Annotated in this window: 46 protein-coding genes and 1 tRNA gene; 18 read left to right on the top strand and 29 right to left on the bottom strand. The window is 67.2% G+C overall.

Annotation, left to right across the window (positions count from 1 at the left end):
• Both AXA74_RS18805 and aceE read right to left on the bottom strand, forming a co-directional pair.
• Positions 1-652: biotin/lipoyl-containing protein (locus AXA74_RS18805; RefSeq protein WP_155680892.1), on the bottom strand; the 652-nt coding region annotated here is incomplete at its 3' end.
• A 12-nt stretch (positions 653-664) separates the two neighbouring features.
• Positions 665-3376, bottom strand: coding sequence for a pyruvate dehydrogenase (acetyl-transferring), homodimeric type (gene aceE, locus AXA74_RS18800; protein ID WP_029579486.1), 2712 nt, complete (start codon positions 3374-3376; stop codon positions 665-667).
• A gap of 536 nt (positions 3377-3912) precedes the next feature.
• On the opposite strand from aceE, the gene AXA74_RS18795 reads away from it, so the two are divergent.
• The 4 genes from AXA74_RS18795 (at position 3913) to AXA74_RS18780 (ending at position 9318) form a co-directional block, all read left to right on the top strand.
• Positions 3913-5667: a PAS domain-containing sensor histidine kinase gene (locus AXA74_RS18795; protein WP_029579487.1), complete on the top strand. Its 1755-nt coding sequence runs from the start codon at positions 3913-3915 to the stop codon at positions 5665-5667.
• Positions 5664-6290, top strand: coding sequence for a response regulator transcription factor (locus tag AXA74_RS18790; RefSeq protein WP_029579488.1), 627 nt, complete (start codon positions 5664-5666; stop codon positions 6288-6290). The genes AXA74_RS18795 and AXA74_RS18790 overlap by 4 nt, the downstream gene beginning before the upstream one ends.
• Complete coding sequence (gene folD / locus AXA74_RS18785; protein ID WP_032979606.1) at positions 6287-7141, top strand: bifunctional methylenetetrahydrofolate dehydrogenase/methenyltetrahydrofolate cyclohydrolase FolD; 855 nt, start codon at positions 6287-6289, stop codon at positions 7139-7141. Before AXA74_RS18790 ends, folD begins: the two co-directional genes overlap by 4 nt.
• Positions 7142-7263: 122 nt before the next feature.
• Positions 7264-9318, top strand: coding sequence for a M3 family metallopeptidase (locus AXA74_RS18780; RefSeq protein WP_032955788.1), 2055 nt, complete (start codon positions 7264-7266; stop codon positions 9316-9318).
• Positions 9319-9325: 7 nt separating this feature from the next.
• Here the strand turns inward: AXA74_RS18780 and AXA74_RS18775 are convergent, their stop codons facing one another.
• Positions 9326-10009 (bottom strand): class I SAM-dependent methyltransferase, encoded by a 684-nt coding sequence (locus AXA74_RS18775; protein ID WP_185844190.1) that lies wholly within the window; start codon positions 10007-10009, stop codon positions 9326-9328.
• A 194-nt stretch (positions 10010-10203) separates the two neighbouring features.
• Between AXA74_RS18775 and AXA74_RS18770 the strand changes: the two genes are divergently transcribed.
• Both AXA74_RS18770 and AXA74_RS18765 read left to right on the top strand, forming a co-directional pair.
• Positions 10204-10824 carry an SCO family protein gene (locus AXA74_RS18770; RefSeq protein ID WP_032955789.1) on the top strand — a complete coding sequence of 207 codons (621 nt, stop codon included), beginning with the start codon at positions 10204-10206 and terminating at the stop codon, positions 10822-10824.
• 104 nt (positions 10825-10928) lie between these two features.
• Positions 10929-11180, top strand: a complete 252-nt coding sequence (locus AXA74_RS18765; RefSeq protein WP_029579493.1) for a GlsB/YeaQ/YmgE family stress response membrane protein — start codon at positions 10929-10931, stop codon at positions 11178-11180.
• Between the two features lie 35 nt (positions 11181-11215).
• Here the strand turns inward: AXA74_RS18765 and AXA74_RS18760 are convergent, their stop codons facing one another.
• The 4 genes from AXA74_RS18760 to AXA74_RS18745 all read right to left on the bottom strand — a co-directional run bounded on the left by AXA74_RS18760 (position 11216) and on the right by AXA74_RS18745 (position 17984).
• A complete protein-coding gene (locus AXA74_RS18760) occupies positions 11216-11905 on the bottom strand; it encodes an outer membrane protein (RefSeq protein WP_157993224.1) in 690 nt (229 codons plus the stop codon).
• Positions 11906-12138: 233 nt separating this feature from the next.
• On the bottom strand, positions 12139-13608 hold the full coding sequence (gene adeC, locus AXA74_RS18755; RefSeq protein WP_029579495.1) for an AdeC/AdeK/OprM family multidrug efflux complex outer membrane factor: 1470 nt from the start codon (positions 13606-13608) through the stop codon (positions 12139-12141).
• On the bottom strand, positions 13605-16775 hold the full coding sequence (locus AXA74_RS18750; RefSeq protein WP_029579496.1) for an efflux RND transporter permease subunit: 3171 nt from the start codon (positions 16773-16775) through the stop codon (positions 13605-13607). Before AXA74_RS18750 ends, adeC begins: the two co-directional genes overlap by 4 nt.
• Before the next feature lie 12 nt (positions 16776-16787).
• Positions 16788-17984: an efflux RND transporter periplasmic adaptor subunit gene (locus tag AXA74_RS18745; RefSeq protein WP_029579497.1), complete on the bottom strand. Its 1197-nt coding sequence runs from the start codon at positions 17982-17984 to the stop codon at positions 16788-16790.
• Between the two features lie 212 nt (positions 17985-18196).
• On the opposite strand from AXA74_RS18745, the gene AXA74_RS18740 reads away from it, so the two are divergent.
• Positions 18197-19108 (top strand): LysR family transcriptional regulator, encoded by a 912-nt coding sequence (locus AXA74_RS18740; protein WP_029579498.1) that lies wholly within the window; start codon positions 18197-18199, stop codon positions 19106-19108.
• A gap of 70 nt (positions 19109-19178) precedes the next feature.
• On the opposite strand, the gene AXA74_RS18735 is transcribed toward AXA74_RS18740, so the two are convergent.
• Positions 19179-19910 (bottom strand): pseudouridine synthase, encoded by a 732-nt coding sequence (locus AXA74_RS18735; protein WP_029579499.1) that lies wholly within the window; start codon positions 19908-19910, stop codon positions 19179-19181.
• Between the two features lie 58 nt (positions 19911-19968).
• Between AXA74_RS18735 and AXA74_RS18730 the strand changes: the two genes are divergently transcribed.
• The gene (locus tag AXA74_RS18730) at positions 19969-20598 is read left to right on the top strand and encodes a chorismate--pyruvate lyase family protein (protein WP_029579500.1); all 630 of its coding nucleotides are present in this window, start codon (positions 19969-19971) and stop codon (positions 20596-20598) included.
• 13 nt (positions 20599-20611) lie between these two features.
• Here the strand turns inward: AXA74_RS18730 and AXA74_RS18725 are convergent, their stop codons facing one another.
• Positions 20612-21160 carry a YaeQ family protein gene (locus AXA74_RS18725; protein WP_029579501.1) on the bottom strand — a complete coding sequence of 183 codons (549 nt, stop codon included), beginning with the start codon at positions 21158-21160 and terminating at the stop codon, positions 20612-20614.
• An 80-nt stretch (positions 21161-21240) separates the two neighbouring features.
• Here AXA74_RS18725 and AXA74_RS18720 point away from each other — a divergent pair, with 80 nt between their 5' ends.
• Complete coding sequence (locus AXA74_RS18720) at positions 21241-21876, top strand: LysE family translocator (protein WP_029579502.1); 636 nt, start codon at positions 21241-21243, stop codon at positions 21874-21876.
• Here the strand turns inward: AXA74_RS18720 and AXA74_RS18715 are convergent.
• From AXA74_RS18715 to ggt, 6 genes are all read right to left on the bottom strand, one after another.
• Complete coding sequence (locus AXA74_RS18715) at positions 21873-22505, bottom strand: class I SAM-dependent methyltransferase (RefSeq protein WP_032955793.1); 633 nt, start codon at positions 22503-22505, stop codon at positions 21873-21875. The two genes, AXA74_RS18720 and AXA74_RS18715, sit on opposite strands and share 4 nt — an antisense overlap.
• Before the next feature lie 70 nt (positions 22506-22575).
• Positions 22576-24438, bottom strand: a complete 1863-nt coding sequence (locus tag AXA74_RS18710; RefSeq protein ID WP_032979605.1) for a dipeptide ABC transporter ATP-binding protein — start codon at positions 24436-24438, stop codon at positions 22576-22578.
• Positions 24439-24453: 15 nt separating this feature from the next.
• On the bottom strand, positions 24454-25323 hold the full coding sequence (locus tag AXA74_RS18705) for an ABC transporter permease (protein WP_032979604.1): 870 nt from the start codon (positions 25321-25323) through the stop codon (positions 24454-24456).
• The gene (locus AXA74_RS18700) at positions 25320-26264 is read right to left on the bottom strand and encodes an ABC transporter permease (RefSeq protein WP_029579506.1); all 945 of its coding nucleotides are present in this window, start codon (positions 26262-26264) and stop codon (positions 25320-25322) included. The genes AXA74_RS18705 and AXA74_RS18700 overlap by 4 nt, the downstream gene beginning before the upstream one ends.
• Positions 26265-26331: 67 nt before the next feature.
• Positions 26332-27852, bottom strand: a complete 1521-nt coding sequence (locus AXA74_RS18695; protein ID WP_029579507.1) for an ABC transporter substrate-binding protein — start codon at positions 27850-27852, stop codon at positions 26332-26334.
• 64 nt (positions 27853-27916) lie between these two features.
• Entirely contained in the window at positions 27917-29545 is a 1629-nt protein-coding gene (gene ggt, locus AXA74_RS18690; protein ID WP_029579508.1) for a gamma-glutamyltransferase, read from the bottom strand.
• Between the two features lie 107 nt (positions 29546-29652).
• On the opposite strand from ggt, the gene AXA74_RS18685 reads away from it, so the two are divergent.
• Both AXA74_RS18685 and AXA74_RS18680 read left to right on the top strand, forming a co-directional pair.
• Positions 29653-30549, top strand: a complete 897-nt coding sequence (locus AXA74_RS18685; RefSeq protein ID WP_029579509.1) for a LysR substrate-binding domain-containing protein — start codon at positions 29653-29655, stop codon at positions 30547-30549.
• Positions 30550-30850: 301 nt separating this feature from the next.
• The gene (locus AXA74_RS18680; protein ID WP_051594004.1) at positions 30851-33967 is read left to right on the top strand and encodes a S8 family serine peptidase; all 3117 of its coding nucleotides are present in this window, start codon (positions 30851-30853) and stop codon (positions 33965-33967) included.
• 63 nt (positions 33968-34030) lie between these two features.
• Here the strand turns inward: AXA74_RS18680 and AXA74_RS18675 are convergent, their stop codons facing one another.
• The 3 genes from AXA74_RS18675 to AXA74_RS18665 are packed head-to-tail and all read right to left on the bottom strand — an operon-like array spanning position 34031 to position 37396.
• Positions 34031-34369 (bottom strand): P-II family nitrogen regulator, encoded by a 339-nt coding sequence (locus AXA74_RS18675; protein ID WP_029579511.1) that lies wholly within the window; start codon positions 34367-34369, stop codon positions 34031-34033.
• Between the two features lie 36 nt (positions 34370-34405).
• A complete protein-coding gene (locus tag AXA74_RS18670) occupies positions 34406-36040 on the bottom strand; it encodes an NAD+ synthase (protein ID WP_032979602.1) in 1635 nt (544 codons plus the stop codon).
• Between the two features lie 36 nt (positions 36041-36076).
• Positions 36077-37396 (bottom strand): mechanosensitive ion channel family protein, encoded by a 1320-nt coding sequence (locus AXA74_RS18665; protein ID WP_032955797.1) that lies wholly within the window; start codon positions 37394-37396, stop codon positions 36077-36079.
• Between the two features lie 110 nt (positions 37397-37506).
• Between AXA74_RS18665 and argH the strand changes: the two genes are divergently transcribed.
• Entirely contained in the window at positions 37507-38919 is a 1413-nt protein-coding gene (gene argH / locus AXA74_RS18660) for an argininosuccinate lyase (RefSeq protein WP_029579514.1), read from the top strand.
• Positions 38920-38993: 74 nt separating this feature from the next.
• Here argH and AXA74_RS18655 read toward each other — a convergent pair whose 3' ends face one another.
• Both AXA74_RS18655 and cadR read right to left on the bottom strand, forming a co-directional pair.
• Positions 38994-39596, bottom strand: coding sequence for a nitroreductase family protein (locus AXA74_RS18655; protein ID WP_029579515.1), 603 nt, complete (start codon positions 39594-39596; stop codon positions 38994-38996).
• 154 nt (positions 39597-39750) lie between these two features.
• Positions 39751-40185 carry a Cd(II)/Pb(II)-responsive transcriptional regulator gene (gene cadR / locus AXA74_RS18650; protein ID WP_029579516.1) on the bottom strand — a complete coding sequence of 145 codons (435 nt, stop codon included), beginning with the start codon at positions 40183-40185 and terminating at the stop codon, positions 39751-39753.
• 106 nt (positions 40186-40291) lie between these two features.
• On the opposite strand from cadR, the gene AXA74_RS18645 reads away from it, so the two are divergent.
• Together AXA74_RS18645 and loiP are read left to right on the top strand one after the other, a co-directional pair.
• On the top strand, positions 40292-42619 hold the full coding sequence (locus tag AXA74_RS18645; RefSeq protein WP_032979601.1) for a heavy metal translocating P-type ATPase: 2328 nt from the start codon (positions 40292-40294) through the stop codon (positions 42617-42619).
• Positions 42620-42775: 156 nt separating this feature from the next.
• Positions 42776-43549 (top strand): metalloprotease LoiP, encoded by a 774-nt coding sequence (loiP, locus tag AXA74_RS18640; protein ID WP_080700158.1) that lies wholly within the window; start codon positions 42776-42778, stop codon positions 43547-43549.
• Positions 43550-43749: 200 nt separating this feature from the next.
• Here loiP and AXA74_RS18635 read toward each other — a convergent pair whose 3' ends face one another.
• The 9 genes from AXA74_RS18635 to AXA74_RS24805 all read right to left on the bottom strand — a co-directional run bounded on the left by AXA74_RS18635 (position 43750) and on the right by AXA74_RS24805 (position 51640).
• On the bottom strand, positions 43750-44634 hold the full coding sequence (locus AXA74_RS18635) for an alpha/beta fold hydrolase (protein ID WP_032955635.1): 885 nt from the start codon (positions 44632-44634) through the stop codon (positions 43750-43752).
• Between the two features lie 16 nt (positions 44635-44650).
• Positions 44651-45523: a polysaccharide deacetylase family protein gene (locus AXA74_RS18630; RefSeq protein WP_032979600.1), complete on the bottom strand. Its 873-nt coding sequence runs from the start codon at positions 45521-45523 to the stop codon at positions 44651-44653.
• 14 nt (positions 45524-45537) lie between these two features.
• A complete protein-coding gene (locus AXA74_RS18625) occupies positions 45538-46287 on the bottom strand; it encodes an ABC transporter ATP-binding protein (protein ID WP_029579522.1) in 750 nt (249 codons plus the stop codon).
• 7 nt (positions 46288-46294) lie between these two features.
• Entirely contained in the window at positions 46295-47140 is an 846-nt protein-coding gene (locus AXA74_RS18620; protein WP_032955633.1) for an ABC transporter permease, read from the bottom strand.
• Between the two features lie 19 nt (positions 47141-47159).
• On the bottom strand, positions 47160-48137 hold the full coding sequence (locus tag AXA74_RS18615) for an ABC transporter substrate-binding protein (RefSeq protein ID WP_032979599.1): 978 nt from the start codon (positions 48135-48137) through the stop codon (positions 47160-47162).
• Between the two features lie 72 nt (positions 48138-48209).
• Positions 48210-49001, bottom strand: coding sequence for an enoyl-CoA hydratase (locus AXA74_RS18610; protein WP_029579525.1), 792 nt, complete (start codon positions 48999-49001; stop codon positions 48210-48212).
• A 13-nt stretch (positions 49002-49014) separates the two neighbouring features.
• The gene (locus tag AXA74_RS18605; RefSeq protein WP_029579526.1) at positions 49015-50211 is read right to left on the bottom strand and encodes a CaiB/BaiF CoA transferase family protein; all 1197 of its coding nucleotides are present in this window, start codon (positions 50209-50211) and stop codon (positions 49015-49017) included.
• Between the two features lie 8 nt (positions 50212-50219).
• Positions 50220-51512 carry an amidase gene (locus AXA74_RS18600; RefSeq protein WP_060833243.1) on the bottom strand — a complete coding sequence of 431 codons (1293 nt, stop codon included), beginning with the start codon at positions 51510-51512 and terminating at the stop codon, positions 50220-50222.
• The gene (locus AXA74_RS24805; RefSeq protein ID WP_260481299.1) at positions 51509-51640 is read right to left on the bottom strand and encodes a hypothetical protein; all 132 of its coding nucleotides are present in this window, start codon (positions 51638-51640) and stop codon (positions 51509-51511) included. Before AXA74_RS24805 ends, AXA74_RS18600 begins: the two co-directional genes overlap by 4 nt.
• Positions 51641-51735: 95 nt before the next feature.
• Between AXA74_RS24805 and AXA74_RS18595 the strand changes: the two genes are divergently transcribed.
• The 4 genes from AXA74_RS18595 to AXA74_RS18580 all read left to right on the top strand — a co-directional run bounded on the left by AXA74_RS18595 (position 51736) and on the right by AXA74_RS18580 (position 55223).
• Positions 51736-52398: a GntR family transcriptional regulator gene (locus tag AXA74_RS18595; RefSeq protein WP_029579528.1), complete on the top strand. Its 663-nt coding sequence runs from the start codon at positions 51736-51738 to the stop codon at positions 52396-52398.
• Positions 52399-52542: 144 nt separating this feature from the next.
• Positions 52543-53328: an exodeoxyribonuclease III gene (gene xth / locus AXA74_RS18590; RefSeq protein WP_029579529.1), complete on the top strand. Its 786-nt coding sequence runs from the start codon at positions 52543-52545 to the stop codon at positions 53326-53328.
• 57 nt (positions 53329-53385) lie between these two features.
• A tRNA-Ala gene (locus tag AXA74_RS18585) sits at positions 53386-53461 on the top strand.
• A gap of 271 nt (positions 53462-53732) precedes the next feature.
• On the top strand, positions 53733-55223 hold the full coding sequence (locus AXA74_RS18580; RefSeq protein WP_029579530.1) for a patatin-like phospholipase family protein: 1491 nt from the start codon (positions 53733-53735) through the stop codon (positions 55221-55223).
• Positions 55224-55320: the final 97 nt, after the last annotated feature.

Genomic DNA, 55320 nt, shown 5'->3' with positions numbered 1-55320 from the left:
CCGGGGCCACCGGGGCGGCAGCCGCCTCGGCCTTGGGCGCGGGCGCGGCGGCCGCCGCGGGCGCGCCGCCCTCGACCACCAGGATCACGTCGCCCTTGTTGATGCGGTCGCCCACCTTGACCTTGACGGCCTTGACCACGCCGCCGGTGCTGGCGGGAATTTCCATCGAGGCCTTGTCGGACTCGACAGTGATGAGGCTTTGCTCGGCCTTGACCGTGTCGCCCACGGCCACGAGCACTTCGATGACTTCGACATCCTTGAAGTCGCCGATGTCGGGCACGGTGACATCCACCGGGCCGCTGGCGGCAGCCGGCGCCGGGGCCTCGGCCTTGGGCGCCTCGGCCTTGGTCTCGGGCGCCTTGGTCTCGGGCGCCGGGGCCGCGGGCGCCTTGGCCGCGGGCGCTTCGGCCGCCGCCGCCTCGACTTCCAGGATCACGCTGCCTTCGGCGACTTTGTCGCCGACCTTGACCTTGACCGACTTGACCACCCCGCCCTGAGAGGCGGGGATCTCCATCGAGGCCTTGTCGGACTCCACCGTGATCAGGCTTTGCTCGGCCTTGATGGTATCGCCCGGGGCCACCAGCACCTCGATGACTTCCACCTCCTTGAAGTCGCCGATGTCGGGAACCTTGATTTCCACGATATTGCTCATCTCTGTCTACCCTCAGGCGTATTGCGGGTTGGCTTTGTTCGGGTTGATGCCGTACTTCTTGATCGCCTCGGTGACCTTGGCGGCCGGCACCTTGCCTTCGTCGGCCAGCGCCTTGAGCGCGGCCACGACCACGAAATGACGGTCGATCTCGAAGTGCTCGCGCAGCTTGCTGCGGAAGTCCGAGCGGCCGAAACCGTCCGTGCCCAGCACCTTGTATTCGCGGCCCTTGGGCATGAAGGGGCGGATCTGGTCGGCGAACAGCTTCATGTAGTCGGTCGAGGCGATGATGGGGCCCTCGGTCGAGGACAGCTGCTCGGTCACATAGGCCAGCTGGGCCGGCGCTTCCGGGTTCAGCATGTTGAAGCGTTCGGCGTCCAGGCCATTGCGGCGCAGTTCGGTGAAGCTGGTCACGCTCCAGACGTCGGAGGCCACGCCCCAGTCGGCTTCGAGCAGGTCCTGGGCCGCCATCACTTCGCGCAGGATGGTGCCCGAGCCCATCAGCTGCACCCGGGCGCGCGCCTTGGCCGAGCCCTTGGACTGCAGCTTGTACATGCCCTTGATGATGCCCTCTTCGTCGCCCGCCTTCAGGCCCGGCTGGGCGTAGTTCTCGTTCATCACCGTCAGGTAGTAGTACACATTCTCCTGGTCTTCGACCATGCGCTTGAGGCCGTGCTGGATGATCACGGCCAGCTCGTGCGCGAAGGTGGGGTCATAGGAGACGCAATTCGGGATGGTCGAGGCCAGGATGTGGCTGTGGCCGTCCTCGTGCTGCAGACCTTCGCCGTTGAGCGTGGTGCGCCCGGCCGTGCCGCCCAGCAGGAAGCCGCGCGCCTGCATGTCGCCGGCCGCCCAGGCCAGGTCGCCCACGCGCTGGAAGCCGAACATCGAGTAATAGATGTAGAACGGCACCATGATGCGGTTGTTGGTGGAGTACGACGTGGCCGCCGCGATCCACGAGCTCATGGCGCCCGCTTCGTTGATGCCTTCCTGCAGGAGCTGGCCGTCGGCCGCTTCCTTGTAGTACATGACCTGGTCCTTGTCGACCGGCACGTACTTCTGGCCTTCGGGCGCATAGATGCCGATCTGGCGGAACAGGCCTTCCATGCCGAAGGTGCGCGATTCGTCGGCCAGGATGGGCACCACGCGCGGGCCGATCTGCTTGTCGCGCAGGATCTGGTTGAGCACGCGCACAAAGGCCTGGGTGGTCGAGATCTCGCGGCCTTCGGCGGTGGGCTCCAGCACGGCCTTGAAGGCATCGAGCGCCGGCACGGCCAGCTGCTCGTCGGCCTTCTGGCGGCGCTTGGGCAGATAGCCGCCCAGGGCCTTGCGGCGCTCGTGCAGGTATTTCATTTCCGGCGAATCTTCGGCCGGCTTGAAGTACGGCAGCTTCTCGAGCTGGTCGTCGGGGATGGGGATGCCGAAGCGGTCGCGGAATTCGCGGATGGAGTCCAGCTCCAGCTTTTTCTGCTGGTGGGTCGGGTTCTTGGCCTGGCCCACATGGCCCATGCCATAGCCCTTGATGGTCTTGGCGAGGATGACGGTGGGCTGGCCCTCGTGCCGCGAGGCCGCGTCGAAGGCGGCGTAGACCTTGTGCGGATCATGGCCGCCGCGGTTCAGGCGCCAGATATCCTCGTCGCTCATGCGGGCCACGGCTTCGAGCAGCTTGGGGTGCTTGCCGAAGAAATGCTCGCGCACGAACTTGCCGTCATTGGCCTTGTACGCCTGGTACTCGCCGTCGACGGTCTCTTCCATGATCTTGCGCAGGATGCCTTCCTTGTCGTGCGCCAGCAGCGGATCCCAGTAGCCGCCCCAGATCAGCTTGATCACGTTCCAGCCCGAACCGCGGAAGTCGCCTTCCAGCTCCTGGATGATCTTGCCGTTGCCGCGCACCGGACCGTCCAGGCGCTGCAGGTTGCAGTTGATCACGAAGATCAGATTGTCGAGTTTTTCGCGGGCGGCCAGGGCGATGGCGCCCAGCGACTCCGGCTCGTCCATCTCGCCGTCGCCACAGAACACCCAGACCTTGCGCTTGCTCGTATCGGCGATGCCGCGGGCATGCAGATACTTCAGGAAGCGGGCTTGGTAGATGGCCATCAGGGGCCCCAGGCCCATGGACACGGTCGGAAACTGCCAGAAATCCGGCATCAGCTTGGGATGCGGATAGGAAGACAGGCCCTTGCCGTCGACTTCCTGGCGGAAATGATCCAGCTGCTCTTCGGTCAGGCGGCCCTCGAGATAGGCGCGGCCGTACATGCCGGGCGAGGTATGGCCCTGGAAATACACCAGGTCGCCGCCGTGGTCGTCGCTCTCGGCGTGCCAGAAGTGGTTCTGGCCGCAGCCGATCATGGTGGCCAGCGAGGCGAAGGAGGCGATGTGGCCGCCCAGGTCGCCGCCATCGGGCGGGTTATGCTTGTTGGCCTTGACCACCATCGCCATGGCGTTCCAGCGCACATAGGAGCGAATGCGCGATTCCAGCTCCAGATTGCCCGGATGCGCGGGCTCCAGGCCCGGCGGGATGGTGTTCACATAGGCCGTGTTCGGCGAAAACGGGATGTGGGCGCCCGACCGGCGGGCCTCATCGATCAGACGCTCCAGCAGATAGTGCGCGCGCTGCGGACCTTCGCGATCGAGGACGGCGGCCAGGGCTTCCAGCCATTCCTGGGTTTCTTGGGTGTCTTCGTCGTTGGCAGCCAGGAGGCTGCCGGCCAGAGCGGGAGAGGACATCGTGTGTCTCCTGATGGGGTTTCTTGGACCACACCCCGTATATGGGTAAGCGGGGTACAGAAGTTTATGCGCGCCGACGCCCTCGGACCGAATCGGGGACGCCAACCATCGAAGCGCGCATTCTAAGTAGCTAGGTTAGCCCGGAGCAAGAAAAATTTCATGTTGCGGTACGGCATTTCATAATACGGAATTCTGACAATTTTCTGAAACGCCTCCCCGCAATAGGATGGCACACCCTCCTTTGCGCCATAAAGACAGCATGGCGCGCCATCGCGGCGTGCAGATCAAGCCCGCGGCGCCCGGCCGCTCCGGCCGGCTTGCCGCGACGCCGGCCATGCGGCGGCGCAGCCAGGACCGCCGCCAGAGCAGAAGGCGGCCAGAAACCGGCCCGGCCCGGCCTAATATTGCGCACTGCAACATCGAAATATCGGCTCCCTTGCCCGCGCCGCGGCGCCCGGTGCGCCCAAGTCCCGTATCCCACGACCCACCCGGACCTCATTACCCCGTAAAATACGCAGCCTAACGGCCGCATGCCCATGTCCAGTCCCGCCAAGTCCAATATCCCGAATTCATTCCATGATCACGCCCGCTCGCGCCGGCGCGGTCTGTATTGGGTAACGCCCGCGCTGGTGCTCGTCCTCTATATATGTGTGATGGGCATGTTCTTCTGGCTGCAGCGCATCCACGACGACAGCGTCATGTTCGTGACCATCGACCAGGAGTTGCGCCAGCAGCGCCTGATCTGGGTGGTGCTGGCGCTGTCCATCGTCATCATCATCAGCCTGTTGATGCTGTGGCGCTACACGCGCTTCCGCTCCACGGCCGAAGCCGCCCTGATCGCGGAAACCGGTTTCCGCCGCGCGATGGAAAACTCCATGTCCACGGGCATGCGCGTGCTCGACATGGAAGGCCGGATCGCCTATGTCAACCCGGCCTTCTGCCGCATGATCGGCTGGAACGAAGCCGACCTCATCGGGCGCAGCCCGCCCTTCCCCTATTGGGTGCCGGGCCGCCATGAGCAGCACCAGCACACGCTCGATGTGCTGATGTCGGGCAAGACGCCGTCCAGCGGCCTGGAGGTCGAGGCCCAGCGCCGCGACGGCTCGCGCTTTACCGCGCGCATGTATGTCTCGCCGCTGCTGGACCCCAACGGCAACCAGATCGGCTGGATGACCTCCATGACCGACATCACCGAGCCCAAGCGCATCCGCGAGGCCCTGACCGCCGCCCATGAGCGCTTCATGACGGTGCTCGAGGGCCTGGACGACGCCATCTCGGTCACCGCCGACACGCACGACGGCCTGGAGCTGCTGTTCGCCAACCGCACCTACCGGCGCGTCTTCGGCGCCCAGACCGGCGGCCACGACGAATTGCTGGCCGGCCGGCGCGGCCGCTTCACCGATGAGTCGGTGGAAGTCTTCGCGCCCTCGGTGCAGCGCTGGTTCGAGGTGCACCACCGCATGCTGGCCTGGACCGACGGCCGGCGGGTGCGCATGCAGGTGGCCCGCGACATCACCGAGCGCCGCACCCACGAAGAAGCCTCGCGCGTGCAGCAAGAGAAAATCCAGCTCACCAGCCGCCTGACCACCATGGGCGAGATGGCGTCCTCGCTGGCCCACGAACTCAACCAGCCGCTGACCGCCATTGCCAACTACAGCATGGGCGCGGTGGCCCTGGTCAAGGCCGGCCACACCAGCCCGAACATGCTGCTGCCCGCGCTTGAAAAAGCCGCGGCCCAGGCCGAGCGGGCCGGCAAGATCATCAGCCGCATCCGCGAGTTCGTCAAACGCAGCGAGCCGCGCCGCCAGCGCGTGCCCATCGGCCGCATCGTCGACAACGCCATCGGCTTTGCCGAGATCGACGCGCGCAAGCGGCGCATCCGCATCGACAGCTTCGTGCCTTCGACCGCGCCCGACGTGCTGGCCGACCCCATCCTCATCGAGCAGGTGCTGCTCAACCTGCTGAAAAACGGCCTGGAGGCCATGGAAGGCAGCGACTCCGATGAGCTCAAGGTGGCCGTCATTCCGCACGACAACCAGATCGAAGTGGCCGTGGTCGACCGCGGCCATGGCATCGCCGAGCCCGAGCGGCTCTTCGAACCCTTCTTCAGCACCAAGTCCCAGGGCCTGGGCATGGGGCTGAATATCTGCCGTACCATTATCGAATCGCACCACGGCCGTCTGTGGGCCGATCCGAACCCCGCTGGCGGGACCATCTTCCGCTTTACCTTGCCCTGTGCGGCGCCCGAGGCGCCCGCCCAGAATGACCAGTCCGAGGAGTTGCACGCATGAACACCCCCCACCTGTCGAGCACGGTATACATAGTCGATGACGACGAGGCTGTCCGCGATTCCCTGCGTTGGCTGCTGGAGGCCAACGGCTACCGGGTGCGCGCTTTCGCCAGCGCGGAATCCTTCCTGGACGAATACGACGCCGCCCAGGTCGGCGTGCTCATCGCCGACGTGCGCATGCCCGGCATGAGTGGCCTGGAGCTGCAGGAGCAGCTGATCGCCCGCAACGCCCCCCTGCCCATTGTCTTCATCACCGGCCACGGCGACGTGCCCATGGCCGTGTCCACCATGAAGAAAGGCGCGATCGACTTCCTCGAAAAGCCCTTCAACGAATCGGACCTGCGCGAAATCGTCGCGCGCATGCTGGAGCAGGCCGCGCAGCGCATCTCCAAGCACCAGGCCCAGAAAGACCACGAAGCCATGCTGGCGCGACTGACCGCGCGCGAGCAGCAGGTGCTCGAGCGCATCGTCGCCGGCCGCTTGAACAAGCAGATCGCCGACGACCTGGGCATCAGCATCAAGACCGTCGAGGCGCACCGCGCCAACATCATGGAAAAACTTGAAGTGACCACCGTAGCCGACCTCATGAAAGTCGCCTTGGCCAAACCCGAGGCCCACGCATGACCGCAAGAATCATTGATGGCGCCGCGCTCTCGCAGCGTATCCGCGAGGAGGTCGCCCAGCGCGTGGCGGCCTTGGCCGCCAAGGGCGTGCGCCCCGGCCTGGCCGTCGTCCTGGTGGGCGAGGACCCGGCCTCCCAGGTGTATGTGCGCAACAAAGTGGCGGCCTGCGAAAAAGCCGGCCTGCATTCGGTCAAGGAGCAATATCCGGCCGACCTGAGCGAGGCCGAGCTGCTGGCCCGCATCGATGCCCTGAACCGCGACCCCTCCATCCACGGCATCCTGGTGCAGCTGCCCCTGCCCGCCCACCTGGACTCGCACAAGGTCATCGAAGCCATCGCCCCCGGCAAGGACGTCGACGGCTTCCATATCAGCAATGCCGGCCTGCTCATGACGGGCCAGCCGCTGTTCCGTCCTTGCACGCCCTACGGCATCATGAAGATGCTCGAAGCCGAAGGCGTGGCCCTGCGCGGCGCCGAGGCCGTGGTCGTGGGCGCCAGCAACATCGTCGGCAAGCCCATGGCCATGCTGCTGCTGGCCGCCGGCGCGACCGTCACGCTGTGCAACTCCAAGACGCGCGACCTGGGCGCGCAGACGCGCCGCGCCGACGTGCTGGTGGTGGCCACCGGCCGCCCGCGCATGGTCACGGGCGACATGATCAAGCCCGGCGCCGTCGTCATCGACGTCGGCATCAACCGCGGCGCCGACGGCAAGCTCTGCGGTGACGTGGATTTCGCCAGCGCGCGCGAAGTCGCCGGCGCCATCACGCCCGTGCCCGGCGGCGTGGGCCCCATGACCATCGCCATGCTGCTGGTCAATACCGTCGAGGCGGCCGAGCGCACCCTGGCCGGCTGACCGCCCGGCAAGCGGCTGGCCTGCCGGCCGCTTGCATTCCCGGGCATACTCCCCATATATCAAGCATCCGCCCATGCCTTGCGCATTGGCCGGTCTTTGTTACGCCTTTTTATCGGACGCCCATGACTCAGAACCCGCTGCTCGCCCCCGTGGCTGACCTGGTTGACTACGCCGCTGTCAAACCCGAACACATCGTCCCGGCCATCGATGAGCTGCTGGTCCTGGCGCGCCAGGCTGTCGAGGCGGCGGCCGATCCGGCCCGCCCCGCCACCTGGGAAGCCGTGGTCGAGCCCCTGGACACCCAGTCCGAGCGCCTGTGGCGCGCCTGGTCCGTGGCGGGCCACCTGAACGCGGTGGTCAACACCCCCGAGCTGCGCGAGGCCTACAACACCGCCCTGCCCAAGGTCACCGAGTTCTCCACCTGGGTCGGCCTGCACGAGGGCCTGTACCGCCAGTACCAGCGCCTGTCCCAGGCCAGCGACTTTGCGCAATGGCCCGCCGTGCGCCGCCGCGTCGTCGAGCTCGCCCTGCGCGACTTCCGCCTGAGCGGCGTGGAGCTCCAGGGCCAGGCCCGCGCGCGCTATGCCGAGATCTCCGACCGCGAGGCGCAGGCCTCGCAGAAATTCTCCGAAAACGTGCTGGACGCCATCGACGCCTGGACACTGCACCTGCCCGACGCCAGCCGCCTGGAAGGCGTGCCGGCCGACGTGGTGGCCGCCGCGGCCGATGCCGCGCGCGAACAGGGCCGCGAAGGCTATCTGCTCACGCTCAAGATGCCCTGCTACCTGCCGGTCATGCAGTATGCGCGCGACCGCTCGCTGCGCGAGACCCTGTATCGCGCCTATGGCACCGTGGCCTCCGAGCAGGGCGACAGCCGCTATGACAACTCCGGGCTGATCGAAGAGCTGCTGGCGCTGCGCGCCGAAGAAGCCGCCCTGTTGCGCTTTGCCAGCTTCGCCGACCTGCGCCTGCAGACCCGCATGGCCAGCACGGCGGCCGAAGTCACCGGTTTCCTGCGCGACCTGGCCGCCCGCGCCAAGCCCCACGCCCAGCGCGACCTGGCCGAACTGCGCGCCTTCGCCCAGGCCGAAATGGGGCTGGCCGACCTGCAGCCCTGGGATGTGCCCTTCGTCTCGGAGCGGCTGCGCGAGACCCGCTACGCCTATTCCGAAGACGAGATCAAGCAGTATTTCACCGAGCCGCGCGTGCTGGCGGGCCTGTTCGAGGTCATCGAGACCCTGTTCGACGTGCGGCTGCGCGAGGCCGAGGTCTCGGCCTGGCATCCCGATGTGCGCGGCGTGCGGGTGGAGTCGCCGGCGGGCCAGACCTTGGGACATCTCTACCTGGACCTCTATGCCCGCGCCGGCAAGCAAAGCGGCGCCTGGGTCGATAGCGAACGCAACCGCCGCCGCGTGGCCGGCCGGGTGCAGACGCCAGTCGCCTACCTGACCTGCAATTTCTCGCGCCCCAACGGCGGCAAGGCGGCGCTGCTCACGCATGACGACGTCATTACCCTCTTCCATGAGACCGGCCACGCCCTGCACGCCTTGCTGTCTGAGGTCGACGAACCGGGCGCCTCGGCCTTCGCCAGCGTCGAGTGGGACGCCATCGAACTGCCGTCGCAATTCATGGAGAACTTCTGCTGGGAATGGGCCGTGGTGCAAAAGCTCTCCGCCCATGTCGACAGCGGCGAACCCCTGCCGCGCGCCCTCTTTGACCGCCTGCTGGCGGCCCGCAACTTCCAGAGCGGCATGCAAGCCGTGCGGCAGATCGAGTTCGCGCTGTTCGACATGCTGATGCACGACCGCGCCAGCGGCATGCCCATCGCCGAGGTGATGAGCCTGCTGGAGACCGTGCGCGCCGAGGTGGCGGTGCTGTTCCCGCCGCAATGGCATCGCTTCCCGCATGCCTTCTCGCACCTCTTTGCCGGCGGTTACGGCGCCGGCTACTACAGCTACAAGTGGGCCGAGGTGCTGTCGGCCGACGCCTACGAGGCGTTCGAAGAGGCGGCCCAGGCGGGCAGCACCCTGGACCCGGCCACCGGCCTGCGTTTCCGGCGCGAAATCCTGGCCGTGGGCGGCGCCCGCCCGGCGGCCGAATCCTTTGCGGCCTTCCGCGGCCGCCCGCCGCGCATCGACGCCTTGCTGCGCCACAGCGGCATGCTTGAATCCGCCTGACCGGGCCTCAAGGCCCCGGCCGCCTGGCTGACACCACCAGCCAGCGGCCGTGCAGGGACTGCGCCGATCCCGCCTGGCGCCAGTAGGCCGCATGCCGGGGGTCGCGGCGCTGCTGGCGGCGGCAATATAGCCGCGACGGCAGCGCCAGCACATGCTCGATCCAACGCTTGGGCTTGGGCTCATTGACCTCGTGCAGCCGGATGTCCTCATAGCCGCTATGCGTCATCAGCAAGTGCAGCAGCGGAAAGCTCCAGGTGAAGTAAGTGATGTAATCCTCGCCCCGCCTGCGGCCCACCATGGGCCGGAAGCCCGAATGAAAGCCCCTGAGCAGAAACTGCAGCCGTGAGCGCTGATACCAGGTGTTGGGCGTGGTGACGATCAGCCGGCCTCCCGGCCGCAGGGCCCGGAAAAAGCTCTCGAAAGCCTGGCCCGGATTGGTCAGCAGATGGATGGCCTCGCAGCACACCACGGCATCGTAGCGGCGCGGCAGCGACAGCGGCCGGTCCAGATCGTGCTCGCGCACCTCGCGATAGCCCGCCTGCGGCTGCGGAAACTCCCACAAGCCCACGCCGTCGAGCAGCAAGCCGGCCGAGGACCGGCCCAGCCAGCCGGTGCCGCAGGGCGCATCCAGGACTTCGCGCGCGCCATCGCGCGCCAGGAGTTCGAGAACAACGGGGTGGTACGGGGTCACGCAGCCTGCCTTGCCGGGCCCCAAAGCGGGGCGACTACTGACAACAAACTGAAAATTCTAGCCAAGCCATGCGCAATGTAGATGACAATGGCCAATCCCGGATCGAATGACCCGGCCTGCAAGGCCCCTGCGCATGACGGTAGAATCATGCCAACCCAACGACCCCCTATTGCGGCGCCCGCCGCTTCTGCCCTATGCTGCGCAAGCTTTTCCCTGGCCGCGCCTGGCGCGCGCTCATGCTGGTGTTCTGCCTGGCCCTGGCCGCCTGCGGCGATCGTTCCGTGGACTGGACGCTCTACGACGTGAAGGGGCATCTGCCGGACCTGAAGTTCAGCCTGCCGGCCGCTGGCGGCAAGACCCTGAGCAGCGACGACCTCAAGGGCAAGACAGTGCTGCTTTTCTTCGGTTATGCCAGCTGTCCGGACGTCTGCCCCACCACCATGGCCCAGCTCACGGCAGTCCTGCAGCAGTTGGGCGAACAGGCCCGCAACGTGCGCATCCTGTTCGTCAGCGTCGATCCCCATCGCGACACGCCAGACATCCTGCAAGCCTATGTCAACGCCTTCAACAAGCAGGCCATCGGCGTGACGGGCAGCGAGAAACAGATCGCCGACCTGGCGCGGCGCTACCGCGTGGCCTACCAGATCGAGAAGCCCAAGCCCGGCGACTCGGCCGACGTCTATGACGTCACCCACAGCCGCGGCGTCTATATTTTCGATAAGCAGGGCCGCGCCCGGCTGCTGGCCTCCGATACCGACAGCGTGGCGGCCATCGCCAAGGACTTGAAGCAGCTGCTGGAGATCACCGAGGGCTGAGACGGCGGGCCATGCCCGCGGCGGGATACACGAGTTGTTACACCCCGCGGCCGTCCCTCGTGAGTATGATGGCTGCGACCATCCCCCTAGGAAGGAGAGCGCGCATGAGCATCATCATCATGATTATCGTCGGCTTCGTCGTGGGTCTCATCGCCCGGGCCCTGATGCCGGGAGACCAGAGCATGGGCATCATCATGACCACCATACTCGGTATCGTCGGCTCGGTCGTGGCGGGCTATCTCGGACAGTCGCTGGGCTGGTATGCGCCCGGTGAGCCGGCGGGCTGGATAGGCTCGGTCGTCGGCGCGATCATCGTGCTGTTCGTCGTGGGGCTCATCGCCCGCAAACGCGCCTGAACCCGCGGGGCGCCGGCACGGCGCCCCGCCTGGCGTCAGAAGCGGTAGCGCGCGCCGAGATAGACTTCGTGCACGCGCAGTTTGCCGCGCAGATGGCCGTTCTCGCCGTCTACCGGACCGCCTGCGAGATCGCCCGTGCGGACATTGCCGGCCTGCACATAGCGGTAGCCCAGATCCAGGCTGATGGCATCGTTCAGGGCATAGCTGGCGCCGGCGCCGATATTCCAGGCAAAGCGCGTCTGCCGGCGGCTGGCCAGGTCGGCGCGATGGTCGTCAGGCTGCGTCGTCACATGGCCGTCGGCCTTGACGAAGGCCATGCCCAGGCCGAGATTGCCATACAGGCTGAAGCGATCGGTCAGCTCGACATCCCGATAGAGATTCAACATCAGGCGCTGCGAACGCATCAGGTGCACCCCCACGCCCACATCGCCTTCGGACAACGTGGCCTTGCGCTCGAAGCGCATCCGGCTGGGCAGGACATATTCGACCTCCGCCCGCCAGCCGGGATAGAGGTGATAGCCCACCCCCACGGCGCCCAGCCACCGCGTGACATGCGAAGAATCGCCCAGGTCTACGCTGCCGGCCGAGGTCTCGTATCCCTGCATGTCATTCAGGCGGTTGATGGCCGCCCCGGCGCGGACGGTGCCGTAAAACCCGCTGTCCTGGGCCTGCGCCGCCCCCGCCGCGGCCAGGCCGACCGCCATTCCCACCACAATCTTCTTCATGTGCTGCATATACCAATGCCTCTTAGAGCGCTGAAAAAAACGCCCCGGCGACCGGGGCGAACCCGGGCATACTCTAAGAGCGGGGCCGGCGGACCCATACGTGGATGCGACCTATTTTTGGCCGATTGTTGCAGGCCATAAACACGCGCAGATCAATTGGACTGATAAACAAAAACAGGCCGGACAAGCACGCAAAAAAGTGCTTATCCGGCCCGCGCCGACGCAGGCGGGGTCTAGCCGGGCGGTAGCGCGCCGGCCGTCACGGTGCGTTCGGTCCAGCCGCCGCCCAGGGATTTGTACAGGCTGATCAGGTTGGACAGGCGCGCCAGGCGGGTGTCGATCAGCACCTGTTGCGCCGCGTACAGCGAACGCTGTGAATCCAGCACGCTCAGGTAGCTGTCGACCCCCTGACGAAAGCGCTGGTCCGCCAGCGTGTACGCGCGCTGGCTGGCGTCGACCAGCTGGCGCTGCGCGGTGATCTGCTGGTCCAGCGTCGCGCGCCCGGCCAGGCCGTCGGCCACTTCCCGAAAACCGGTCTGGATGGCCTTCTCGTAGTTGGCCACCTCGATGCGCTTGCGCACATGGGCAAGATCGAGATTGGCCATGAGCGAGCCGCCCGCGAAGATCGGCAAGGTGATCTGCGGCGCAAAGCTCCAGGCTCCCGAACCGGCCTTGAACAGTCCGCCCAGCGAGGCGCTGGCCGTGCCAGCCGAACCGGTCAGGCTGATGGTGGGAAAGAAGGCCGCGCGCGCCGCGCCGATATTGGCGTTGGCCCCCTGCAGCACATGCTCGGCGGCGCGCACGTCCGGGCGGCGCGCCAGCAGGTCCGAAGGCAGGCCGGCCGGCAGGTCGGCGATCACGACGTCGTCCGGCAGGCGCGTGGCCTGCGCCAGCTGCTCCAGCAGTTCGGGCGGCAGCGGCTGGCCCACCAGCAGCGTCAGCGCATTGCGGTCCTGGGCGACCTGGCGCAGGTACTGGGCCTGGTTGCGCTCGGCGGTGCGCAGGGAAATCTCTGCCTGGCTCAGGTCCAGCGCGGTCGCCACGCCTTGGTCATAACTCTGCTTGGTGAGCTTGTAGGAGTCCTGCTGAGAAGAGAGCGTGTCCTGGGTCAGCTGCAGCAGTTCCTGGTCGGCCCGCAAGGTCAGATAGGCATTGGCCGTCTCGGCGATCAGCGTCAACTGGGTGGCGATGCGCGTCTCGTCCTGCGCCAGATAGGTCTGCAGGGCCTCTTCGCTCAGGCTCTGGATGCGGCCGAACAGGTCCAGCTCCCAGGAGGCCACGGCCCCGCCCACGCGATACTGGCGCGAGATCTGCGGATTGCCCGATTGGGTCAGGTCACCGGGCGAGCGCTGCACCGAGGCGTCGCCCGCCACGCCCACCGAGGGCAGGAGGTCGGCGCGCTGGATGCGGTACTGCGCCCGCGCCGCCTCGACATTGAGCGCGGCCACGCGCAGGTCGCGGTTATTGGCCAGCGTCAGTTCCAGGACGCGCTGCAGGAGCGGATCGCGGAAGAAGTCACGCCAGCCCACGTCGGCGGCCGCCACTTGCCCGGCGGCCGGCTGGACAGCCGCGCCATAGGCCGGACCGCTGGGATAGACCGCATCGATGGGCGCCTCGGGGCGCTCATACTTGGGCGCCAGCGAGCAGCCGGCCAGGGCGCCGGCCAGCGAAAGGGACAACAGGGTTTTCATGGTGGGGATCATTGCTGCTGATCTCCGTTGGAATGAGCGTGCGCCGCCTCTTCCTGCGCGCGGATTTCGGTCAGGCGCCTGACCTTGAACAGACGCAGGACCAGCACGAAGAACAGGGGCACGAAGAAAATCGCCAGGAAGGTGCCCGAGAGCATGCCGCCGATCACGCCGGTGCCGATGGCGTGCTGGCTGCCGGAACCCGCGCCATTGGAAATGGCCAGGGGCACCACGCCCAGGATGAAGGCCATGGAGGTCATCAGGATGGGCCGCAGACGCTGGCGCGCCGCGTGCACCGCCGCCTCGACCAGGCTGGCGCCCTGCTCATAGTGCTCCTTGGCGAATTCCACGATCAGGATCGCGTTCTTGGCCGCCAGGCCTACTGTCGTGAGCAGGCCGACCTGGAAATAGACGTCGTTGGACAGGCCGCGCAACAGCGTGGCGGCCAGGGCGCCGATCACCCCCAGCGGCACCACCAGCATCACCGCCGTGGGAATGCTCCAGCTTTCATAGAGCGCCGCCAGGCAAAGGAAGACCACAATGAGGGAGATCGCGTACAAGGCGGGCGCCTGGGCGCCGGAGAGCCGCTCCTCATACGACAAACCGGTCCATTCGAAACCTATCCCCGTGGGCAGCTTGGCCGCCAGGCGCTCCATCTCGGCCATGGCTTCGCCCGAGCTGCGTCCCGGCGCGGCTTCGCCCTGGATGTTGTACGAGGGCACGCCGTTGTAGCGGTTCAGCTTCTGCGGCCCATAGGTCCAGTGCGCCTTGGCGAAGGCCGAAAACGGCACCATGTCGCCGGAGGCATTGCGCACATACCATTTGTCCAGGTCCTCGGGCAGCATGCGCGAGGCGGCCTCGCCCTGCACGAATACCTTCTTGACGCGGCCGCGGTCGATGAAGTCATTGACATACGACGAGCCCCAGGCCGTGGACAGGGTGCTGTTGATGTCGGCGATCGCCACGCCCAGCGCGCGCGCTTTCTCTCGGTCGATGTCCAGTTGGTACTGGGGCGCGTCCTCGATCCCGTTGGGGCGCACGCGGGCCAGCACGGGGCTTTGCGCGGCCTCGCCCAGGAGCTGGTTGCGCGCGGCCAGCAGCTTGTCATGGCCCACGCCGGCGCGGTCCTGCAGCATGAAGTCAAAGCCGGTCGCGTTGCCCAGTTCCATCACCGCCGGCGGCGCGAAGACAAAGGCCTGGGCGTCGCGGATATGGCCGAAGAAATAGCCATTGGCGCGCTGCGCCACGGCCGCGGCCCGCTGGCTGGCCGCGGGGCGTTCCTTCCAGTCGCGCAGCTTGATGAACAGGATGGCCGCGTTCTGGCCCCGGCCGCCGAAGGAAAAGCCCGAGACCGCGAACACCGAGGCCACCGAATCCTTCTCGTTCTCGAGCAGGTAGTTCACGGCCTGGTCGATCACGACCTTGGTGCGCTCGGCGCTGGCGCCGGCCGGGGCTTGCACCTGGGCAAACAGAATGCCCTGGTCTTCCTCGGGCAGGAAGGCCGTCGGGATGCGCGTGAAGAGCCAGCCCATGGCCAGGATCAGCGCCAGGTAGATGACCAGCAGGCGCTTGCCGCGTGTCATCGTGCGAGCCACGGTATTGGCATAGCCTTCCGTGGAACGCTCGAACATGCGGTTGAACCAGCCGAAAAAGCCCTTCTTGGTGCCGTGGTGGCCCTTGGGAATGGGCTTGAGCAGCGTGGCGCACAAGGCCGGCGTGAAGACGATGGCCACGACGACCGACAGCACCATGGACGAGACGATGGTGATCGAGAACTGGCGATAGATCACGCCCGTGGAGCCGCCGAAGAAGGCCATGGGAATGAACACGGCCGACAACACCATGGCGATGCCGATCAGCGCGCCGGTGATCTGTCCCATGGACTTGCGCGTGGCGGCCTTGGGCGACAAGCCCTCCTCGGCCATCACGCGCTCGACGTTTTCCACCACCACGATGGCGTCATCGACCAGCAGGCCGATGGCCAGCACCATGCCGAACATGGTCAGGGTGTTGATGGAATAGCCGAAGGCGGCCAGCACCCCGAAGGTGCCCAGCAGCACCACCGGCACGGCCAGGGTCGGAATCAGGGTGGCGCGCACATTCTGCAGGAAGAGGTACATCACCAGGAACACGAGCACGATGGCCTCGAAGAGCGTGTGGATCACGCTTTCGATGGACAGGCTGACAAAGGGCGTCGTGTCGTAGGGATAGACCACCTCCATGCCCGGCGGGAAATAGGGCTTGAGGCTGTTGATGGTGTCGCGCACCGCCTGCGCCGTATCCAGCGCATTGGCGCCGGTGGCCAGCTTGACCGCCAGGCCCGAGGCGGGCTTGCCGTTGTAATAGCTGTCGATGGAATAGCCTTGCGCCCCCAGCTCGATCTTGGCGACGTCGCGCAGGCGCACCTGCGAGCCGTCGGTGTTGACCTTGAGCAGGATGTCGCCGAACTCTTCCGGCGTCTGTAGGCGCGTGGGGCCGATGACCGTGGCGTTCAATTGCTGGCCGCGCGTGGCCGGCAGGCCGCCCAGCTGGCCCGAGGACACCTGGACGTTCTGCTCCTTGATGGCGTTGGTGACGTCGGAGGCGGCGAGGTTGTAGTTGATGAGCTTTTCGGGGCTGAGCCAGACCCGCATCGCATACGAGGCGCCGAACAGCTGGAAATCGCCCACGCCGCGCGTGCGGCTGATCGGATCCTGCACGTAGGAAGCCACATAGTCGGCAAGGTCCGACTTATCCATGCTGCCATCGGAGGAGACGAAGCCGGCGACGATGAGGAAGTTCTTGGTCGCCTTGGTCACCCGTATGCCCTGCTGCTGCACTTCTTGCGGCAGCAGCGGCTGGGCCACGGCCAGCTTGTTCTGCACCTGCACCTGGGCCGTGTCCGGATTGGTACCTTGGCGGAAGGTCAGCGTAATGGCGACGCTACCGTCGGAATTACTCTCCGAAGAGATGTACTCCAGGTTGTCGATGCCGTTCATCTGCTGCTCGATCACCTGGACCACCGTGTCCTGCACGGTCTGCGCCGAAGCGCCGGGATAGGTCACGTTGATGGCGATCGCGGGCGGCGCGATATTGGGATATTGCGCCACCGGCAGATTAAGGATGGACAGGGCGCCGGCCATCATCAGGACGATGGCGATCACCCAGGCGAAGACCGGCCTGTCGATAAAAAACTTTGCCATGCGCTGGCTCCCTTACTTGGCCGCCGGCGCCTGGCCGCCCTGCCCGGCCGGCGCGGCTGCGCGGGCCTGATATTCCTGAGCGTTGACTTCGATACCCGGACGCACCGACTGCAGGCCCTCGACAATGACGCGGTCGCCCGCGGCCAGGCCCTTGGTGACCAGCCACTGGTCCCCCAGCGCGCGGTCCGTCACCAGCTCGCGCAGCTCGACCTTGTTCTCGGCATTGACCACCAGGGCGGTCGGCAGGCCACGCTGGCTGCGCGTCACACCGCGCTGCGGCACGAGCAGGCCGTCGTTGGCCACGCCTTGCGCCAGTCGCGCGCGCACGAACATCCCGGGCAGCAGTTGATGGCCCGGGTTGGGGAACACCGCGCGCAAGGTCACCGAACCGGTGGTCGGGTCCACCGTCACTTCGGAGAACTCCAGCTTGCCGGCTTCGGCATAGGTGCTGCCGTCTTCCAGCACGAGGGTGACCTTGGCGGCCTGGGCGCCATCGGCCTGCTGCAGCTGGCCGCTGGCCATCGCGCTTTTGAGACGCAGCAGCTGCACGCTGGACTGGGTCACGTCGACATAGATGGGATCGATCTGCTGCACCGAGGCGATCGCGCCGGACTGGTTGGCCGTCACCAGGGCGCCCTCGGTCACGAGCGAGCGGCCGATGATGCCGTCGATGGGCGACAGCACCTTGGTGTAGACCAGGTTGATGCGGGCCGTCTCCAACGCGGCCTTGGCCGACAGCACATCGGCATTGGCCTGGTCGCGAGCGGCCACGGCATCGTCATAGGTCTGACGGCTGACCGCGCGGGTCTCCACCAGCGGCTTGTAGCGGTCCACCAACAGCGCGGCGGTGCGCAACTGCGCCTGCGCCCGCGCCAGGGCGGCCTTGCTGCTGTCGTAGCTCGCCTGGTAGAGCGAGGGGTCGATCTGGTAGAGCTGCTGGCCGGCGCGCACTTCGCCGCCTTCGGTGAAGAGGCGCTTTTGCACGATGCCGCTGACTTGCGGCCGGACCTCGGCGATGCGGAAGGCCGACGTGCGGCCCGGCAGCTCGGTGGAAAGCGAAACAGGCTGCGATTTGAGGGTGACCACCCCGACCTGGGGCTTGCCTGCCTGAGGCGCGGCCTGCTCTTTGCCGCAGCCCGCCAATGCGAGGGCCAGTGCCGCCGCCGAAAGCGCGGCCGCGCCGCGCCATACCTGCTTCTTGTTCTTCATATGATCCATTCCCGAATCCAACCTATCCCCGGCGGCGGGCCTGCACGCCCGTCTCCGGATATTCGCTTTGCTGCGATGCAAAACGCCACATTTTCCGTTATCCCGTCCGAGAAACAAAGACGTCAGATACGAAAACATCATTCCATTTATGGGACAATAAAACCGCTTCCCGCACATTAAGCTGATGCTCCATGAACAATCGACTCCAAGGCATGGAACTCTTCGTCGAGGTGGCCAAGACGCGCAACTTCAGCCGCGCGGCCGAAAACCTCGGCGTTCCCAAATCGACGCTGTCGCGCCAGGTGGCCGAACTGGAGCGCTCCGTCGGCCTGCAGCTGCTGGCCCGCACGACGCGCAAAGTCGAACTGACCGCGGCCGGACAGCTGTATTTCGACCGTTGCCAGCGCATCGTGGCGGAAGCCCAGGTGGTGCATGAAGAACTGCAGAACCTGCTGGAAACCCCCTCTGGGCCGCTGCGCGTGAACCTGCCCGCCGATTTCGGCACGGAGTTCCTGGCCGAGTGCTTCGTCGAGTTCTCCCAGCGCTACCCCGAGGTGGACTTCTACCTCGACATTGCCAGCCCCGAGCATGCCAACCGGGTCTTCCAGGCCTGCGATGTCGCCATCGAGGTCGGCGAGCTGCCGGACTCCACCCAGATCGCGCGCCTGCTGGGCATGCTGCCCGCCTATCTCTATGCGTCGCCGGACTACCTCGCCCGGCATGGCCGGCCGCAGCATCCGGATGATCTGGTCAAGCATGAGTGCCTGGAATTCCGGGTCGGACATGCCGGCCGCGTCACCCGGTGGCCGCTGACCGATGGCCAGCAGCAGCTCGAGGTCACGCCGGGCAAGCGTTATTCGGTCAACAGTGTGTCCATGCTGCGCAGCCTGACGGGGCTGGGCGCCGGAATCGCCATCCTGGGCAGCGTGCCCGGCAATGAAGGCCGCCCCCTGGAACGGGTGCTGCCGGATTGGCATGCCGGCCCTTTCCCGGTCTACGCGGTCACGGACACCCGGCTGCTGCCCGCCAAGACGCGCATCTTCATCGAATTCCTGATGGAGCGCCTGGGCATGCAGGGGCCGGGGGAAAAGCATAGCGCCAGGCTGTTTCCGGACACAGTCTGACCGCCATGTTTGTAATGTACTGAAATCAGTTTACGCAAACCCGATACAAACCGGGCCTGCCGCAAGCGGCTCAGAAGCGCTCGTCCTCGCGCAGATAGCGCCATTGCCCCAGGGGCAGGTCGCCCAGGCGCACACGACCGATGCGCACGCGCTTCAGGCCCACGACCTTCAGCCCGACCAATTCGCACATGCGGCGGATCTGGCGCTTTTTGCCCTCATGCAGCACAAAGCGCAGCTGGTCTTCGTTCTGCCAACGCACCTCGGCCGGCTTGAGCGGCTTGCCGTCCAGCGACAAGCCGTGGTTGAGCAGCGCCAGACCACGCTCGTCCAGCCTGCCCTCGACGCGCACCAGATACTCCTTATCGACGGCCGAGTCCTCGCCGATCAGCTGTTTGGCGATGCGGCCGTCCTGGGTCAGCACCAGCAGACCCTGGGAATCGATGTCCAGGCGCCCGGCCACGGCCAGGCCGCGCAGGTGCGCGCGGTCGAAACGGCGGCGCGAACGGTCGCCCTCGTACTGGCTGCGGGCGTCGACCAGGGCAGCGGCGGGCTTGTAGCCGTCCTCGGCCTGGCCGGAGACATAGCCGATGGGCTTGTTGATCAGGATGGTGACCAGCGACGTCTGCGCCGCGCGCGCGGCGCGCTCCAGCGTGATCGTCTGGTCGGGATAGGCCTTGGCGCCGAGCTCGGAGACGACCACCCCGTCCACCCGCACCCAGCCGCGCTCGATATAGCTGTCGGCCTCGCGGCGCGAACACAGGCCGCGCTCCGACATCAACTTGGAGATACGTACTTTTTCCATGGCGCGTATTGTAAGGCGCGGCCGATCCGCGCCGGCGGTCTTGGCATAATACGTAGCCATGACTGCCCTGTATCAAGCACCGCTGGCCGCCGGCTGGCTGACACGCGCCCCCTTTTTCTTGACTCCTGCCCAACGCCATTGGCTGTTCCGCCCGGGCGCCCTGACGGCCGGCCTGCGCCAGCTGGGCCAGGTCCGGCTGCGCGTGGTGGACGAATACGCCCAGGGCGCGGCGCCCGACGAGGCGCAGGCCATGCGCATCCCTCCCGGCTCCGCCGTATGGGTGCGCGAAGTCCTGATGTCGATCGACGGTGTCGATAGCGTGCCGGCCCGCAGCCTCACCCCCCTATCCGCCTCCCATGGCAGCTGGCAGGGCATGCGGCGCCTGATGACCCGGCCGCTGGCCGACATGCTCTACCACGACCGCAGCGTCACCCGCTCGCCCTTCGCCTGCCGCAGGCTGGCCTCGCCCCTGCCCTTTTTCCGCATGGTCGCCGGCCTGCCCTCGGTGCCGGCATCCGACGCCCGCTTCCTGTGGGCGCGCCGCTCCGTGTTCTGGCGTCACGGCCAGCCCCTGCTGGTGGCCGAGTGTTTCCTGCCGGCGTTCTGGCGCGGCGCCGGGCGCATCGTGCCGCCCATCAAGGCGCATGAGCGGCGCGCCGGGATCCCCGCCAGCGACCCGCGCGGCTGAGCCCGGCCCCGCCTCAGTCCCTGGCCTCGCGCCACACCTCGGGCTCCAGGGCCACTTCGCCCTGGGCCGCCGAGACATAGACCGTATGGTCGGAGATATTGACGTTGATCTGCATGCCGCGCTCGGCCAGCCCGGCCAGGGCCTGGGTCTGGCCCGCGGGCAGGTTGACCACGCGCAGATTGCGCGCCCGCTCCACCTTGCCGCGCACGCCGTCCCACCAGACCTGGGAAGCATGACCGCCGTAGCAGTAGATGACGACCTGTTCGGCGCGGCCGCAGGCCCGCAGGATGCGTCGCTCATCGGGCTGGCCGACCTCGATCCACAGCGAAATGGCGCCGGTCAGGTCCTTGGACCAGATATCGGGTTCATCCGTGTCGCTCAGGCCCTTGGTGAAGGCCAATGAATCGTCGGCATGCATGGCAAATGCGGCGATGCGCACCATCATGCGCTCATCGGTCTCCGACGGGTGGCGCGCCACGGTCAGCCCATGGCTGCCGTAATAATGGCGGTCGGTGTCGGCAATATTGAGGTCGGCTTTATATATCGTTGCGCGCAGAGCCATGAAAACTATCCGGCGAGGTCAGCCCGCCATCATAACGCCTGCGGCGGGTATGATGGACACACACGCGCCCCGCCCATGCCATGACCGCCGCCCTGCTCGCCTTCTCCGTCGCCGCCCTCATCATGACGCTCACGCCCGGGCTGGATACGGCGCTGGTGCTGCGCACCGCCGCCACGGAAGGGCCGCGCCGCGCCTTCATGGCCGGCCTGGGCATATGCGTCGGCTGCCTGGCCTGGGGCGCCGCGGCCGCCTTCGGCCTGGGCGCCCTGCTGGCGGCCTCCCAGTTCGCCTACGAGGTCCTGCGCATCGCCGGCGCCGCCTATCTGCTCTACCTGGGCGCGGGCCTGTTATGGCGCGCGCGCCGGGCGCGCGCGGCAAGCGGCCCGGGCCGGCCCGCCCGTCCACAAGCCGGCGTAAGCGCGCTGGGCTGGCTGCGGCGCGGCTGCCTGACCAATCTGCTCAACCCCAAGGTCGGGGTGTTCTACATCACGTTTCTGCCGCAATTCATCCCGCAGGGCGCGGACGTGCTGGGCTTCAGCCTGCTGCTGGCGGCGCTGCATGCCATGATCGGCATCGCCTGGTTCGCCGTGCTGGTGGCCGCCACCCGGCCGTTGGCGCGCTGGCTGGGCCGCCCCGGCGTGGGGCGTGGCCTGGACGCGGCCACGGGCGTGGTCTTCGTGGCCTTCGGCCTGAAGCTCGCCCTCGAACGCCGTTAGCCCCGGGGCTTGCGCAAAAACACATAGCGGTGGCAGCCGGGCGCCGGGAACAACAAGGTGTGCCCCTCCAGGCCAAGTATCGGCGGCGCTTCCCGCGCCAGGCCGCAGGCCGCCAGCATCCCTTCCATGTCGAACCGCAGACGGCGGCGGGTATCGTTGTAGCCCAGGATCAGGCGTCCGCCGGGCTTGAGCACATCGATGGCGCCGTGCAGCAGGCGGCCGAAGGACCCGGCATCGTTGACCCCGTAGCCCACCATGCCGTTGGCGATCACCACCTCGAAGTGGCTGGCGGGATAGTAGTCCCGCAAGGCCGTGGCGTCGCCCGTGACATGCCGGCCTGGCTGGCCGTAACGCGCGCAGCGCGGATCGATATCCACCGAATGGAAGTCCAGCGCAAGCAGGCGCGGATAGTGCCAGTTGTAGCGCGACATGCCGATGAACAGGCAACGGGCATGCCGCGCGCGATAGCAGGTGTTGAGAAAATCGAAGACCGGCCCCTCGAGAAAGCGCCGGTCCGCCGAGTCGTAGCAAAAGCGCACATCCAGGCCCTGCGCGAGGCGGGGCGACAAGGAAAAGAGCGCGCGGTGGAGGGCGCGCCGCAGGCGCCCGGGACGAAAGAGATTTGCCATGGACAAAGCTGGAATTTTTTCCAGCTTTGCCGATGACGGGCATCAAACACGAGCCATTACCAGACCAAACCTATACGGCATGCTCTCCATACACCCCTACTGTATGGCGAGCCACGTAATGCCCCTCTCCGACTTGCACCAGCGGCTGGACCACGGGCTCGTCGCCCACCCGGCGCACCGGGCTGGGGATCTCGTCGACCAGCAGCGAACGCTGGCGATGGCGACGCCGGGGATCGGCGATGGGCACCGCGGCCATCAGCTTCTTGGTATAGGGGTGCTGCGGGTTCTCGAAGATGGCGCGGCGCGGGCCGATCTCCACGATCTGGCCCAGGTACATGACCGCCACGCGGTGGCTGACGCGCTCGACCACCGCCATGTCATGCGAGATGAACAGAAAGGACACGCCGAGGTCGCGTTGCAGATCCAGCAGCAGATTGACGATCTGCGCCTGGATGGACACGTCCAGCGCCGACACGGATTCGTCGGCGATCACCACCTTGGGGTTGAGCGCCAGGGCGCGCGCGATGCAGATGCGCTGGCGCTGCCCGCCCGAGAACTCGTGCGGATAGCGGTCTACCATGTCGGGCAGCAGGCCGCACTTGTCCATCAGCCAGCGCACGCGCTCCTCGGCCGCCTTGCCGCGCGCGGCCTTGTGGATGAGCAGCGGCTCCATGATGGAGTCGCCCACCGTCATGCGCGGGTCCAGCGACGCGAAAGGATCCTGGAAGATGAACTGGATGTGCTGGCGCAGGGTCTGCATGGCCGCGCCGCGCAGCGTGCCGATGTCGCGGCCGTCGAACTCGATGCTGCCGCCCTGGCTCTTGACCAGTTGCAGCAAGGAGCGCCCCGTCGTGGTCTTGCCGCAACCCGACTCGCCCACCAGCGACAGGGTTTCGCCCGGGTAGAGGTCGAAGCTGACTTTCTCGACGGCGTGCACGCGCTTTTGCACCCCGCCGAAGACACCGCCCCGGATATCGAAGCGGGTGATAAGATCGCGCACCTTGAGCACGGGGCCCTGGTCGCGGCGCACCGTGTCCGCGGCCGCGGGTTCGGCCGGCGCGGCCGCATCGTCATCGACGCGCAGCAGCGGAAACGGCTTGGGCAGATCGGTGCCCTGCATGGCGCCCAGGCGCGGCACGGCCGACAGCAGCGCGCGGGTATAGGCATGGCGCGGATGGGCGAAGATCTCGTCGGAGCCGCCCTCCTCCACCTTGTCGCCGCGATACATCACCAGCACGCGGTCGGCGACCTCGGCCACCACCCCCATATCATGGGTGATGAAGATCACGCCCATATCCATCTCTTCCTGGAGCTGGCGGATCAATTGCAGGATCTGCGCCTGGATGGTGACATCCAGGGCCGTGGTCGGCTCGTCGGCGATCAGCAGCTGGGGCTTGCACGACAGCGCCATGGCGATCATGACGCGCTGGCGCATGCCGCCGGAGAGCTGGTGGGGATAGCGGTCCAGGATGGCGCGCGCCTCCGGGATGCGCACGCGCTCGAGCATGCGCAGGGCTTCGGCGCGGGCCGCGCCGGCGTCCAGGCCCTGGTGCAGGCGCAGGGCCTCCGCGATCTGGAAACCGGCCGTGAAGCTCGGATTCAGCGAGGTCATGGGTTCCTGGAAGATCATGGCCACATCGGCGCCGCGCACTTTTTCCAGCACCCGCTCCTCGGCGCGCGCCAGGTCCAGGACCTCGCCATTGCGCCGGCGCAGCCGCATATCCCCCGAGGCGATCTTGCCGCCGCCATACTCCACCAGCCGCATGAGGGCCAGCGAGGTGACCGATTTGCCCGAACCCGATTCGCCCACGATGGCGAGCGTCTCGCCGCGATTGACGTGAAACGACACGTCGCGCACCGCCTCGACCGTGCGCGTGGGCGTCTTGAAGCGCACGGTCAGGCCGTCGACCTGCACCACGCGGTGATTGTCCATACTTGCGATCATGCTTTACTTGTCCTGACGCGGATCCAGGGCGTCACGCAGACCGTCGCCCAGCAGATTGAAGCCCAGCACGGCCAGGAAGATGGCCGATCCGGGGAAGATCGACATCCACGGCGCCTGGGTCATGAAATTCTTGGCCGTATTCAGCATCGAGCCCCAGGAGGGATTGGGCGGCTGCAGCCCAAGGCCCAGGAAGGACAGGCTGGCCTCGGCGATGATGGCCGTGGCGATGGTGATGGTGGCCTGCACGATCAGGGGCGGCATCACATTGGGAAAGACATGCCGTGCAATGATGCGCAGGTCCGAAGCGCCCAGGGCGCGCGCGCTCTGGACGTAGTCTTCATTGCGCACCGCCAGCACCTGGCCGCGCGTGATGCGGATGAACTTGGGCGCGGCCGACACGCCGATGGCGATCATGGCGTTGACCAGGCTCGGTCCCAGGAAGGCGGCCAGGGCGATGGCCAGGATCAGGAAGGGAATGGCGAGCAGCGCCTCGGTGGCGCGCGAAATGATGCTGTCGGTCCAGCCGCCGAAATAGCCCGCGGCCAGCCCGAAGGGCACGCCCACCACCAGGGCGATCAGGACCGACACCATGCCCGCCATGAGCGAGGCGCGCGCCCCGAAGACCATGCGGCTGAAAATATCACGGCCCAGTTCGTCCGTGCCCATCCAATAGGTCGCCGAGGGCGCCTTGCGGATGGTCATGAAACTGGTCTGGAAGGGATCGTGGTTGGCGATCAGCGGCGCGAACAGCGCCAGCAGCACGAAGAACAGCACAATGAAGGCGCCCACCAGGGCGACCTTGTTGCGCTTGAATTTGGCCCAGGCGCGATTGCCGGCGCGGGGCGGGACGGCGGTTGCGACGGTCGCGCTCATTGATGCCTCAGACGGGGATTGACCAGGACGTACAGGACATCGGCCAGCAGGTTCATGAAAATAAAGCCCACCGCGACGCAGAGCACGACCCCCTGCACGACCGCATAGTCCCGGTTGAACACGGCGTCGACGATCAGCTTGCCGAAGCCCGGGATCGTGAAGACCTGTTCGGTCAGCACGGCGCCGGCCAGCAATTCGCCGAATAGCAGCGTCACCAGGGTGATGATGGGCATGAGGGCGTTGCGCAGGGCGTGGCGCAGCACCACCTTGCGGGCCGACACGCCCTTGGCGCGCGCGGTGCGCACATAGTCGGCGCTCAGGGCCTCCAGCATGGCCGAGCGCGTATGACGCATCAGGTAGGCGGCGATCGCCGTCGACAGCACGAAGGCCGGCATCAGCATGGTCTTGATGGACAGCCAGAAATCCTCGGCCGGCGAGACGTAGCCCGACGCCGGCAACAGCTTCCATTGCACCGACACCACCATGATGAGGATGATGCCAAGCCAGAAGTTCGGTATCGACATCCCGGACAAGGCCGCCACATTGGCCCCCATCTCGACGGCCGTGCCCTTGCGCACCGCCGCGATGATGCCCATGGGGATGCCGATGAGCATGGCGAAGGCCATGGCCATGGCGGCCAGCTGCAGCGTGACCGGCAGTTTCTGGCCGATCAGCGTGAGCACCGGGACATCGGTGCGCATGGACTTGCCCAGATCCCCCTGGACGACCTGTCCCACCCAGGCCATGTATTGCATGGGCAAGGGATCGTTCAGGCGGTACTTGTCGCGCAGATAGTCCAGCACGGCGGGATCCCGCTCTTCGCCGGCCAGGGTCAGGACGGGATCGCCCGGCAGGATTTTTTGCAGCATGAAGACGATCATCGACACCAGGACCAGTGTCGGGATCGCCACCACCACGCGGCGCAATATCAGTTTGAACATGCTTGGGAAACCGGAAAACAAAAACGCCGCCGGCCGGGCGCGCAGGCGCCCGGCCATCGCGGCAGGATTACTTCTGTGCCAGGGTGACGCCCTTCAGACGGATCATCCCGTCGGGATAGGCGGTGAAACCACGCACGTTTTTGCCCAGCACAAAAGGCCAGGGCTGATAGTACAGGTAGAAGTTGTGGGCGTCGTCGTGCAGCAACTTCTGGGCCTGATCATAGATGGCGCGCCGCTTGTCCTGGTCGGGCACGGTGCGCGCATCGGCCAGCAGCTTGTCGACCTCGGGGTTGCAGTAGCGGCCGTCGTTCAGCGAGCCCTTGCAGGTCACGAACTGGTAGACGTTGCCGTCCGGATCCACCCGGCCCGACCAGCCGCGCATGATGACCTCGAAATTGCCGGCCTGCGCCTCGTTCAGCAGCGCCGCGTACTCGGTGGGCCGCAGCTTGAGCTGGAAGCCCGCCTCGGCCGACATGGCCTGGATCATCTCGGCGATGGCCGCCGTGGTGGTGTTGTTGCCGAAGGCGAACTCGGCGCTCACCTTGTCCAGGCCCGCCTCCTTGAGCAGGGCGCGGGCGCGCGCCACGTCGCGCTTGGGCACGGGGAACTTGTCGGAATGATAGGGGCTGGCCGGCGGGAAAGGCTGGCTGGCCGGCTCGAAAATGCCGCCGCCGACGACTTCGTTGATGACATTGCGGTCTATGGTCAGCTCGAAGGCATGCCGCACGCGCGGATCCTTGAAGGGGCTGGTCTCGGCCCGCTTGCCATTGCCCAGGTTGTAGAACACCTCCTGGAAGCCCAGGCCGGAGACCGACATGAATTGCACGCTCTTGTCGTTCTTGACCTGCGGCGCATCGGAGGGATTCATGCGCTCCAGGATGTCCAGGCCGCCGGAGCGCAGGTTGGACAGGCGTACCGTGGTGTCCGGGATGGGCAGGAACACCAGGCGCGCGAAGGCATAGCTCTTGGCGTCATAGTATTTGTCGAACTTCTCCAGCACGATGCGGTCGTTCTGCACGCGCTCGACGAATTTATACGGCCCGGAGCAGATGGGCTTGCGGCCCACGGCGGCCGGATCGCCCTCGAAGGACTTGGGCGAGAGCATCATGCCGGCACGGTCGGACAACTGGGCCACCAGGGTGGCGTCGGGGCGCTTCAGATGCAGCACCAGCGTCTGGGCATCGGGCGCCTCGATGGTTTCGACCGAGGCCAGCTCGCCCTTGCGCATGCTGTCCTGCAGCGTCATGGCGCGCTCGAGATTGGCCTTGGCCGCGGCGGCGTCGAACTTGCTGCCGTCGTGGAAATAGGCATCATCACGCAGCTTGAAGGTCAGGGCCTTGTTGTCCTCGCTCCAGGACCAGGAGGTCGCCAGTTGGGGCACAAACTGCAGCTTGGCGTCCAGGTCCACGAGCTTGTCGCACAGCGACGTGAAGACAATGCGGCCGACGTAGGTGCGCGCGCGATGCGGATCCAGCACATCGGGATCCTCCTGCAGGCCGATACGCAGGTCTTGCGCCACGGCGGCGGCGCCGGCCAGCGACAGCGTCGCCGCCGCCAGTGCCAGGCCGAGAGGTTTCCAGGTTTTCATCGAATCTATTCCCCTTGTTGACGAAAAATCGGCGCGCCCGCCGCGGGGCGCGCCCGGGCCGGCCTCAGAAGCCGACCGCCTGGCCGTCGCGGCGGCTGTCGCTGGCCGCCACATAGCCCAGTTCATTGTCGCTGCCGTGCATGCGCCAGATGAACTGGCCGGCACCGAAGTCCATATAAGGATCGTCGACCGACTTCAAGGAATGGCCCATGTCCTTGAGCGCCTGCGCGACGGCCGGATTCATGCTGGCCTCGATGTCCAGCGTGAAATCGCGATTGACCTTCCAGCGCGGCGCGCAGCAGGCCGCCTGGGGGTTCTGGTGATAGTCCAGCATGCGGATGACGGTCTGCATATGGCCCTGCGGCTGCATATCGCCGCCCATGACGCCAAAGCTCATGACCGGCTGGCCGCCCTGGGTCAGGAAACCCGGGATGATGGTATGGAAGGGGCGCTTGCCGCCCTCGACCACATTGGCCGAGGCCGGGTCCATCGAAAAGCCCACGCCGCGGTTCTGCAGGCTGATGCCCGTGCCGGGCACGACCACGCCCGAGCCGAAGCCCATGTAGTTCGACTGGATGAAGGAAATCATCATGCCGTTCTCGTCGGCGGCGGTCAGGTAGATGGTGCCGCCGGCATGCGGGCGGCCGGCCGCGAAGTGGGTCGCGCGGTCCAGCTGGATGAGCTTGGCGCGGTCGGCCAGATAGGCGTCGTCCAGCATCTGCGCCGGCGTGACTTCCATGCTGCGCGGATCGGCCACATAGCGGTACAGGTCGGCGAAGGCCAGCTTCATGGCCTCGATCTGCACATGCTGCGACTGCGCCGAATCCACCGGCATATTGGCCAGGTCGAATTTCTCGCAAATGCCCAGCGCGATCAGCGCGGCGATGCCCTGCCCGTTGGGCGGGATTTCGTTGAGCTCATAGCCGCGATAGGCCTTGCGGATGGGCTCGACCCATTGCGGGCGGTAGTTGCGCAGATCCTCCAGCGTCATGGCGCCGCCGCACTCCTTGCTGAAGGCGGCAATACGCTCGGCCAGCTCGCCCTCATAGAAATCGCGGCCGCCGCTGGCGGCGATGCGCTTGAGCGCATAGGCCGCGTCGGGGAAGCGGAAATGCTCGCCCACCTCCGGCGCCCGGCCCTTGGGCAGGAAGGCCTGGGCATAGCCGGGCTGCTCGCTGAGTTCCTGGGCCGCTGCGGCCCATTTGTGCGCCACCACGGGCGGCACGGCATAGCCGCGCTCGGCGATTTCGATGGCCGGTTCGAACAGCTGTTCGAACGGCAGCTTGCCGAATTTCTCGTGCAGGGCGGACCAGCCCGCCACCGCCCCCGGCACCGTGACCGTGTCCCAGCCGCGCTTGGGCTGCTTGGCCAGGCCGGCGGCGTCCGTGCCGTACTTGCGCTTGAAGTACTCGACGCTCCAGGCCGCGGGCGCGGTGCCCGAGGAATTCAGGCCGTGCAGTTGCTTGCCGTCCCACAGGATCGCGAAACAGTCGCTGCCCAGGCCGTTGGACACCGGCTCGACCAGCACGATGGTGGCCGCCGCGGCGATGGCGGCGTCCACGGCATTGCCGCCCTTGAGCAGCATGCGCAGCCCGGCCTGGGCGGCCAGCGGATGCGAGGTCGACACCACATTGCGCGCAAACAGCGGAATGCGATGCGAAGGATAGGGATTGCTCCAGTCAAACGGTTTCATGGCACGGCTCTCGGGGGACAAACTGCTGAAATTACTCTTGTGATTTAATTAAATCAATTTGATTTTTTGATCCGTCATTAAAATTTTTTTTGCTTATCGCGAACCCCATGAGCACCCTGCGATTTATGCGGACTTTCCTGGCCGTCGCCCACCATGGCACCTTCGCCGAGGCCGCCGAGCAAGTCGCCCTGACCCAGGCGGCGGTGAGCTTCCAAATGCGCTCGCTGGAGGCCGAACTGGGGCGCGAACTGTTCGACCGCAGCGGCCGGTTGGCCATCCTGAATGCCGCCGGGCGCGAACTGCTGCCCGAAATCAAGCAATTGCTGGACATGTACGAGCGCCTGCGCGCGCCCCGCCATGCCAGCGATGCGCTGGCCGGGGCGGTCTCGGTGGGCGCCATCGTGTCCTGCATGGGCATGCTGTCCAAGGTCGTCACCCGCATGAAGCGCGAGCATCCCGGGCTGGATGTCCGCGTGTTCTCCGGCAAGGCCAGCGAATTGGCCGGCAAGGTGGAGACCGGCGAACTGGACGCCGCCCTCATCGTGGAGGCCGGACGCAAGAGGGCGTCCACCAAGTGGACGCCTCTTTATCAGGAACCGCTGGTCGTGGTGGCGCATCCGGCAGCGGCCGGCGGCCAGGATGTGCGCGAAGTCCTGCGCGCCAATCCCTTTTTGCGCTTTGACCGCACCCAGCGCACCGGCCTGCAGATCGACCGCGTGCTGCGCCGCCTGGGTCTGCCGCTGACCGAATTTCTGGAACTCAACGCCATCGAAACCCTGGTGGAACTGGTGCGCCAGCAGGCGGGCGTAACCCTGCTCCCCCTGCTCAATGGCGCCAACTGGCGGGAAAGCCGGGACCTGCGCGTACTGCCGTTGCCCGCCGACCTGGGCCCCACGGCGCGCGCCATCGGCATGCTGGAGCGGCGCGAGCACGCCCGGCAAGACATCACGGCGGCGATCTGCCAGCAATGCCTTCTGGGTATTCACCTTGCGCCGCCAAGCTGACGCAGCCTCACTCGGTCCTAATTCGCGGCGGATTTCCCGGAATCGATTAACGGCACGCTAAAAAGCCTCTCTTTTAGCGTGTTCCATGCCTGCGCCTTTCTTCCCTCCTGGTCCGCTGCGCCTCCGTCGTCGTCACCGTGCCGCCTTGTTACTCTCTTGCACGACGCTTGCCGCATGTGGAGGTGGTGGCGGAGGGGGTGGCACCATCGCCCCTTCCTCGCCCGCCCCTTCCTTGCCCGCCCCTTCCTTGCCCGCCCCGCTCCCGGCCGTGCCGCCGGCGCCTGTCCATCAGCCGGCGTTGATGCCCGCGCCTGAGCCGGACGAAGCGCCGCCCGCCGACAACCCGCATGCACCGCCCATCGGCGGCGAAGGCGGCGGCGAAGGCGGCGGCGACGGCGAGGGCGGCGGCGACGCGGGACACGCTGGCGAAGCGGCGGGCGCGGGTGAACCCGCGGCCAATCCTCCCGCGATCGATCCTCCCGCGGCCAATCTCCCCGCAGACGATCCCCCTGTAGGCGATCCCCCCCTGCCCCCACCGGGCGATGTTCCGCCCGCCGAAGACAAGCGGGCCAACCCGCCCGCCTTGGCCAGCCGGTCCTGGGATGACTTTCTGCTCGGCCCCATGAGCGCCCATCGCCGGCCCGCGGACACCCGTTACAACGTATCCTCGGTCTTCCCCAATACCCAGGCGGCGCGCTACAACCTCATCAATCTCAAGCCCGCTCGCGACGCGGGCCTGACCGGCCAAGGGGTGAGAGTCGGCGTGATCGACAACGGGGTCAAGCCCGGGCCGCCCGTGGTCAACGTGGACCAGGGCCAGAGCGCCGATTACACCAATGGCGTCGCGGGCCCCTACAACGAAGCCAACCAAGGCGATCACGGCACCCAGGTCGCCCAGGTCCTGGCCGCACAGGAGGACCGCAACCGCCAGATGCAGGAGCTCAATGCGCCCACCGCCGTCAACCACTACCTGGGAGGCATCGCGCCGGGCGCCACCATCTTGTCGGCCAACATCAGCCTCGCCCCCAACTCCCGGCAATTGTCGGAACGCTCTCTGCTGGCGGCGTGGCGGGACCTGTCGGCCCAAGGCGTGAGGTTGTTCAACAACAGCCTGGGCTCCGATAGCGGCGCCACCTCGGTCCAGGTGTTCCGAAGCTACCAGCGGGCATATCGAAACGCCAGTGCGGCCAATAAACCCCTGACCCTCGTTGGCACGATCAAGCAGATCGTGGATCAGGGCGGGCTGTTCATCTTCGCGGCCGGCAACGGCGACCTCGGCGTGGGCCAATCCGATCCGGCCGCCGAGGCCCTGCTGCCGCTTATCGAACCGTCCCTACAGAAGGGCTTTATCGCCGTGATCGGCGTGGAGCTCAACAACCAGATCTCCCCCTGGGCCGACCGATGCGGCAATGCCGCCGACTGGTGCATGGCCGCCAGTGGATACGGCGATTTCCTTCCCGCGGACCCCGATCAATTCGCCAACCAGCAAAGAGGCACCTCGTTCTCGGCACCCCAGGTGACCGGCGCGGCGGCGCTCCTGCTGGAAAAATACCCATGGATGAGCAATGACAATCTGCGCACGACCTTGCTGACCACCGCCACCGACCTTGGCGAGCGAGGGGTCGACAGCATCTATGGCTGGGGCCTGCTCAACATCGGGCGCGCCGTGCAAGGTCCGGCGCAATTCGCCTTCGGCGAGTTCCACGCCGCGCTGCAGCGCGGCGCTTCCGACCGCTACGTCTTTGGCAACAATATCTCCGGCCCGGGCGGGCTGAGGGTCTCGGGCCAGGGCGCCCTGGTCCTGGCCGGCGCCAACACCTATGCCGGCGACACCGTCATCGATGGCGGCATCCTCGATGTGCTGGGCAGCATCACCTCATCCGTGCAGATCAACCGCGGGGGCACGCTGACCGGCGTAGGCCGCACGGGCCCGGTGAACAACGACGGCGCCCTCTACAACGCCGAGAAAGGATTGACCATCGATGGCAACTACCGGCAATCGGCCCAGGGCACGCTGATCACCGATATCGGCGCCGGCGCGCTGCGGGTCCGGCACGGGGCGGAGCTGGCCGGCCGGCTCCATATCCACGGCATACGCACCGGCTACGTGGCCCGCGCCGGCCAGACACACGTCGTGCTTTCCGCCGGCGACCAGGTGACCGGCGCCTTCGACAGCTTCACCCATGCCCCCACGCTGTTGCTCGAAGCCAAGCTGGGTTATCACGCCCGGCGCGTGGAAGTCGACTTGCAGCGGATAGACGCGCGGCTCGCGGCCCGCAGGCTGGAGCCGGATGCGCGACGGCCCCAGGTCCTGTCCGCCGCCGGCAATCTGGAGCGCGTCATGCAGGGCCTGGACGATGCCATGGCGAACGCCCCACTGGGCGCGCGCGCCCTGCCGGCGGCACCGCTGGCCGAACAGGCGCTACTGGGCGGCGCCGCCGCCTTGCAAGGGATTCGCGACCCCGAGCGCCTGCAGCGCAGCCTCTACTCCCTATCGGGCAGCGTCTACGCCAATGCCGCGGCGCTGCAAAGCCTGGCGCAGGATCAGGCCCTGGACGACTTTGGGCAACAACTGGGCGGCAAGGGGCTTTTCGCGCAATACCAGCACCAGCAGGTCCGCTGGCACCCCTCGGGCCTGGACGGCAGGCAAGGCAGCCATGCCGTCACGCTGGGGCTGAGCGAGCGGCTGAACCCGGACTGGAGCGCGGCGGCGGGGCTGGCCATCGCCGACCGGCGCTGGCAGGAGGACTTCCAGGCGCCGGATCGTGACCGCAGCCGGGGCACAGCCATCGGCCTGATGTTCGGCCTGCGACAGGATCTCGGACAGGATTGGCATCTGAAATATCTGGCTGGCCTGAGCAGCTATCGCCATCGCGTCGATCGCCACATCTGGTTTGATGAAACCGCCGAAGCCGTGGGCGCGGACGCCCAGGGCCATGCCCTGCAGGCCGCCGCGCTGCTGGGCAAGGCATGGCAACCGACCCCGGATTCGCAGCTCACACCCGAGGTCGGCGTGATGCTCAATCACACCCGGCAACGGGGATTTACCGAGTCGGCCGGGCGAGGCTATGGCCTGCGGGCCTTGGCCCATCAGGTCACGGTACCGTCGTTGGTGGGCCGCCTGGCCGGCACGCACGACACGGCCATCGGGTCCATGCCCTTGCGCCTGAACGCCAGCCTTCAGGTTCGCCACGACTTGCGCGGCCGCGACTTTCGCACCGACGGCGGGTTTGCCGCCATGCCGATGACCCAGGCCCGCAGCGGCCAATGGGGCCTGGCGCGCACGCGCTGGGGCCTGGGCCTGGGCATGCAGGTTGCCGCCACGGCTGCGCTCCAACTGGGCTTGGCTTATCAGGGCGAATGGAGCCGGGACTGGGCTACGCACGGCATGATCGCCCATATGCGCTACACATTCTGACCACCAGACGAAACAAGCGCCGCGAATGCGGCGCTTGTTTCATGCGTGGGGACGGGGCCGGCTTCAGAGCGCTTCTTCGTCGGCCTCGCCGGTGCGGATGCGGATGGCCTGCTCGACCGGCGTCACGAAGATCTTGCCGTCGCCGATCTTGCCCGTGCGGGCGGCCTTGAGGATCGCCTCGATGGCCTGGTCGACCAGATCGTCGGCCAGGACGACCTCGACGCGGATCTTGGGCAGGAAGTCCACCACATACTCCGCGCCGCGATATAGCTCGGTATGCCCCTTCTGGCGTCCGAATCCCTTGACCTCGGTGACCGTCAACCCGCTGACGCCGACTTCGGCCAGGGCCTCGCGCACTTCGTCGAGCTTGAACGGTTTGATGATGGCGGTAACTTGTTTCACTTTCGCTGTCCTGGAGATTGTTATGGCGTGCTGGGCTCAGGGGGATTCGCGGAATCCGTTGGTGACAGGATAGCGCCAATCCCGGCCGAATGCGCGGGGCGTGATGCGCGGCCCGGGCGGCGCCTGCCGCCGCTTGTATTCGTTGATGCGGATCAGCCGCAATACCTGCTCGACCGCGGCCGGCGGATAGCCTTCGGCCACGATTTCGGCGGCCGAGGCGTTCTGCTCCATGTAGCGCACGACGATGCCGTCCAGCACATCGTAGGGCGGCAGGCTGTCCTGGTCCTTCTGGTCGGGACGCAGTTCGGCCGAGGGCGGGCGCGTGATGATGCGCTCGGGGATGATGTCGTTCTGGGTATTGCGCCAGGCCGCCAGGCGGTAGACCAGGGTCTTGGGCACGTCCTTGATGACCGCGAAGCCGCCGGCCATGTCGCCATACAGCGTGCAATAGCCGGTGGTCATCTCCGACTTGTTTCCGGTGGTCAGCACCAGCCGGCCGGTCTTGTTGGACAGCGCCATGAGCAAGGTGCCCCGCGCGCGCGCCTGGATGTTCTCCTCGGTGGCGTCGACCGGGAGGCCGACGAACTGCGGCGCCAGCGCGCTCTCGAAGGCATCGACGATGGGGCCGATGACGATCTCGTCATAGCGCACGCCCAGGCGCTGCGCCATGTCGCGCGCGTCGGCCAGCGAGATATCGGCGGTGTAGCGCGAGGGCATCATGACCGCGCGGACATTTTCGGCGCCCAGGGCATCGACGGCGATGGCCAGCACCACAGCCGAATCGATGCCGCCGGACAAACCGATGATGGCGCCGGGGAAGCGGTTCTTACCGAGGTAGTCGCGCGTGCCCAGCACCAGCGCGTTCCAGACCTGCTCTTCTTCGCTGTAGGGCCGCACCGAAGCCTCGGGAGTGACCGCCACGATGCTGCCGTCGGCGTGCACGTCGACGATATTGACGCCTTCGGTGAAGTCCGGCAGGCGCGCCCGCAGCTGTCCCTGGCGGTCTAGGACGAAGGAGGCGCCGTCGAAGACCAGCTCATCCTGGCCGCCCACCAGATTGGCGTAGACCAGGGCGCAGCCGGTCGCCGCCACGGTGCGTTCGGCGATCATGAGGCGCTCGGCCTGCTTGCCGACGTTGTAGGGCGAGGCATTGGGCACCAGCAGAACCTGGGCGCCGGCCTGGGCCGCGGCGCACGCGGTCCGGTCGAACCAGATGTCTTCGCAGATGTTGACGCCGAAGCGCTGCCCCTTGAGCTCGAAGACCAGGGGCTGGGTATCGGCCGTGAAATAGCGTTGCTCGTCGAAGACCGAGTAGTTGGGCAGCTCGCGCTTGCAATAAGTGCCCAGCCGCCTGCCGCCGGCCAACAGCGTGGCGGCGTTATAGAGACGCCCCTCGCGGCGCTCGACATGGCCCACCAGCACATGCAGGCCGCCCAGGCCGGCCAGGTCGGCGGCCAGTTTGTCCAGCTCGGCGTGCTGGCGCTCGATGAAGAGCGGCCGCAGCAGCAGGTCCTCGGGCGGATAGCCGGTCAGCACCAGCTCGGGCGCGACCAGGATGTCGGCCCCGTGGCCATGCGCCTGGCGGGCCGCCTGCAGGACCCGGGCGGCGTTGCCCGCCAGGTCCCCCACGCAGGCATTGATTTGCGCGATTCCTACCCGGACAACGCTCATGAACGACGATTCCAATGCAATGAAAGGGATGCCAAATTATCGCATGGCGGGGTCGCCGGAGCCCGGCAAGGACAGCGCCTGTTCGTGCCGGGCTTCGTGCCAGGCGGCCTGGCGCATCTGCCCGGACAAGGCGGTGAGGTCCGCCCCCGACGGCTGCTGATAGAGCCGCAGGCCGAGTTCGGGGAGGATAGCCAGCAGATGATCGAAGATATCGCCCTGTATGCGCTCGTACTCGACCCAGGCAGTGATGGCCGTGAAGCAATAGACCTCGACCGGGATGCCTTCGGCCTGGGGTTCCATCATGCGCACCATCATGGCCATGTCCTGGCGCACCTCGGGGTGGTGGCGCAGATAGGCCAGCGCGTAGGCGCGGAACGTGCCGATATTGGTCAGGCGCCGCCGGTTGGCCGGCACCTCGGCCAGGGGGCCGAGGTCCTGGTTGGCGCGGGCCAGGTCGCTCTCCTTGGCCTGCAGGTAGTCATGCAGGAGGCGAAAGCGCATCAGGCGCCGGGACTCCTCGGCATCCAGGAAGCGCACCGAGGTCGCGTCGATGCGCAGGGTGCGTTTGATGCGGCGTCCGCCCGACTCGAACATCTGGCGGTAATTGCGGTAGCTTTCGGAGAACAGCTTGTAGGTCGGCACGGTGGTGACCGTGTTATCCCAGTTCTGCACCTTGACCGTGTGCAGGGCGATGTCCTTGACGAAGCCGTCGGCATTGGCCTGGGGCATTTCGATCCAGTCGCCGATGCGCAGCATGTCGTTGGAGGTCAGCTGGGTGCTGGCCACCAGCGACAGCAGCGTGTCCTTGAACACCAGCAGCAGCACGGCCGACAAGGCGCCCAGCCCGGAGATCATCCATAACGGCGAGCGGTCCATCAGGATGGACAGCACCAGCACCACGCAGATGGCCATCATGATGAGCTTGGTGATCTGGATATAGCCCTTGATCGAGCGGGTCTGGGCGCGCGTGGTGGCCGAATACGTGTCCTGCCAGGCGCTGAGCACGCCGCTGAAGGCCACGAACACGCAGATCCAGGCGCCGGCATGGGCCAGGCGCCCGACCACGGTGACGGCGCGCTCGGCGTGGGGAACCAGGTCGATGCCCAGCGACACCACGGCGAAAGGCACGGCGTACCAGAGATTCTGGTAGGCGCGGCGGCGCCGCAGGGCCTGGTCCCAGTCTTCGTGGCCGGAGGCGCGCAGCAGCCGGTGGGCGAAATACAGCACCAGGCGGGCCACCACCCATTGGGCGAAAAGCGCCACCAGCGCCAGCACGGCCACGCCCACCAGGGTCTGCGCCCAGGGCTGGGCCGGCGTGTAATGATCCAGGGTTTCGGCCACGGTCTGCCACTGCATCGTCAAAGCTTGCTCCTTGCGTCGGGGTCCATCCGGCCTCATTATCCGATATCGGGGCCCGGGGCGGCGGCGCGCCAGCCTGTCCGCCAGGGCCTATAATTCCGGCCATCATGGCAAATACTCCCTCTCAACAAGACCAGTTCGCCAACAAGGCCCAAGCCTGGTCCGCGCGGTTCTCCGAACCCGTCTCCGATCTCGTCAAGCGCTACACCGCGTCGGTGGATTTCGACAAGCGCCTGGCGCGCCACGACATCCGCGGCTCGCTGGCCCACGCCGACATGCTGGCCGCCCAGGGCATTATTTCGGCCCAGGATCTGGCCGACATCCAGCGCGGCATGCAGCAAATCCTGTCGGAAATCGACGCCGGCAGCTTCCAGTGGCTGCTCGACCTCGAAGACGTCCACCTGAATATCGAAAAGCGCCTGGTCGAGCTCGTCGGCGACGCGGGCAAGCGCCTGCACACCGGCCGCTCGCGCAATGACCAGGTCGCCACCGACATCCGCCTGTGGCTGCGCGATGAAATCGACACCCTGATCGGCCTGCTGCGCCAGCTGCGCCATGCCCTGGCCACGGTGGCCCTGGACAACGCCGCCACCATCATGCCGGGCTTCACCCACCTGCAGGTGGCCCAGCCGGTCACCTTCGGCCATCACCTGCTCGCCTACGCCGAGATGTTCGGCCGCGACGCCGAGCGCCTGGCCGATTGCCGCAAGCGCGTCAACCGGCTGCCGCTGGGCGCGGCCGCCCTGGCCGGCACCTCCTATCCCATCGACCGCGAGCGCGTGGCCCGCAGCCTGGATTTCGAAGGGGTGTGCCGCAATTCGCTCGACGCCGTGTCCGACCGCGACTTCGCCATCGAATTCTGCGCCGCCGCCGCCCTCATCATGACGCATGTCTCGCGCCTGTCCGAGGAGCTGGTGCTGTGGATGAGCCCGCGCATGGGCTTCATCGACCTGGCCGATCGCTTCTGCACCGGCAGCTCCATCATGCCGCAGAAGAAAAACCCCGACGTGCCCGAGCTGGCGCGCGGCAAGACCGGCCGCGTCAACGGCCATCTGGTCGCCCTGCTGACCCTGATGAAGGGCCAGCCGCTGGCCTACAACAAGGACAACCAGGAAGACAAGGAAGGCCTGTTCGACACGGCCGACACCCTGCGCGACACGCTGACCCTCTTCGCCGACATGGCCGGCGGCATCAAGGTCAAGCCCGAGAACATGCGCGCCGCCGCGCTGCAGGGCTTTGCCACCGCCACCGACCTGGCCGACTACCTGGTCAAGCGCGGCCTGCCCTTCCGTGATGCCCATGAAGTCGTCGCCCATGCCGTGCGCGACTGCGAACAGCGCGGCTGCGACCTGGCCGACCTGACGCTGGATGAGCTCAAGGCCTACCATCCGTCCATCGAGGCTGACATCCACGAGGTGCTGACCCTGGAGGGCTCGGTGGCGGCGCGCAAGCACATCGGCGGCACCGCCCCCGAGCGCGTGCGCATCGAAGCCCAGCGCGTGATCGACGAGACCGCCTGAACCGGCGCCGCGCCTGAACGCACAAAGGGCCCTTCATGGGCCCTTTGTCATGTCGCGCCGCCAAGGCGCGCGTCCTACTTGACCGCTGCCTCGGCGCCCGTCCATTCGGTCAGGAAGTCGCGGAAATCCGGGCGGTTGGCCGGCGGCACGGCGCAGGCCGGCGTGCCGATGGCCAGATAGCCCAGGAAGCGATATTCCAGCGGATCCAGGCCCAGGATCTCCTGGACCTCTTCGACATAAGTGCCCAGCCCCGTGCTCCAGAAGGCGCCATAGCCCAGCATATGGGTGGCGTTGAGGATGTTCATCACGGCCGCGCCGGCGGCCAGCACCTGCTCCTGCTCGCGCACCTTGGAGTTATGGTCGATCTTGGCCGCCAGGGCCAGGAAGAGCGGCACCTCGGCCATCCAGGCGCGCACTGATTTTTCTTTCTCGGGCGTCATGCGCGGGTCGCCGCTGCGCTTGACGGCGTCCAGCGCCACGTCGGCAAACCGCCCGATGGCCTCGCCCTGGATGCGCACGAAACGCCACGGGCGCAGCGCGCCGTGATCGGGCGCGCTCATGGCGGCCTGCAGGATCTGCGCGAGTTCATCGGCCTTGGGCGCGGGCGCGCGCAGGAATTTCATGGAACGGCGCGTATAGAGCGCGTGCAGGGCGGGATTGGCGATGGCTTCGGTCATGATGGTCGGATAGGTGCGGGCCGCGGCTATGGTATCAAGCCGGGGCGCCCCGGCACGGAGGCCGGAGCCGATTAATGAGAAACGTTCTTATTATAGGCCTGGCGGGCGTCAAGGCGGCCTATCCCCCGCCGCGCGGCGGGGTCTTGGGCGGCGCTCAGCCCAGGTGGGTATGGCGCTCGGGGCGCTCGTCCACCTGCATCTCGGACAGGCCATGCAGGATGCCGCAGTCATCGGTATCCGGCCGGGCCGAGGCGCAGCGCCGGCGCAGCTCGGTCAACTGGCTCTTGAGCTGGCTCAGTTCGGCGATGCGCGCATCCACGTGCGCGATGTGTTCATCGAACAGTTCGTTGATGCCGCCGCAGCCGGCCTGGTGATTGTCGGCCAGCGTGAGGATGGCGCGGATCTCGTCCTGCGTCATGTCCAGGGCGCGGCAATTACGGATCAGGCGCAGGCGCTCCAGGTGCGCCTGCCCATAGCTGCGGTAGTTGTTCATGCCGCGCTCGGGCGCGGGCAACAGGCCCTCGCGCTCGTAGTAGCGCACGGTTTCCACCGTGGTGGCGGCCGCCTTGGCCAATTCACCGATCTTCATGAGGACCTCCTGCTGATGGCGGGCTTGACCCTATAGTAACTCCAGGGTGTGCAATACGGTCAAGTCTCCCGGAAATATCAAGGGACGCAACAACACAGGATCACCAATGTCCAAGTCCTCACACGACGTCTTTCCTCTGGCCGGCGGTTGCTGCTCGAAGGGTTCGCCCGATGACAGCCCGCATCCCGGCCATGATCCCCATGACCATGACCATCATGGCCACGATCATCACGGCCACGATCATCACGGCCACGATCATCACGGCCATGACCATGACCACGGCAGCCATGCGCGGCTGGCCGCCGACGGGCCGGCCCTGAGCGCCGGCCCGGGGCAGGTGCTGTCGCGCCTGCGCATCGGCCAGATGGACTGCCCGACCGAGGAAACGCTGATCCGCAAGAAGCTGGGCGGCATGCCCGATGTGCATGGCCTGGAGTTCAATCTCATGCAGCGCGTGCTGACGGTCGTGCACGCCGAAGGCGCGCGCGACGCCGTCCTGCGCGCCATCCACAGCCTGGGCATGACGCCCGAGCCCATGGAAGACGCGGCCCGCCCCGCGCCCGCCAAGCCCGCCGGCTGGCGCCTGCTGGCCGTCGGCGGCGTGCTGGCCGCGCTGGCCGAGGCCGCGCATTTCGCCGCCCTGCCCACCTGGCTGACGGCCGTGCTGGCCCTGGCCGCCATCGCGGCCAGCGGGCTGGGGACCTATCGCAAGGGCTGGATCGCCGTGCGCAACGGCAATCTCAATATCAATGCCCTGATGAGCATTGCCGTCACCGGCGCCGTGCTGATCGGCCAGTGGCCCGAGGCGGCCATGGTGATGTTTCTTTTCAACGTGGCCGAACTCATCGAGGCCCGCGCGCTCGACCGCGCCCGCAATGCGGTGCGCGGCCTGATGGACCTGGCGCCGCAGACCGCGCACCGCCGCAATGAGGACGGCAGCTGGACCGATGTGCCGGCCGCCCAGCTGCGCGTGGGCGACACGGTGCGGGTGCGCCCTGGCGAACGCATCGCCGCCGACGGCACGCTGGTCGACGGCCGCTCGGCGGTGGACCAGGCGCCCATCACCGGCGAAAGCCTGCCGGTCGAGAAGACGGTGGGCGATGCGGTCTATGCCGGCACCATCAATACCTCCGGCGGTTTCGACTACCGCGTCACGGCGGCGGCGGGCAACACCACGCTCGACCGCATCATCCATGCCGTCGAACAGGCGCAAGGCGCGCGCGCCCCCACCCAGCGTTTCATCGACAGGTTCTCGCGCGTCTACACCCCGGCCGTCGTACTGCTGGCCGTGCTGGTGGCCGTCGTGCCGCCGCTGGCGCTGGGCCATGCCTGGATGGACTCGCTCTATCGCGCGCTGGCCTTGCTCATCATTGCCTGCCCCTGCGCCTTGGTGATCTCCACGCCCGTGAGCGTGGTCAGCGGGCTGACCGCCGCGGCGCGGCGCGGCATCCTGATCAGGGGCGGCGTCTACCTCGAAAACGGCCGCAAGCTGCGCTGGCTGGCGCTGGACAAGACGGGCACGCTCACCCGGGGCAAGCCGGTGCGCACCGACTTCGAAACCGTGCAGCCGCTCACCCCGGCGGGGCTGTCCTCGGCGCGCGTGGCCGCCAGCCTGGCCGCGCGTTCGGACCACCCGGTGTCGCTCGCCCTGGCCCAGGCCCACGGCAGCGCGGACCTGCTTCCGGTCAGCGACTTCAAGGCCCTGGCCGGGCGCGGCGTATCCGGCCGCATCGGCGAGGAGACCTTTTATCTGGGCAACCGCCGGCTGATGCGCGAACTGGAGGTGCTCGACGCCGGCATCGAGGCCCGCATCGACGCGCTGGAGGCGGCCGGCAAGACGGCCAACATCCTGAGCGATGGCCAGGGCGTGCTCGCGCTGGCCGCCGTGGCCGACACGCTCAAGCCCAGCAGCGCGGCGGCGATCGCCGATCTGCATGCCCTGGGCGTGCGCACAATGATGCTCACCGGCGACAACAACCGCGCCGCGCAGGCGGTGGCGCGCGAAGCCGGCATCGACGAAGCCCATGGCGACATGCTGCCCGAGGACAAGCTGGCGCGGGTGGAGGCCAAGATCGGCGGCGGCGGCCTGGTCGGGATGGTGGGCGACGGCATCAACGATGCGCCCGCCCTGGCGCGCGCCGACATCGGTTTCGCCATGGGCGCGGCCGGCACCGGCACGGCCATCGAGACGGCCGATGTGGCCCTGATGGACGATGACCTGCGCAAGATCGGTGGTTTTGTCCGCCTGTCGCGGGCCACCCATCGCGTCTTGACGCAGAACATCGCGCTGGCCCTGGGCATCAAGGCGGTATTCCTGGCGCTGGCGGTCACGGGCCATGCCACGTTGTGGATGGCCGTGTTCGCGGACGTGGGGGCCAGCCTGCTGGTGGTCGCCAATGGCCTGCGCCTGCTGCGCGCGGCCAGGCCGGCGTAGCGGGAGACATCTTCTGCAACAAGTCCTCCCCGGGGCATTCACTTTTTGTCGTGAATGGAAAACCACGCACATCAGGATTCAGTCCGGCCCTATTAGAGTTCAGCCGCGCGCGCCATCGCGCCCCTGACAATCGACATAACACCGGAAAGAGGAAGAATGATGCAAACCCAACGCGCCCTGCTCTGGACCGCCCTGGCCGGCAGCCTGGCCCTGGCCGGCTGCGCCAATATGAAGAATATGGACGCCAACAGCCTGATGAGCGCCGGCGGCGACATGGCCAAGGCCATGAGCCTGTCGGATGCCGATATCGTCCAGCTCTCGGATGCCGCCTGCAAGGAAAGCGACGCGCAATCGAAGGTGGCGCCGGCCAACAGCAAGTACACCAAGCGCCTGAACAAGGTCATGGCCGGCTTCGGCAAGATGGACCTCAACGGCCAGAAGATCAACTACAAGGTCTACCAGACCCAGGAAGTCAATGCCTGGGCCATGGGCAATGGCTGCGTGCGCGTCTACAGCGGCCTGATGGACATGATGAACGACGACGAGCTGCGCGGCGTCATCGGCCACGAAATGGGCCACGTGGCCCTGGGCCACAGCAAGAAAGCCATGCAGACGGCCTACGCGGTCAGCGCCGCGCGCACGGCCGCCAGCGCGACGGGCAATAGCGCCGTCAGCGCCCTGTCGTCCTCGCAGCTGGGCGACCTGACCGAGAAGTTCATCAACGCCCAGTTCTCGCAATCGCAGGAATCGGCCGCCGACGACTACTCCTTCGACCTGCTCACGCAGAAGAAGATGAACCGCAAGGGCCTGGTGACGGCCTTCGAAAAACTGGCCGAGCTGGACGGCGGCCAGAGCAGCATGCTGAGCTCGCACCCCTCCTCGCCGGACCGCGCCAAGCACATCCAGCAGCGCATCGACAGCGGCAAGTAATCAGGCGTCGAAGGACGGGCAGGCGGAACAGCAGATTGACCCGTTCCGCCTGCCGCCGCTCTTGTGCAAACGCGCCTTGACCTGATGGCGCCCGGCGCTGGCCGGGCAAAGCGCCGCGATCCCGGCGGCGGTCAGGTCCTGTATCAGCAGACCCGCGACCCGGCATTCGGCCGGCGTGAAACCGTAGACGGCCCGCGGGCTTAAGAAGACGCTGGCGGCATGACCTCGCCGAGGGAGCGCGGGTCGCGCGGCGTCCAGCGGCCCGCCTCGGCCTGCGCGATGAAGTCCAGCACCGCGCGGTTGAAGGCCTCGGGCTCTTCCAGATTGATGGTGTGACCGGTCTTGGGCAGCACCAGCAGGCCGCTGGCCGGCAACACCCGTTTGAGAAAGAGCGAGGCCTGCAGGCTGTGATCGTCCTCGTCGCCAGCGATGATGAGGGCCGGCACGCGCATGCCGGCCAGGGTGCCGCTCATGGCGTCCAGGGCCGGACGGCGCGCCTGCACGCCGCGCAGGGTGAGCGCCGCGCCGACGGCGTCATGTCCGGCCAGGGCCTGGGCAAAGGCCTGCCAGCCGCGCCCGTCCTTGTTGAGAAAGGGAATGCGGGCCGCGCCCAGGGCGTAGGCCGGACCGTAGCCGCCACTGCCCTGCGACTCGAACTGCGCGGCGGCGGCCAGCGAGGCCGCCTGGAAGGCCGGCCTGTCCGCGCTCAGCGCGCCATAGCCGGCGCCGGCGATGGTCAGCGACAGCGCCCGGTCGGCGAACATCAGGCCGAAATGCAGGGCCGCGAAGCCGCCCATGGACAGGCCCACGACATGGGCCCGGTCCACGCCGGCGGCATCGAGCACGGCGGCCATATCCTGCACGGCGCGCGCCTGGGAATAGGCCTGCAGCGAGCGGGGCACCGTGGAAGGCGGATAGCCGCGCGCATTGAACACGATGCAGCGATGGCGCCGCGCGAAGGCGCGCAGCTGCGGCTCCCAGCTGCGCATGTCGCCGGCGAACTCGTGCACGAAGAGCACGGCCGGCCCCTCGCCCACGCATTCATAGCTCAGGTGCACGCCATCGTCGGTCAAGGCCTGGGGCATGGAAGTCTCCTGGTCCTCAGACAGCGGGATATTGCGACTTGAACCAATCGGCGATCTGGCCGCCGGTCATGAAGACCACGCCCGGATGGCGCATCAGCAGATCCAGCATGCGTTCGAAGTCGCCGAAGCGGTGCGGCACCCCCATCAGATGCGGATGCAGGCCCAGCGCCAGCACGCGCGGCCAGCGCCGCGCCTCCCGGTCGAAGACCTCCAGCGTGCGCGTCAAGCGCAGCAGGAACTCGGGCGTGGAGTGTTTCTCGACCGCATAGATCACCGAATCGTTGAGTTCGAGGTTGTAAGGCATCTGGATCAGACTGCCCTGGCGCACCCGCATCCAGTTGGGCAGATCGTCCACCACCCAGTCGCAGACGTACTCGACACCGGCCGCGGCCAGGATGTCGGGGGTATCGGCGGTCTCGCGCAGGCCCGGACTGAGCCAGCCGCGCGGCCGGCCGCCAGTGAAGGCGCGCAGCTTCTCCAGGCAGGCTTCGATGAGCTCACGCTCGCCGCCGCCGTGGTTGAGCGACTGCTGGTGCATGCCGTGGCCGATGAACTCCCAGCCGGCGCGCAGCATGGCTTCGGCCGCGCGCGGGTAGGCGTCGATGACGCTGGCGTTGCAGCTGGTGGACGCCGGCAGGCCTCGTTCGCCGATGGCCCGCAGCATGCGCGCCAGGCCGGCCCGCATGCCGTAGTCGGCCCAGCTGAAATTGGGCACGTCGGGCACGGTCTCGCGGCCGTGCGGCGGCGTGATGATGGTGCGCGGCATGGCCTGGTCGAAACGCCAGTTCTCGACGTTGATCACCAGGTGCACCATGATGTTGCCGCCGGCCGGCGGCGCGCAGGGCGGCCGGTCATCCGGGAAGGCATGCGGAATACGCGGATTGGACATGAAGGCTCCCGGAATCAGTGGCGCATCTGGCCGAGGATGTCGCGTTTCAGGCCATTGAAAAGCTCGCCCGTGATCAGGTCCAGCGAGCGCGGACGATCGATGGGCACCTTGATGCGGGTGGCGATGCGGCCCGGCCGCGCCGACATCACGTAGATGGTGTCGGCCAGCAGGATGGCTTCGTCGATATCGTGGGTGACGAAGACCACCGTGGTGCGCAGGCGCTGCCACACCGACAGCAGCAGTTCCTGCATGGTCAGGCGGGTCTGCGCGTCCAGCGCCCCGAAAGGCTCGTCCATCAGCAGGACCTTGGAGCCCAGCGTCAGCACGCGGGCAATGCCCACGCGCTGGCGCATGCCGCCGGACAGCTGCACCGGCAGATGTTGCTTGAAGGCCGACAAGCCCGTGATCTCCAGCATCTCTTCGGCGCGCGGCACGTAGTCGCTCTTGGGCAGGCCGGCGATCTTGGGCCCGAAGACCACGTTTTCCCAGACATTGAGCCAGGGAAACAGCGCCGCCTCCTGGAACACCACGCCGCGCTCGGGGCCGGGCCGCGCCACGGGCTGCTCGCCCACGCGCAGCTCGCCGTCGGAAGGAAACTCGAAACCGGCGATCAGATTGAGCAAGGTGGACTTGCCGCAGCCCGAGGGGCCGAGCAAGGCGACGAATTCCCCCTCCTCGACCTGCAGGTCGATATGGTCCAGCGCATGCACGGGCGAGACGCCGGGATAGGTCTTGCTCAACTGCGTGACAGAAATATGCGACATGACACCCTCAATGATTCTGGAGCATGCGCCAGGCCAGGACGCGATGTTCGACGGCGACCAGCAGGCGGTCGCTCAAAAAGCCCATGAGCCCGATGGAGGCCATGTCGGCCAGCACGATGTCCATGCGGCCCACGTAATAGGCATCCCAGAGCACATAGCCCAGCCCCGACTTGACCGCCACCATCTCCGAGACGATGACCGCCGTCCAGGAGATCCCCAGGCCGATGCGCAAGCCGGTGAAGATGGACGGCATGGCCGCCGGCAGCACCACGCGGCGCATGAGCTGGCCGGCCGAGGCGCCCATCATGCCGGCCGCGCGCACCAGGTTGCGGTCCACATCGCGCGCGCCCTGGGTGGTATTGACCACGATGGCGTAGAAGCCGCCCAGGAAGATCAGGAAGATGGCGCCCAGGTCGCGTATGCCGAACAGCGCGATCGAGAACGGCAGCCAGGCGGTGATGGGGATGGGCCGCAGGCCCTGGATCAGCGGGTCGAGCAGGCGCGAGGCCAGCCGGCTCCAGCCGATGGCCAGGCCCAGCGGGATCCCGGCCAGCATGGCCAGCGCGAATCCCTGCGCCACACGCAGGGCCGAGTACTGCACATTGCCGGCCCAGGTGCCTTGATAGGGGTTCAGGCCCATGCCGGGGTTGCCGAAGATCCAGGCATACCAGGCCTGGGCCACCTGGACCGGCGTGGGCAGCACGCCGGCCATATCGGCCGACTGCCCCGCCCACTGCCAGATCGCCAGGATGAGCAGCGGCACCACCAGCGCGGTGGCCCCGCGCCGCAGGGCCGCGCCCTGTGCGCCCACCCGGGGCGCGGCCGCCGGACGCTTGAGGATAGAAGAATTCATGACTGCCTCCGGATACCGACTACATGACCTCGCGCATCAGCGTGGGGTCCCAGACCTTGCCGATCTGGCCGCTGACGTCCTTGGGAATGACGCCGAGGTCATGGAAGGTCTTGGCCTGGCGCTGCAGTTGCTCCAGGTCCAGCACGCCGCCCAGCTTGATGAGCTTGACGGACTCGCGCGTCACGGCCAGCGGCAGGTTGGTGTACTTGGCATAGGCTTGGGCAAAGGCCTCGGGATCCTTGCCCAGCGTCTCCTCGGCCTGCTTGTACGCCCACAGGAAGCACTTGACCGCCTCGCGCTTGGCCGTCAGCGCATCGCGCGTGGCCGCCAGCAGCCCCAGCTCGGCCCCCACGGCCTTGGACTGGCTGTACTCCAGGTTCTTGGCGAAGAAGGCCGTGCCCTCGGCCACCAGCTGCGACTCGAAAGGCTCCCACAGGGCCACGGCGTCGACGTCGCCGCGCTGCAAGGCCTGCACGAAGGCCGTGCCGCCGCCCTGGATATTGACCGCCGTGAAGCTGTTGTAGGGAATCCCTTTCTCGGCCAGGGTGGCGGCCCACTGGAACCACACCGCCGACCCCGGCGCGATGCCCACGCGCTTGCCGGCGAGGTCTTTCCAGTCATCCATCTTCACGCCCTTGCGCGTGACCAGGTACTTGGGCGAGGACGCCACGCCGGACAGACCGACGATCTTCTCGCTGCCCTGGGCCAGGGCAATGGCCAGATCGGCCGGGCCGATGCCGGAGACGTCCAGCGACCCCGACAACAGCGCCGTGCGCGCATCCGCATAGCGCACGAACTCCACCGGCTTGACCTCCACATTGCAGGCCTTCATGGGCTCGGAAATGAAGATCATGGGCGAGAGGTGCCCGACCTTCACATAGCCCACGGTGAGCGTCTGCTTTTGCGGCGAGGCCGGCGGCTGCGGCCCCACGGCCGCGGCCAGGCCGGCATATCCGGCCAGGAAGACCGTGATGGCGGTCCGATAAAGTGTTTTCATGTATTTCCCCTTGTGTTGATACTCGGCGGCCGACCTGGACTGCGCGCGGCCCTGGCTGATAAAGGCGTTGGTCTAGCGCCCCTGGAACACCGGCGGCCGCTTCTCGCGAAAGGCGGCCTGCCCTTCACGATAGTCGGCACTGCCAAAACAATCCTGAACGGCCTGGTCCACCTCGCGGGCCGATGGCCGTCCGTCCAGCAGATGGCGCAAGGCCAGGCGCGCGGCGTGCAGGGTGAGCGGCGCATTGCCCGCCACCGCCGCCACCCGCGACGCCGCCTCGGCCTCGAAAGCCTCGTCGTCGAAGACCTCGTGGGCCAGGCCGATGCGGCCGGCCTCGGCGCCGTCGAAGGTGCGCGCCGTCAGGAACAGGTCCATGGCCCGGGCCGCGCCCAGCATGTCGCTCATGCGCTTGACACCGTCCAGCGCATAGCCCAGCCCCAGGCGCGCGGCCGGCATGCGGAAACGCGCGCCGGCGTTGCAATAGCGCAGATCGCAGGCCAGGGCCAGGCCCAGGCCCCCACCCATGCAGATCCCGCGGATCACCGCGATGGTGGGAATGCGGCTGTCGGCCAGGGCCTGCTGGGCCGCGCTCACGGCGCGGTCGTAGCGGGCTACCTGGTCCGCATCGTCGCGCAGCTCGGCGAATTCGGAAATATCGGCGCCGGAGACAAAAGCGCGTTCGCCCTCGCCCTGCAGCACGATGACACGCAGCTCGGCGTCGTCCTGGGCCCGGACGACGGTGGCGCAAAGCGCCTCCCACATCGCCAGCGACATCGCGTTGAAACGCGCGGGATTGGAAATGCGCACGCGCAGCACGCCTGCCTGCGTGTCGGCCTGGATACGGCCCGGCGGATGATGGCTCATGATGTCTTCCTCTTCAGACCACGCCGGCCTCATGCAGGCGGCGGATATCCTGGTCGCCATAGCCGGCCTCACGCAGCACTTCGTCGGTATGCTCGCCCCAGCCCGGCGCGGTGCGTTCGATCTCGGCCGGCGTGCGCGTCAAGGTGACCGGCTGGGTGATAAGCGTGCGCTCGCCCCCCTGCCAGGCGGCGCAGCGGCGCGCCACGCCCAGATGCCGCACCTGGGCGTCCTCGAACATCTGCGGCACGGTATAGACGGGCCCGGCCGGCACGCCCGCCGCGTTGAGCAGCTCCACCCAGTGAGCCACGGGCTCGCGCTCGAACACCGCCTGGATCTCGGCATTCAGGCGCTGGCGATGCCGCACCCGCAGCTTCTCGTTCTGGTAATCGGGATCGGCCAGCCAGTCCCCGCGTCCCAGGGCCTGGCAGAAGCGCTTCCAATTGCCCTCGCCCGAGGCGCCGAGATTAAAGGCGCCGTCGCGCGCGCGGAACAAGCCCATGGGGCTGCTGGTGGGATGGTCATTGCCCTCCTGGACGGGCACATCGCCATCATTCAGATAGCGCGCCGCCTGGAAATCCATCATGGCGATCTGGGCGTGCAGCAAGGAAGCATGGACCCACTGCCCTTCGCCGGAGACTTCGCGCTCCAGCAAGGCCGTGAGAATCCCGATGGCCGCGTACAACCCGGTGCTGGAATCGGCCACGGCCAGGCCGGCGCGCACCGGTCCCTGCCCGGGCAGGCCGGTCACCGACATCAGGCCGCCCATGCCTTGCACGATCTGGTCAAAACCCGGCCGTCCGGCATAGGGGCCGGTCTGGCCGAAACCCGAAATACTGGCCAGGATGATGCGCGGATTCAAGGCGCGCAGCGAGGCGTAGTCCACGCCCAGGCGCTGCTTGACGTCGGGCCGCCAATTCTCCACCACCACGTCGGCGCCGGCCACCAGGCGGCGGAACACCTCCAGGCCCTCGGGCTTTTTCAGGTTCAGCGTGAGCGAACGCTTGTTGCGGTTCAGGTTCTGGAAGTCGCCGCTCCAGCGATCGGCCGCGAACATGGCTTCATTGGGATCGATGCCGGGCGGCGGCTCGATGCGGATCACGTCCGCGCCGAAATCGGCCAGCATGCGCACGCAAGTGGGGCCGGCGCGCACGCGGGACAGATCCAGGACGCGGAAGCGGCGCAGGGCCGGCGAAGCGGAAAGCGATGGCATGGTTCGATTCAACCTTGAGGCAGGAAAAACGGAAAGGGAAAGGCGGCGCGCGCCAGGGCCAGCAGCTGCGCCTCGGCGCCCGGGCGGCCGATGGCCTGCACGCAGACCGGCCGGCCCCGGGCGTCGCGCCCGATCGGAAAGACCATGGCCGGCAGGCCGAGATAGTTCACAAAGGCAAACCAGCGGAACATGTCCAGCAAGCGGCGCGCATCGAATTCCGGCGAATCGGTCAGCACCTGGGCCCAATCCGGCACGCCGCGCGGCAGCGCCGGCGTGAGCAGCACCTCGCCATCGACCAGCGCCTGCTCCAGCAAGGCCTGTGTGCAGGCTTCGCGCCGGGCGCGGGCGTCGGCCAGCCAATCGGCCGGCAGGGCCGCGCCCGTCAGCGCCAGCGAACGGGCCAGCCGGCCCAGGGCGGGCGCCTGGCCGCGCAGGGCCCGGGCATGGGTCTCGAACGCTTCGGCATGCAGTACCGTCTGGCCCAGCCGCGTCCACTCGCGCAGGCCGGGCAGCGCCACGTCGCGCCGGCGAGCGGCGCAGCCGGCGGCGAAATCCTCCAGCATGCCGGCCACCGCCTCGTCGGGATCGCCATCGGGATGCCGCCAGCACGTGCTGATGCGGCGCGGCGCCTCGGCCGGCTCGCCGGGCGCCAGCTGTGCCCACACCGCCTGCAGGTCATCGGCGCTGCGCGCCAACAGGCCCACCGTGTCCAGCGAGGCGGCCATGGGCGCTACACCCGTATTGGGCAAGCGTCCCCGCGTGGGCTTCAAGCCCAGCAAACCGCAGCTTGCCGCCGGGATGCGCACCGAACCGGCCGTGTCCGTGCCCAGCGAGGCGTAGCACAGGCCCGCCGCCACGGCCACGGCCGAACCGCTGGAAGACCCGCCCACCGCCGCCCGGGGATCCAGCGGATTGACCGGCAGCGGATAGCGGGGATTCTCGCCGGTGGCGCCGCAAGCATGCTCGGCCATGACCAGGGTGGCCAGGGCGGGCGCGCCGGCCGCCGCCAGACGCTGCACCACGGGCGCGACCGGCCCGGCACCGGGCCAGGCATAGCCCGCGCCGCATTGCGGCGCGCGGTCCGGCAAAACGAAGATGTCCTTGTGCGCCAGCCCGACCCCGGCCAGGGGCTGCTCCACGGCCGGATCGGCCGCCGGCGGCAGCAGCCCGGCCACGCAATGCCAGGTCTGGCGCGCCAGGGCCTGGCGCTGCGCCGCCAGCGCCTCGCCCACGCCGATTTCGCCGCGCAACAGCGCCGCGCGCAGCGCCGCGATGGAACCGGGCAGACCGGCCGGCGTCATGGACGGCGCTCCGGCGCCAGGCGGGCCAGGGCCTTGACCACCGAGGCGACCTCGCGCGCCGTGGCGGCGATGCCCTGCCCGGCCAGCCTGGCCGCCACTTGCTCGGCCGTGGGCGTGGAATCCTGCATATCGAAAAACCCCCTTGAGTATTATTTTTTCGACTATAAATATATTTATAGAACAGTGGATAATTTCGTGCAATCAGTGTTTGTATGCATAGCCTATGAAAGTCAGTGAACGCATCCGCCAGTCCCTGGAGAACGACATCCGCAACGGGGCGCTGCTGCCCGGCGACGCCATCGACGAGCAGGAACTGGCCACCCGCTACCAGGTCTCGCGCACACCCGTGCGCGAAGCCCTGCTGCAGCTCAAGGTCCAGGGCATGCTGGAGAGCCAGCCGCGCAACGGCATGGTCGTGGCGCGCCTGGACGTCCAGGAACTGTTGGCGATCTGGGAGCTGATGGCCGAGATGGAAGGCGTCTGCACCCGCATGGCCTGCCAGCGCATGACGCCCGAAGAACGCCAGGAACTGGCGCGCCTGCACCGCGCCGCCGCCCCCATCGCCGAAGCCGACGACGGCCAGGCCTGGCGCGAGGCCAACCATGACTTTCATGAAGTGCTGTACCGAGGCTGCCGCAACCCCTATCTGCGCGAACAGCTGCTGGCGCTGCGCGCGCGCACGGGCGCCTATCTGCGCCATGCCTTCACGGCTGTCGGGCGCGTGCGCGCTTCCTATGAACAGCACGGCGAACTGGTCGAGGCCATCCTCGCCAACGACCCCGAGCGCGCCCATCGCATGATGATGCGGCACATCAGCCTGGCCCAGGGCGCCAAAGGCCTGGCCGACTTTCTCATCAACCTGCCCCGCTCCATGGTCAAGACCTGACGCGCCGATGGCTCGCCTCGCGCGGGGTATCGCGCGGGGTATCATTGGGCACCTCCGCCGGCCCCGCCCGGCCTTTGCCGCCCCGCCCGGACCTACGCCCGCCGCCCATGCGGCGCGCCCGCGTGGCCGGACGATGAGAACACCATGAAATTAGCCACCTGGAACGTCAACTCCCTGAACGTCCGCCTGCCCCAGGTCATCGCCTGGCTGGCCGACAACCCGGTCGATGCCCTGTGCATCCAGGAACTCAAGCTCGCCGACGACAAATTCCCGCTGGAGGCCTTCACCCAGATCGGCTACCACGCCGTCTGGGCCGGCCAGAAAACCTATAACGGCGTGGCCATCCTGACGCGCGAACCGGGCTTTGCCATGGTGCGCAACATCCCCGCCTTCGAGGATCCCCAGCAGCGCGTCATCGCCCTCACCCTGCCCAGCCCCGCCGGCGACGTGCGCGTCATCTGCGCCTACTGCCCCAACGGCCAGAGCGTGGGCAGCGACAAATACGCCTACAAGCTCGAGTGGTTCGGCGCCCTGCGCCACTGGCTCGAAGAAGAACTGCGCACCTACCCGCGCCTGGCCATCCTGGGCGACTACAACGTCGCCCCGGCCGACGAAGACGTCCACAACCCCGAAAAATGGCAAGGCCAGGTCCTGGTCTCCGAACCCGAGCGCGCCGCCTTCCGCACCCTGCTCGACCTGGGCCTGACCGACGCCTTCCGCCTCTTCGAGCAGCCCGAAAAGTCCTTCACCTGGTGGGACTACCGCATGTTCGCCTTCCGCCGCAACGCCGGCCTGCGCATCGACCACATCCTGCTGTCCGAAGCGCTGAAACAAGCCTGCAAGGCCTGCGTCATCGACAAAGCGCCGCGCGCCAACGAACAGCCCTCCGACCACACCCCGGTCGTCGCCACGCTGGACCTCGGCGCCTGACACCGGGCCGCCACACACGGCTCGAAATTTCGTGTATAGTTGCGCTCTTCTGATTTTGGGGCGGTAGCTCAGCTGGGAGAGCGTCGCGTTCGCAATGCGAAGGTCGGGAGTTCGATCCTCCTCCGCTCCACCAAATTCCAGACGGAAAAGCCTTGGACACACACCATGTGTTCCAAGGCTTTTTTGTTTCCAGCGCCGTGATTTCATTGGCTTGATGGCCCGCGGCGGCCGCGGGCGCTCCCCGCAAGCCATGCATAGACGGCGGGCCGCTTGTCCTTGCGCCAGTCCTTGATCAAGGGCTGGCGCCTCCGGTACAACAACAAGCAGCCACGTGGCACGCCGCGATCCCTGTCAATCGTGATGGCAGCGCCACGTTCGCACTGACCCTGCACTGGGAGACTGGCGTGAATACCAAGTGGTCGCTGCCGCTGGCTTTGCTGCTCTCGGTCTGCCTCGGCGCCGCCGTTTCCGGCTGCCGCAGCATGGATACCGCCCCGATCAACGCCGTCAGCGAGGATCCCAAGCCCGCTTCGCCGGCCTATATCCCGGATGCCGGTGACGACGGCACGACCGTGGTCGCGCTGGCTTTTTCCGGCGGCGGCATGCGGGCCGCCGCCTGGGCGTATGGCGTTCTCCTGGGGCTGGACGCCATGGTGGTCGACGACATCCCCTATCGCCGGACGTTGCTGGACAATGTGCGCTCGGTCGCCGGGACATCGGGCGGCGCGGTGATGGCCGCGTATCTGGGATGGAAAGGCAAGGACGGGTTCCAGGATTTCCGCGAGCGATTCCTGTACCAGGATGCCGAATCCCATATGGAAACCAAGTTCCATATCGGCACCATGATCACGGCGGCGCTGTCGGGCGGAGCCAATGACAGGCAGACCTTCGCGCGTTGGCTGGACGAAAAAGTATTCGACCACGCCACCTTTGCCAGCCTGCGCAGGCCCGAAAGCCCCGTGGTCTGGCTGACAGCGTCGGACATCTACAACAACACGCCCTTTCTATTCACGCCGGACGTGTTCGCCGCGCTGTGCAGCGATATCGATGATCTCAAGATCGCGGATGCCGTTGCCGCGTCCGCTGCATTTCCGGGCGCCTTTGCGCCCGTCAACATCGAAACGCCCAAGAAGGACTGCCAGTATGTGGCGCCCGCGTGGCTGCAGCAGGCCCTCAATAGTGCGTCCTCGTCTGTCCGGCTGCGGGCCTATGCGCGGGCGCTGGAGTCCTATCACTCCGATCGCGATCTTCCCTACGTGCGCCTGCTCGATGGCGGCTTGACAGACAATCTCGGCATCACCGGGCTGACGCTGGAGCGCGCCGCCGCGCAGACCCCCTACGGACCGCTCTCGCCGCGTCAGGCCGTACGCCTGCGGCGATTCCTCTTCATCGTGACCGATGCCGGCGTGCAGCCCAGATACAGCTGGGGCGGCAAGGGGGCCTCGGTGAGATTGGACCAAGTGCTGATCGCGGCCTTCGACACGGCGATGGCCTCGACGACGCGCATCGGCCTGGATGCCGTCACCCTGGCATTGCAGCATTGGCAGACGGCGCTCGTCACTTATCGCTGCGGGCTCCCTCCCGAGAAGGTCCTCGCGCTGCGGGGAACCCTGGAGGATTGGGATTGCGCCGATGTGGCCGTGACCGCTCACCATATTTCATTCCGGGACGCCGACGCGGCGCTTTTCAGCACGCTGAATACGATCCCGACGCGGCTGAGCCTGCCCCGTAAAGACATTGATTTCGTCATAGACGCGGCCAGGCAGGCTGTCGTCCACAACAGGGATATTGCGTCGGCGGTCGCCGATGCAAAGAGAGAAGCCCCGGTCTTCGACGGGCTGCCGGGTGTGGCGACCGACCTCCAGCGGCCCCCGCCCGGCCCGCGAAAGCGCTGAGAATTGATCCGCGCATGAGCCGCCGGCCGCCCTGTGCCAGGCGCCAAGCAGTGCTGGCACGCGCGGCGACAGCCGGGCTTATGATGGACGCTCCCAC

The organism is Bordetella hinzii LMG 13501, from assembly GCF_001548475.1.
Lineage (GTDB): Bacteria > Pseudomonadota > Gammaproteobacteria > Burkholderiales > Burkholderiaceae_B > Bordetella > Bordetella hinzii.
This window is presented reverse-complemented; position numbering and strand designations above follow the sequence as displayed.

Coding starts and splice junctions, on each gene's coding strand:
- aceE (WP_029579486.1), bottom strand. CDS start 3,376: ATGTCCTCTCCCGCTCTGGCCGGCAGCCTCCTGGCTGCCAACGACGAA.
- AXA74_RS18795 (WP_029579487.1), top strand. CDS start 3,913: ATGTCCAGTCCCGCCAAGTCCAATATCCCGAATTCATTCCATGATCAC.
- AXA74_RS18790 (WP_029579488.1), top strand. CDS start 5,664: ATGAACACCCCCCACCTGTCGAGCACGGTATACATAGTCGATGACGAC.
- folD (WP_032979606.1), top strand. CDS start 6,287: ATGACCGCAAGAATCATTGATGGCGCCGCGCTCTCGCAGCGTATCCGC.
- AXA74_RS18780 (WP_032955788.1), top strand. CDS start 7,264: ATGACTCAGAACCCGCTGCTCGCCCCCGTGGCTGACCTGGTTGACTAC.
- AXA74_RS18770 (WP_032955789.1), top strand. CDS start 10,204: ATGCTGCGCAAGCTTTTCCCTGGCCGCGCCTGGCGCGCGCTCATGCTG.
- AXA74_RS18765 (WP_029579493.1), top strand. CDS start 10,929: ATGAGCATCATCATCATGATTATCGTCGGCTTCGTCGTGGGTCTCATC.
- AXA74_RS18760 (WP_157993224.1), bottom strand. CDS start 11,905: ATGAAGAAGATTGTGGTGGGAATGGCGGTCGGCCTGGCCGCGGCGGGG.
- adeC (WP_029579495.1), bottom strand. CDS start 13,608: ATGATCCCCACCATGAAAACCCTGTTGTCCCTTTCGCTGGCCGGCGCC.
- AXA74_RS18750 (WP_029579496.1), bottom strand. CDS start 16,775: ATGGCAAAGTTTTTTATCGACAGGCCGGTCTTCGCCTGGGTGATCGCC.
- AXA74_RS18745 (WP_029579497.1), bottom strand. CDS start 17,984: ATGAAGAACAAGAAGCAGGTATGGCGCGGCGCGGCCGCGCTTTCGGCG.
- AXA74_RS18740 (WP_029579498.1), top strand. CDS start 18,197: ATGGAACTCTTCGTCGAGGTGGCCAAGACGCGCAACTTCAGCCGCGCG.
- AXA74_RS18735 (WP_029579499.1), bottom strand. CDS start 19,910: ATGGAAAAAGTACGTATCTCCAAGTTGATGTCGGAGCGCGGCCTGTGT.
- AXA74_RS18730 (WP_029579500.1), top strand. CDS start 19,969: ATGACTGCCCTGTATCAAGCACCGCTGGCCGCCGGCTGGCTGACACGC.
- AXA74_RS18725 (WP_029579501.1), bottom strand. CDS start 21,160: ATGGCTCTGCGCGCAACGATATATAAAGCCGACCTCAATATTGCCGAC.
- AXA74_RS18720 (WP_029579502.1), top strand. CDS start 21,241: ATGACCGCCGCCCTGCTCGCCTTCTCCGTCGCCGCCCTCATCATGACG.
- AXA74_RS18715 (WP_032955793.1), bottom strand. CDS start 22,505: ATGGCAAATCTCTTTCGTCCCGGGCGCCTGCGGCGCGCCCTCCACCGC.
- AXA74_RS18710 (WP_032979605.1), bottom strand. CDS start 24,438: ATGGACAATCACCGCGTGGTGCAGGTCGACGGCCTGACCGTGCGCTTC.
- AXA74_RS18705 (WP_032979604.1), bottom strand. CDS start 25,323: ATGAGCGCGACCGTCGCAACCGCCGTCCCGCCCCGCGCCGGCAATCGC.
- AXA74_RS18700 (WP_029579506.1), bottom strand. CDS start 26,264: ATGTTCAAACTGATATTGCGCCGCGTGGTGGTGGCGATCCCGACACTG.
- AXA74_RS18695 (WP_029579507.1), bottom strand. CDS start 27,852: ATGAAAACCTGGAAACCTCTCGGCCTGGCACTGGCGGCGGCGACGCTG.
- ggt (WP_029579508.1), bottom strand. CDS start 29,545: ATGAAACCGTTTGACTGGAGCAATCCCTATCCTTCGCATCGCATTCCG.
- AXA74_RS18685 (WP_029579509.1), top strand. CDS start 29,653: ATGAGCACCCTGCGATTTATGCGGACTTTCCTGGCCGTCGCCCACCAT.
- AXA74_RS18680 (WP_051594004.1), top strand. CDS start 30,851: ATGCCCGCGCCTGAGCCGGACGAAGCGCCGCCCGCCGACAACCCGCAT.
- AXA74_RS18670 (WP_032979602.1), bottom strand. CDS start 36,040: ATGAGCGTTGTCCGGGTAGGAATCGCGCAAATCAATGCCTGCGTGGGG.
- AXA74_RS18665 (WP_032955797.1), bottom strand. CDS start 37,396: ATGCAGTGGCAGACCGTGGCCGAAACCCTGGATCATTACACGCCGGCC.
- argH (WP_029579514.1), top strand. CDS start 37,507: ATGGCAAATACTCCCTCTCAACAAGACCAGTTCGCCAACAAGGCCCAA.
- AXA74_RS18655 (WP_029579515.1), bottom strand. CDS start 39,596: ATGACCGAAGCCATCGCCAATCCCGCCCTGCACGCGCTCTATACGCGC.
- cadR (WP_029579516.1), bottom strand. CDS start 40,185: ATGAAGATCGGTGAATTGGCCAAGGCGGCCGCCACCACGGTGGAAACC.
- AXA74_RS18645 (WP_032979601.1), top strand. CDS start 40,292: ATGTCCAAGTCCTCACACGACGTCTTTCCTCTGGCCGGCGGTTGCTGC.
- loiP (WP_080700158.1), top strand. CDS start 42,776: ATGATGCAAACCCAACGCGCCCTGCTCTGGACCGCCCTGGCCGGCAGC.
- AXA74_RS18635 (WP_032955635.1), bottom strand. CDS start 44,634: ATGCCCCAGGCCTTGACCGACGATGGCGTGCACCTGAGCTATGAATGC.
- AXA74_RS18630 (WP_032979600.1), bottom strand. CDS start 45,523: ATGTCCAATCCGCGTATTCCGCATGCCTTCCCGGATGACCGGCCGCCC.
- AXA74_RS18625 (WP_029579522.1), bottom strand. CDS start 46,287: ATGTCGCATATTTCTGTCACGCAGTTGAGCAAGACCTATCCCGGCGTC.
- AXA74_RS18620 (WP_032955633.1), bottom strand. CDS start 47,140: ATGAATTCTTCTATCCTCAAGCGTCCGGCGGCCGCGCCCCGGGTGGGC.
- AXA74_RS18615 (WP_032979599.1), bottom strand. CDS start 48,137: ATGAAAACACTTTATCGGACCGCCATCACGGTCTTCCTGGCCGGATAT.
- AXA74_RS18610 (WP_029579525.1), bottom strand. CDS start 49,001: ATGAGCCATCATCCGCCGGGCCGTATCCAGGCCGACACGCAGGCAGGC.
- AXA74_RS18605 (WP_029579526.1), bottom strand. CDS start 50,211: ATGCCATCGCTTTCCGCTTCGCCGGCCCTGCGCCGCTTCCGCGTCCTG.
- AXA74_RS18600 (WP_060833243.1), bottom strand. CDS start 51,512: ATGACGCCGGCCGGTCTGCCCGGTTCCATCGCGGCGCTGCGCGCGGCG.
- AXA74_RS24805 (WP_260481299.1), bottom strand. CDS start 51,640: ATGCAGGATTCCACGCCCACGGCCGAGCAAGTGGCGGCCAGGCTGGCC.
- AXA74_RS18595 (WP_029579528.1), top strand. CDS start 51,736: ATGAAAGTCAGTGAACGCATCCGCCAGTCCCTGGAGAACGACATCCGC.
- xth (WP_029579529.1), top strand. CDS start 52,543: ATGAAATTAGCCACCTGGAACGTCAACTCCCTGAACGTCCGCCTGCCC.